At 35.2% G+C, this 52,193-nt stretch carries 48 protein-coding genes, 2 riboswitches and 1 other annotated feature; of the genes, 6 read left to right on the forward strand and 42 right to left on the reverse strand.

The window, feature by feature from the left end:
* Positions 1–155: 155 nt before the first annotated feature.
* From J6L95_RS01990 to J6L95_RS02105, 24 genes are all read right to left on the reverse strand, one after another.
* A complete protein-coding gene (locus J6L95_RS01990) occupies positions 156–1,301 on the reverse strand; it encodes a bacterial transcriptional activator domain-containing protein (protein WP_287457961.1) in 1,146 nt (381 codons plus the stop codon).
* A 137-nt stretch (positions 1,302–1,438) separates the two neighbouring features.
* Positions 1,439–2,587, reverse strand: a complete 1,149-nt coding sequence (gene fucO, locus J6L95_RS01995) for a lactaldehyde reductase (RefSeq protein WP_029070113.1) — start codon at positions 2,585–2,587, stop codon at positions 1,439–1,441.
* 107 nt (positions 2,588–2,694) lie between these two features.
* Positions 2,695–3,234 carry a TetR/AcrR family transcriptional regulator C-terminal domain-containing protein gene (locus J6L95_RS02000; RefSeq protein WP_031588470.1) on the reverse strand — a complete coding sequence of 180 codons (540 nt, stop codon included), beginning with the start codon at positions 3,232–3,234 and terminating at the stop codon, positions 2,695–2,697.
* A 47-nt stretch (positions 3,235–3,281) separates the two neighbouring features.
* Positions 3,282–5,081 (reverse strand): ABC transporter ATP-binding protein, encoded by a 1,800-nt coding sequence (locus tag J6L95_RS02005; RefSeq protein ID WP_287457962.1) that lies wholly within the window; start codon positions 5,079–5,081, stop codon positions 3,282–3,284.
* Entirely contained in the window at positions 5,074–6,855 is a 1,782-nt protein-coding gene (locus tag J6L95_RS02010; protein ID WP_029070116.1) for an ABC transporter ATP-binding protein, read from the reverse strand. Before J6L95_RS02010 ends, J6L95_RS02005 begins: the two co-directional genes overlap by 8 nt.
* Positions 6,856–6,934: 79 nt before the next feature.
* A complete protein-coding gene (locus J6L95_RS02015; RefSeq protein WP_074685881.1) occupies positions 6,935–7,192 on the reverse strand; it encodes a DUF1653 domain-containing protein in 258 nt (85 codons plus the stop codon).
* Positions 7,179–8,051 carry an NAD(P)-dependent oxidoreductase gene (locus J6L95_RS02020; RefSeq protein ID WP_338011458.1) on the reverse strand — a complete coding sequence of 291 codons (873 nt, stop codon included), beginning with the start codon at positions 8,049–8,051 and terminating at the stop codon, positions 7,179–7,181. The genes J6L95_RS02015 and J6L95_RS02020 overlap by 14 nt, the downstream gene beginning before the upstream one ends.
* A gap of 46 nt (positions 8,052–8,097) precedes the next feature.
* Positions 8,098–9,477: an adenylosuccinate lyase gene (gene purB, locus J6L95_RS02025; protein ID WP_029070119.1), complete on the reverse strand. Its 1,380-nt coding sequence runs from the start codon at positions 9,475–9,477 to the stop codon at positions 8,098–8,100.
* Positions 9,478–9,492: 15 nt separating this feature from the next.
* Positions 9,493–13,224, reverse strand: coding sequence for a phosphoribosylformylglycinamidine synthase (locus J6L95_RS02030; protein WP_287457964.1), 3,732 nt, complete (start codon positions 13,222–13,224; stop codon positions 9,493–9,495).
* A 9-nt stretch (positions 13,225–13,233) separates the two neighbouring features.
* On the reverse strand, positions 13,234–14,487 hold the full coding sequence (gene purD, locus J6L95_RS02035) for a phosphoribosylamine--glycine ligase (protein WP_287457965.1): 1,254 nt from the start codon (positions 14,485–14,487) through the stop codon (positions 13,234–13,236).
* Between the two features lie 9 nt (positions 14,488–14,496).
* Entirely contained in the window at positions 14,497–15,078 is a 582-nt protein-coding gene (locus J6L95_RS02040) for an IMP cyclohydrolase (protein WP_029070122.1), read from the reverse strand.
* Positions 15,078–15,668, reverse strand: a complete 591-nt coding sequence (gene purN / locus J6L95_RS02045) for a phosphoribosylglycinamide formyltransferase (RefSeq protein ID WP_029070123.1) — start codon at positions 15,666–15,668, stop codon at positions 15,078–15,080. The genes J6L95_RS02040 and purN overlap by 1 nt, the downstream gene beginning before the upstream one ends.
* Positions 15,662–16,687, reverse strand: coding sequence for a phosphoribosylformylglycinamidine cyclo-ligase (purM, locus tag J6L95_RS02050; protein ID WP_029070124.1), 1,026 nt, complete (start codon positions 16,685–16,687; stop codon positions 15,662–15,664). Before purM ends, purN begins: the two co-directional genes overlap by 7 nt.
* A gap of 12 nt (positions 16,688–16,699) precedes the next feature.
* The gene (purC, locus tag J6L95_RS02055) at positions 16,700–17,410 is read right to left on the reverse strand and encodes a phosphoribosylaminoimidazolesuccinocarboxamide synthase (RefSeq protein WP_029070125.1); all 711 of its coding nucleotides are present in this window, start codon (positions 17,408–17,410) and stop codon (positions 16,700–16,702) included.
* A gap of 15 nt (positions 17,411–17,425) precedes the next feature.
* On the reverse strand, positions 17,426–17,911 hold the full coding sequence (purE, locus tag J6L95_RS02060; protein WP_029070126.1) for a 5-(carboxyamino)imidazole ribonucleotide mutase: 486 nt from the start codon (positions 17,909–17,911) through the stop codon (positions 17,426–17,428).
* 9 nt (positions 17,912–17,920) lie between these two features.
* The gene (locus tag J6L95_RS02065; protein WP_287457967.1) at positions 17,921–19,591 is read right to left on the reverse strand and encodes a formate--tetrahydrofolate ligase; all 1,671 of its coding nucleotides are present in this window, start codon (positions 19,589–19,591) and stop codon (positions 17,921–17,923) included.
* A gap of 76 nt (positions 19,592–19,667) precedes the next feature.
* Positions 19,668–19,748, reverse strand: a riboswitch (ZMP/ZTP riboswitch).
* Between the two features lie 38 nt (positions 19,749–19,786).
* Complete coding sequence (locus tag J6L95_RS02070) at positions 19,787–20,467, reverse strand: LytTR family transcriptional regulator DNA-binding domain-containing protein (RefSeq protein ID WP_287457968.1); 681 nt, start codon at positions 20,465–20,467, stop codon at positions 19,787–19,789.
* 132 nt (positions 20,468–20,599) lie between these two features.
* Positions 20,600–20,959, reverse strand: a complete 360-nt coding sequence (rplT, locus tag J6L95_RS02075; RefSeq protein WP_029070129.1) for a 50S ribosomal protein L20 — start codon at positions 20,957–20,959, stop codon at positions 20,600–20,602.
* Positions 20,960–20,978: 19 nt separating this feature from the next.
* On the reverse strand, positions 20,979–21,167 hold the full coding sequence (gene rpmI, locus J6L95_RS02080; RefSeq protein WP_029070130.1) for a 50S ribosomal protein L35: 189 nt from the start codon (positions 21,165–21,167) through the stop codon (positions 20,979–20,981).
* Between the two features lie 15 nt (positions 21,168–21,182).
* Complete coding sequence (gene infC, locus J6L95_RS02085; protein WP_029070131.1) at positions 21,183–21,740, reverse strand: translation initiation factor IF-3; 558 nt, start codon at positions 21,738–21,740, stop codon at positions 21,183–21,185.
* Positions 21,741–21,911: 171 nt separating this feature from the next.
* Complete coding sequence (locus tag J6L95_RS02090) at positions 21,912–22,754, reverse strand: RluA family pseudouridine synthase (RefSeq protein WP_173438089.1); 843 nt, start codon at positions 22,752–22,754, stop codon at positions 21,912–21,914.
* Positions 22,744–23,823, reverse strand: coding sequence for a glycerate kinase family protein (locus J6L95_RS02095; RefSeq protein WP_173438088.1), 1,080 nt, complete (start codon positions 23,821–23,823; stop codon positions 22,744–22,746). The genes J6L95_RS02090 and J6L95_RS02095 overlap by 11 nt, the downstream gene beginning before the upstream one ends.
* Positions 23,824–23,877: 54 nt before the next feature.
* On the reverse strand, positions 23,878–25,467 hold the full coding sequence (locus tag J6L95_RS02100; protein ID WP_029070134.1) for a peptide chain release factor 3: 1,590 nt from the start codon (positions 25,465–25,467) through the stop codon (positions 23,878–23,880).
* 120 nt (positions 25,468–25,587) lie between these two features.
* A complete protein-coding gene (locus tag J6L95_RS02105) occupies positions 25,588–26,805 on the reverse strand; it encodes an aminopeptidase (RefSeq protein WP_287457969.1) in 1,218 nt (405 codons plus the stop codon).
* A 317-nt stretch (positions 26,806–27,122) separates the two neighbouring features.
* Here J6L95_RS02105 and J6L95_RS02110 point away from each other — a divergent pair, with 317 nt between their 5' ends.
* Complete coding sequence (locus tag J6L95_RS02110) at positions 27,123–27,332, forward strand: cold-shock protein (RefSeq protein ID WP_029070136.1); 210 nt, start codon at positions 27,123–27,125, stop codon at positions 27,330–27,332.
* A 32-nt stretch (positions 27,333–27,364) separates the two neighbouring features.
* On the opposite strand, the gene J6L95_RS02115 is transcribed toward J6L95_RS02110, so the two are convergent.
* The gene (locus J6L95_RS02115) at positions 27,365–28,384 is read right to left on the reverse strand and encodes a M42 family metallopeptidase (RefSeq protein WP_287457970.1); all 1,020 of its coding nucleotides are present in this window, start codon (positions 28,382–28,384) and stop codon (positions 27,365–27,367) included.
* 131 nt (positions 28,385–28,515) lie between these two features.
* Here J6L95_RS02115 and brxF point away from each other — a divergent pair, with 131 nt between their 5' ends.
* Positions 28,516–28,935, forward strand: coding sequence for a BREX-3 system P-loop-containing protein BrxF (brxF, locus tag J6L95_RS02120; protein WP_029072440.1), 420 nt, complete (start codon positions 28,516–28,518; stop codon positions 28,933–28,935).
* 26 nt (positions 28,936–28,961) lie between these two features.
* On the opposite strand, the gene mnmM is transcribed toward brxF, so the two are convergent.
* Together mnmM and J6L95_RS02130 are read right to left on the reverse strand one after the other, a co-directional pair.
* Positions 28,962–29,480, reverse strand: coding sequence for a tRNA 5-(aminomethyl)-2-thiouridylate-methyltransferase MnmM (gene mnmM, locus J6L95_RS02125; RefSeq protein WP_287457972.1), 519 nt, complete (start codon positions 29,478–29,480; stop codon positions 28,962–28,964).
* A 39-nt stretch (positions 29,481–29,519) separates the two neighbouring features.
* On the reverse strand, positions 29,520–30,773 hold the full coding sequence (locus J6L95_RS02130; protein ID WP_287457974.1) for a M15 family metallopeptidase: 1,254 nt from the start codon (positions 30,771–30,773) through the stop codon (positions 29,520–29,522).
* A 122-nt stretch (positions 30,774–30,895) separates the two neighbouring features.
* On the opposite strand from J6L95_RS02130, the gene J6L95_RS02135 reads away from it, so the two are divergent.
* On the forward strand, positions 30,896–31,198 hold the full coding sequence (locus J6L95_RS02135; RefSeq protein WP_029072442.1) for a hypothetical protein: 303 nt from the start codon (positions 30,896–30,898) through the stop codon (positions 31,196–31,198).
* A 151-nt stretch (positions 31,199–31,349) separates the two neighbouring features.
* Here the strand turns inward: J6L95_RS02135 and J6L95_RS02140 are convergent, their stop codons facing one another.
* Positions 31,350–32,549 (reverse strand): gamma-glutamylcyclotransferase family protein, encoded by a 1,200-nt coding sequence (locus J6L95_RS02140; protein WP_287457976.1) that lies wholly within the window; start codon positions 32,547–32,549, stop codon positions 31,350–31,352.
* 91 nt (positions 32,550–32,640) lie between these two features.
* Between J6L95_RS02140 and bcp the strand changes: the two genes are divergently transcribed.
* Together bcp and yaaA are read left to right on the forward strand one after the other, a co-directional pair.
* On the forward strand, positions 32,641–33,096 hold the full coding sequence (gene bcp, locus J6L95_RS02145) for a thioredoxin-dependent thiol peroxidase (RefSeq protein WP_029070142.1): 456 nt from the start codon (positions 32,641–32,643) through the stop codon (positions 33,094–33,096).
* Positions 33,093–33,833: a peroxide stress protein YaaA gene (gene yaaA / locus J6L95_RS02150; protein WP_287457977.1), complete on the forward strand. Its 741-nt coding sequence runs from the start codon at positions 33,093–33,095 to the stop codon at positions 33,831–33,833. Before bcp ends, yaaA begins: the two co-directional genes overlap by 4 nt.
* A gap of 21 nt (positions 33,834–33,854) precedes the next feature.
* Here yaaA and argF read toward each other — a convergent pair whose 3' ends face one another.
* From argF to J6L95_RS02215, 13 genes are all read right to left on the reverse strand, one after another.
* Positions 33,855–34,838 (reverse strand): ornithine carbamoyltransferase, encoded by a 984-nt coding sequence (gene argF / locus J6L95_RS02155; RefSeq protein ID WP_353806778.1) that lies wholly within the window; start codon positions 34,836–34,838, stop codon positions 33,855–33,857.
* Between the two features lie 45 nt (positions 34,839–34,883).
* Positions 34,884–35,189: a hypothetical protein gene (locus J6L95_RS02160; RefSeq protein WP_287457978.1), complete on the reverse strand. Its 306-nt coding sequence runs from the start codon at positions 35,187–35,189 to the stop codon at positions 34,884–34,886.
* 104 nt (positions 35,190–35,293) lie between these two features.
* Positions 35,294–36,622 carry an aspartate kinase gene (locus tag J6L95_RS02165; protein WP_031588492.1) on the reverse strand — a complete coding sequence of 443 codons (1,329 nt, stop codon included), beginning with the start codon at positions 36,620–36,622 and terminating at the stop codon, positions 35,294–35,296.
* A gap of 143 nt (positions 36,623–36,765) precedes the next feature.
* Entirely contained in the window at positions 36,766–37,371 is a 606-nt protein-coding gene (locus tag J6L95_RS02170; protein ID WP_074623791.1) for an ECF transporter S component, read from the reverse strand.
* A 69-nt stretch (positions 37,372–37,440) separates the two neighbouring features.
* Positions 37,441–37,553, reverse strand: a riboswitch (FMN riboswitch).
* Positions 37,554–37,625: 72 nt separating this feature from the next.
* A complete protein-coding gene (locus tag J6L95_RS02175) occupies positions 37,626–38,444 on the reverse strand; it encodes a putative manganese transporter (protein ID WP_287457980.1) in 819 nt (272 codons plus the stop codon).
* A gap of 153 nt (positions 38,445–38,597) precedes the next feature.
* Positions 38,598–40,076, reverse strand: coding sequence for a L,D-transpeptidase (locus tag J6L95_RS02180; RefSeq protein WP_287457982.1), 1,479 nt, complete (start codon positions 40,074–40,076; stop codon positions 38,598–38,600).
* Between the two features lie 441 nt (positions 40,077–40,517).
* Positions 40,518–41,306, reverse strand: a complete 789-nt coding sequence (locus J6L95_RS02185; protein WP_287457983.1) for a tyrosine-protein phosphatase — start codon at positions 41,304–41,306, stop codon at positions 40,518–40,520.
* Positions 41,288–41,851: an RNA 2'-phosphotransferase gene (locus J6L95_RS02190; RefSeq protein ID WP_287457984.1), complete on the reverse strand. Its 564-nt coding sequence runs from the start codon at positions 41,849–41,851 to the stop codon at positions 41,288–41,290. The genes J6L95_RS02185 and J6L95_RS02190 overlap by 19 nt, the downstream gene beginning before the upstream one ends.
* Complete coding sequence (locus J6L95_RS02195) at positions 41,844–42,338, reverse strand: SseB family protein (RefSeq protein ID WP_287457986.1); 495 nt, start codon at positions 42,336–42,338, stop codon at positions 41,844–41,846. The genes J6L95_RS02190 and J6L95_RS02195 overlap by 8 nt, the downstream gene beginning before the upstream one ends.
* 200 nt (positions 42,339–42,538) lie before the next feature.
* A complete protein-coding gene (locus J6L95_RS02200) occupies positions 42,539–43,954 on the reverse strand; it encodes a fibronectin type III domain-containing protein (protein ID WP_287457987.1) in 1,416 nt (471 codons plus the stop codon).
* A gap of 396 nt (positions 43,955–44,350) precedes the next feature.
* Positions 44,351–46,750 carry a leucine--tRNA ligase gene (gene leuS, locus J6L95_RS02205; protein ID WP_287457988.1) on the reverse strand — a complete coding sequence of 800 codons (2,400 nt, stop codon included), beginning with the start codon at positions 46,748–46,750 and terminating at the stop codon, positions 44,351–44,353.
* Between the two features lie 33 nt (positions 46,751–46,783).
* Positions 46,784–46,980, reverse strand: a binding site (T-box leader).
* Positions 46,981–47,024: 44 nt separating this feature from the next.
* Complete coding sequence (locus J6L95_RS02210; protein WP_287457990.1) at positions 47,025–48,794, reverse strand: ABC transporter ATP-binding protein; 1,770 nt, start codon at positions 48,792–48,794, stop codon at positions 47,025–47,027.
* On the reverse strand, positions 48,794–50,395 hold the full coding sequence (locus tag J6L95_RS02215) for an ATP-binding cassette domain-containing protein (protein WP_287457993.1): 1,602 nt from the start codon (positions 50,393–50,395) through the stop codon (positions 48,794–48,796). The genes J6L95_RS02210 and J6L95_RS02215 overlap by 1 nt, the downstream gene beginning before the upstream one ends.
* Before the next feature lie 58 nt (positions 50,396–50,453).
* Here J6L95_RS02215 and mnmL point away from each other — a divergent pair, with 58 nt between their 5' ends.
* On the forward strand, positions 50,454–51,389 hold the full coding sequence (gene mnmL / locus J6L95_RS02220) for a tRNA modification radical SAM protein MnmL/YtqA (protein WP_029070156.1): 936 nt from the start codon (positions 50,454–50,456) through the stop codon (positions 51,387–51,389).
* A 49-nt stretch (positions 51,390–51,438) separates the two neighbouring features.
* On the opposite strand, the gene hpf is transcribed toward mnmL, so the two are convergent.
* Positions 51,439–51,972 (reverse strand): ribosome hibernation-promoting factor, HPF/YfiA family, encoded by a 534-nt coding sequence (hpf, locus tag J6L95_RS02225; RefSeq protein ID WP_107318173.1) that lies wholly within the window; start codon positions 51,970–51,972, stop codon positions 51,439–51,441.
* Positions 51,973–52,193: the final 221 nt, after the last annotated feature.

Below are 52,193 nucleotides of genomic sequence, written 5' to 3' on the forward strand. Positions count from 1 at the left end.
CTGGTTCAGTGACATCTGCACATATGCAGATGTCACTGAAGAATAGAACCATGCCTACTGCATTTCTGCAGTAAACAAATCAGACAGAAATCAAAAAAACAGGAATCAAGAATTTACACAAAATTCTTGACGCTATCATTTCATTTCTAATTCATCTAATGTTTATATTCCTTAATATTCATACCTTGGAAATAAATTTTACCTTCATGTCCATTATGTTCATAATAATGACTCTTTATACGATCAATAACTTGCTTTAAGTGATCCCATTCACAATCAATAAGAACCATAAACTTATTTTGATCATATTGTAATACGCAATCATATTCTCTTAGATTATCCATAATTGCTTTCTTTAGATTAACGCCTAGTGCTTCATTATTCTTTGTATTTTCATCTTTTACGATAATATCTACAATATGATAATGAGAGGTCTCTCTCTGTGCACGACGTTTTTCAATTTCACAAAGCTGTCTAAATTCTTCAGCACTGCATTCAAAAGCCTGTTTGCTTTTGAACTGCTGGAATGTAGACTGGATAGCTTCTAGACGTCTTTCATTTTCCTGTTGCTGCGACTGGTGGAGCAGCTCCTTTAATGAAATGTTAGGATCAATGCCTAAATCTTTACGAAACAGTGTTTCTAGATTCTTATAATTCTTTCTAGCCAATTCAATATTATTTTCTCTAATATACTGTTTCATAATATAGTAATGTGCTTTTTCATTATAAACATCCAGTTCTAAAATCTTTCGTGACATCTCTTTAAATTCTTCGATAGATTCTTCTTCATAATACTTAATCATCAATGCCAGCATAGCCTGAAGAACCTTTGATTCAAGATACGTATTTTCCAGTTTTACCCATAACGTATTCGCAATCATTGGCAGCAGACGTCCTTTATAAAGAGCAACTGCTTTTTCATAATACTCATAATTGATTTCTTCATCTTTTTTTGCAAGCTGAATATAATGTTCAAATTCATCGAGATCAATTTCTACTCGAATAGATTCATTCCAGTAATAATAGCCCTTTGAAGAGATAATAAAAGGTTCATCACCAAACTCTTTTAATAATACTCTCACACGATAAACAAGAGCTTTCAATGCATTCAATGGATCTTGTGATGCATCCTTGAACATGATTTCAGATAATTCATGATTACTAATCTGATCAAATGGTTTCTTAAACAAATAAACCAGCAGCTCTGTAATCTTTGACGAATGAAAATCATTATAGGCAATCGTTTTTCCATTATAGGACATTTCAAATGTTCCTATCATTTTTACACGCATAGTATTCATACCCATAACCTCCACTTATATGTTCATTGTACAAAACCAAAGTCAAATGGAAGTCATAACTAGTTATAATTATAAAATATAACTAACTTAAAGCATGAAAAAAACATAGAAAGTTGTGACTTTCTATGTTTTTTTGACTACTTCATAACTTTTCTAATTAATTCCTTGAATTCTTCCAAAGTTGTATCTCTAGGATTTCCTGGTGCACATGCATCCGCAAAAGCATCTTTTGCGAGCTGTTCTACATCTTCTTCTTTTAATCCTTCTACATATGATGGAATACCGACATCCTTGCTTAATGTCTTAACAGCGTCGATTGCAGCTTGACGATATTCACTTTCACTCATCTGATCAACACCTTCAACACCCATTGCACGAGCGATTTCTCTGAATTTCTCACCAGTGTAATCCTGATTGAATTCCATGACGATTGGTAACATGATGGCACATGCTACGCCATGTGGCGTATCATAGTGAGCTGAGAAAGTATGCGCAATAGAATGAGCAATACCTAATCCTACATTAGAGAATCCCATTCCGGCGATATATTGTGCTAAGGCCATGCCTTCTCTGCCTTCATCAGTATTCTCTACTGCACCACGTAAGTTTTTAGCGATAAGCTTGATTGCTTCAAGATGGAACATGTCTGTCATTTCCCATGCCGCTTTTGTTGTATAGCCTTCAATCGCATGAGTCAATGCATCCATACCTGTAGCAGCAGTCAATCCTTTTGGCATAGATGACATCATATCAGGATCAACGACAGCCCAATTTGGAATATCATTCTGATCGACGCAGACGAACTTTCTTTCTTTTTCTACATCTGTAATAACATAGTTGATTGTAACTTCAGCTGCTGTTCCTGCAGTTGTAGGTACAGCGATTGTACGTACTGCATGATTTTTTGTAGGTGCTACCCCTTCAAGTGAACGCACATCTTCAAATTCAGGATTTTCTACGATAATTCCAATCGCTTTGGCTGTATCCATTGAAGAACCACCACCGATAGTAATAATAGAATCCGCATTAGCTTCCTTAAATGCTTTGACACCATCCTGAACATTCTTGATTGTAGGATTTGGTTTAATTTCTGAATAGATGACATATTCAAGTCCACTTTCATCAAGAAGATCAGTGACCTTCTTAGTAACACCAAATTTTACAAGATCAGGATCTGAACATACAAAAATCTTTTTAAATCCTTCTTTTTTAGCAATCTCTGGAATTTGTTTGATTGCTTCTTTACCATGATAAGAAATTGTGTTTAATACAATTGCATTTGCCATATTATATCTCTCCTTGTTTTCTCTATGATAAAATTTTAACATTTAGATGTTAGGGCTTTCAAGTTACACTTTCCCCCATTTGTCACATAAAAAAAGTAGACCGAAGTCTACTTTAAATCTGATAGATAATATTCAAGCTTAACTGGTAAAGCATCAATGAGATACTGCGCTAGCTCTTCTGGTGATCTTTTCATTCCATGAGTAGCCCAATCCACTGTCATAGTAATGGAACCATGACAATACATTTTTAACAAGAAACGAATATCATCGGGAATTTGTCCACATTTCTTTTTAATGATGCCTTCATAAAAATGATAAATACATTCATAGTCATAATGTTCTACATTATTATAATCTTTTGATAAGAACGCCGCTTCAAAGAATAGCTGATCTTCTAGAATGAATTCAAATTTCTTTGTCAATCCTTCCTTCAAGGTTTCCTGTTCACCAATCTGTAAGAATGACTGATCAGCTAGCACCTTAAAGTACCAATTGACTAAAGCGTACTTATCTTCAAAGTAACGATAGAATGTCTGTCTTGTCTTACCGGATACTTTTACAAGATCAGTGACACTCACTTTATCTAAAGGCTGTTTCTTTAACAATTCTTTTAAGCCTTCTGCAAATATATAACGTGTATCTTCCATCTTTATCACCTAGTCTATTTTATCAAATATATTTAATTTTGATAAGACTAGAATGCTTTCTTAGTCGCTTGTTCAACTTCTTCACGTGAATAAAGCTGATAATAGTACCCCTTTTTATTCATCAGTTCTTCATGCTGACCTGATTCTATGATCTTCCCATCTTTAACAACAAGAATGATATCCGCATTGACAACAGTAGAAAGACGATGCGCAATCATAAATGATGTACGTCCTTCAACTAATTTTTCAATAGCCATCTGAATCTTCTGTTCAGTCATTGTATCAATAGAAGATGTGGCTTCATCAAGAATAAGAATAGCTGGATTGGCAATAATGGCTCTCGCAAAGCTTAACAGCTGCTTTTCACCAGTGGACATTGTATTGCCACCTTCTCCAATATTGCTGTCGAGTCCCTCACCCATACGTTTCACTATTTCTTCTGCATTAACGATCTTTAATGCCTTCCATATTTCTTCATCAGTAGCATCACTTTTGCCATAACGAAGATTATCGCGAATAGTCCCTGAGAAAAGATGTGGTGTCTGCAACACATATCCAATATGATCATGCAGCCAGGACTGACTTCTTTCTCTTGCATCCCTGCCATCAATCAGAATTCTTCCTTTTGTAGGTTCATAGAAACGACAGACAAGATTTACAAGCGTTGACTTCCCTGCCCCTGTTTCTCCAACAATAGCAACATTTGTTCCTTGTGGGACATGCAGATTGAAATCTTCAAGAACCATCTCTTCGCCATCTGGATATTTGAAGGACACATTTTCAAAGACAATATCACCATGAAGTTTTTCCCAGTTCTCTTTACGTGGATGAAAAACATCCCCATATTTCTTAATGACATCCTCACCATCGACAACATCAGAATCAGTATTCATTAAAGTTGTAAAACGTTCAATGTTGACTTGTACATTGATCAACTGAGAAATCGTTTCAATCATACGCTGAATAGGATCAATCATGCCTAAGGCATACGACATAAACACTGAAAGTGTTCCTATTTTCATAAGACCCTCAATACTTAATCGTCCTCCCTGCCATAAAACAATAGCCAAGGCCACACTTGAGAGTGTTGTAACAGTGGCACTAAACAATGCTGAATAGTGCGTAGAATGAATGGAAGTACGTTTCATCAGATTGGTATCTTTTTCAAAATCATCCTGAATCGTATCTTCTACCACCAATGTACGAATAGTCTTTGCGCCAGTGATTCCTTCATTGAAATGTCCTGTAATCATTGAATTAATTTCTCTGATCTTACGGTTCAAGAAGACAATTCTTTTCTGGAAGAATAAGATAAACACTATGGCAACAGGTACAAGCAAAAGCAACAGCAATGCAAGACGAACATTGATCATGCTCATTACCACAAATACAAAGATAATATAAGAAAGATTCCAGACAATATCCATCAATCGCCATGACACCATTGTACCAATACGATCAGTATCGGACATAATACGTGCATGAACATAGCCAACATTGTTGGTATTGAAATATGAGAAAGATAACGTCTGAAGATGATTGAATGAAGCATTCTTTAAATCTCTTCCTACTTCAAGTTCAACCTTGCAGCAAAGATAACTGCTAAAGTAATTCAAGAAAACCTGAGCAATCAAGAATAAGATGTAGCTTACAATAAATAATGTAAGATTATCTATTTTTCCCTGTCCAATATAATGATTGATCGCATACTGATTAAACAGTGGATAAATCGTATCAATAAGAGAACTCAATGCGCCAAGTACAACCATGACTACAATCATTAGACGATACTTTTTAACATAACTAATAATCTGAGGAATACCAAAATATTTAAGTTTCTTATTCATGAGAAATTCCTCCTAATGATTGAATATCACTGATGGTCTTATATAGACCATTCTGGTTCATCAATGACTGATGTGTTCCTTCTTCGATAATCTTGCCTTCATTCATAACGATAATATGATCCGCATCCTTTAATGTAGAAATACGATGAGAAATCATAATAACCGTAGAATCATGAACATTCTCTTTTAAGGCTTTTCTTATTTTCTGATCTGTCTGTGTATCAACAGCAGAAAGTGAATCATCAAAAATCATGATAGGTGTCTTAGAAATAATCATCTGGGCAATCGCAGTTCTTTGTTTTTGTCCCCCAGATAAAGTGACTCCTCTTTCTCCCACAAAAGTATCATACCCTTTAGTAAAGTGTGATACTGCATCATCCAATGAAGCAATACGACTAGCCTCAATCACATCCTGATGAGTTGCTTCCTTTTTCGCAATCGCAATATTTTCAGACAAGCTTCTAGAGAAAAGAAATGGCTCCTGTAATACAAATCCAATATTTTCTCTTAAGTGATCTTTCTTGATTGTCGCTATATCTACTCCCCCAATGGTGATTTTCCCTTTGGTAGGTTCATAAAGACGATCTAGCAAGTACATCAATGTAGATTTACCAGATCCCGTACTTCCTAATATTCCCAATGTTTCTCCTTTCTTGATTGTAAAAGAAACATCATCAAGAATATAAGGAGCCTCCTCTTTATATCTAAATGATACATGATCAAATACGATATCCTGATGCATATCAACAGTTAAAGGATGTTCATGATCTCTTTCTTCTTGAGAATTCATAATATAGCGAATACGATCAATTGAGACACCAGCCTTGCTCATATCAGAAATAACTCTTCCAAGCTGACGAATTGGCCATACCAGCATGGCATTATAAGAAATAAAGGCGATATAATCACCCGCTGTCATTTCTCCTTTTACACAAAGAAGAGCTCCCAGTACAACAATCATCATTACCTGTAAGCCAGAAATGCCATCACCGGCTGACCAGAACATTGAAATATAGACTGAGAATTTCATATAAGCGGATGTATAGATATTATTCTGCTTCTCAAATCGATCACGTTCTTCTTTCTCTCTTCCAAATGCACGAACAACTCTTACTCCTGTTAAGTTTTCTTGCGCAATAGAAGAAAGATTTCCTTCTTCTTCATCAGCCACCAGAAAAGACTGACTGATCTTTTTTCTAAAAAACAAGGAATATCCCACGATAATAGGGATAAAGTTCGCTGCTACAATAGTAAGAAACACAGAAATCTGTGACATAAAGAACAATGATAAAGCCAAGAGAATAATAATTCTAAAGAAACTAGTCAGCTGTTCAGAAAGAAAGTTCTTGATCTGTTCAACATCACTTGTACATCTTTGAATAATATCTCCCGTAGAATTATCAATATACCAAGAGAAAGGCAATTTCTGAATATGTGAGAACAGACTGTTTCTCATTGTCTGAACCAGCGTCTCTGATCCTGCAGCATTCATTAGATTATAGATATATCTGCATACTGCTCCAAGCAAGGCAATGCCAATGACCAGAGCACCTACCAGATAAAGATGTTCACGAAGAAATCCAGTATCTATAAATGAAAGCGAAGAGGCTTTATGGCCAATGATGGAATCAACAGTAAATCCCACAATCTTCGGATTAATCAGATCAATAAACGACGCCAGTATTGCAAAAAGGATTCCTATTCCAAAATAACGTTTGCTTGAACGTAAAAAATAGAATACCAGTCTGCTGTTTGAAGAAAATTTCTGGTTCATACAAAACCTCCTTAACCAACCATTTATTGTATAAGATAAATGAAAAAATAAAAAGCAATATGATGAAAAAAGATCATATCTACATATGATCTTTTTCAAACCTGTATTTTTGTTTAATAGAAGGATACTTTTCATGATCCACTTCTTCTAAAAACATCTTTAATGGACGTACATACATTTTTTTATCCCCATAAAGTGCGCGATAGACCATCATATCCTCATCAGTTTCACTGTGCGTAGCAACACCAACAATTTCATAGAGATAAGTCATTGAAGAAGCATCCACAGTTTCTCTTTTAAAATGTCTGACAACATCGCCCTTATTAAATGTTCTCATAATAATGTGCCAACCCCTGTGTTCCTTCTTCGCCGTAGCCTTCTTCTTGCATCTTAGTCTCCATGGACAAGACTTTCTCAAGAACTTCTAAAGTCAAGTCGCGACTCAACGCTTCTTCATCCGCAATACGCATATCCTTTACAAAATGCTTAATAAAAAATCCTGGATTAAAATCTCCATCAATAATCTTCTGACCAAGATTTGAAAGCTGCCAGCTTCCGGCAGCGCCATTAGCAATAGTATCAAGCATCTTCTGCACATCTAGTCCAGCTTTCTTGCCATAAGCGATTGCTTCAACGGTTCCTGCAAGCGTACCGGCAATCGCAATCTGATTAGCCATCTTAGTGTGCTGGCCTGCACCGGCTTCTCCTTCATAGATCACATTTGTTCCCATTACTGATAGTAATGGTTTCATTTTTTCAAAGATCTCCTGATCTCCACCTACCATAATCGCAAGTGTGGCTTCTTTTGCCCCTTTATCTCCTCCAGATACAGGAGCGTCTAGTGAGTGGAGTCCTCTTTTTTGTGCTTCTTCATAGATGCGCTGTGACAATTTTGGTGAAGTTGTGGTCATATCAATCATGATAGAGCCTTCTTTCATATTTTCAATAACACCATCTTTGCCAAAGTATACTTCTTCAACATCTTTTGGAAAACCAATCATGGTCACCATGACATCAGAGCATCTTGCACATTCAGCAACATCATTGCACCAGATAGCCCCTTTTTCTAATAGATCAAGACATTTTTCTTTTGTACGGGTATAAACATACAATTCATGCCCAGCATTCTTTATATGTTCAGCCATAGGTTTTCCCATGACACCTAATCCAATAAATCCAATTTTCAATTCCATCACCTCATTAGTATTATAAAAGAAAAAGAAGATGAATCAAATCATCTTCTTATAATTCTTTTTTTGCGATACGAGCAGCATAGCCAATATATCCAGCTGGAGTCATATTAACTAATGTTTCTCTATCCTGATCAGAAAGAACTTCTAATCCCTTGGCAAATTCAAGAATAGCATCTTTAGAAATATTCTTTCCTCTTGTTAATGCCTTTAACTGATCATATGCATCTGCAATACCATATTTTCTAAGCATAGTCTGAATTGGTTCAGCTAATACTTCCCATTTTTCATTTAAGTCAGCAGCTAGCTTTTCTTCATTGATTACACATTTAGCAAGACCACCAGTTGTTTCATTGATTGCCTGTAAAGAATAACCGAATGCTAAACCTAAGTTACGCTGTGATGAAGAATCAGATAAATCTCTCTGCATTCTTGATTTAGGAAGCTTATTGCTTAATGATACACAAATATTATTTGAGAAATCAGCATTGGCTTCAGAGTTTTCAAATCTGATTGGATTGACTTTATGTGGCATAGTAGAAGAACCTACTTCACCTTTAACTGGAATCTGCTTGAAGTATTCCATTGAGATATATAGCCACATATCTACATCAAGATCCATTAAGACATTATTGAAATGACGAATACCATCTAGAATATGACAAGTATAGTCATGTGATTCAATCTGAGTTGTGAATGGGTTAAATGTTAAACCAAGATAATCTTCCACAAATTCCTTGTTTGCTTTTTCCCAATCCATATCAGGGAAAGGTACACCGATAGCAGAATAGTTACCTGTTGCACCATTGAATTTAGCTTTAATCTTAACTGCTTCTACATTTTCGATGCTAGAAAGGAAACGATAAGCGTACACCTTGAATTCCTTACCAATTGTAGTAGGTGTAGCTGGCTGTCCATGAGTATGAGCTAACATTGGAATATCAGCATACTGTAAAGCAAGACCATCAATTGTTTTTGCAAATTCTTTTGCTTTCTTAAGCCATACGTTCTTAAGACCATCTCTGATCATGCAGCCATATGAAGTATTGTTGATATCTTCTGAAGTACATCCGATATGCACAAAGCTTTCTAGCTTATGGAATCCTAATTCAGCAAGCTGTTCATCAATATAATATTCAACAGCCTTAACATCATGTCTTGTAGTCTTTTCAATTTCCTTAATACGCTTATAAGCATCAAAGTTGAATGAAGATGCAATATTCATTACACCAGAAAGATCTTTCTTTCTTGCTTCATTTAATACTGGCGTATCAATATGATCAATTAAATATTTTAACCACTGAATTTCTACAAAGACTCTATATTTTACAAGGGCATACTCAGAGAAATATTCTCCAAGCATATCCTTGATTACACCATATCTTCCATCTAAAGGTGATAAAGTTGTACATTCAAACTGTAATTTATCCATTCACATTCTCCTCATTTATTTAAAGTAAGCAACACCGGATTCAAATAATTTCTGATCCATGTCACCATAAATATTGATGTTTCTGTTGTCTCCCTGACGTTCACTATGTCCCATCTTACCGATGACTCTACCATCTTCAGAAAGAATACCTTCAATACCATACATAGAACCATTTGGATTGAATGGAGATTTCATAGTGACTTCATCATTTTCATCAACATACTGACTAAATACCTGACCATTGGCGATTAAACGATCTAAGACTTCCTTGTTTGCGACAAAGCGTCCTTCACCATGTGAAACAGGAATAATATGTGTATCTCCAACATTGACATTAGCTAACCATGGAGACTTAACAGATGAAATACGTGTTTTAACCATCTGTGATACATGACGTCCAATTGTATTGAATGTTAATGTTGCATCATCTTTAGTCATATCTCTAATGACACCATCTGGCAATAATCCCACTTTGACAAGTGCCTGGAATCCATTACAGATACCAATGATCAATCCTTCTCTATCAAGAAGCTTTTCAATTGCTTCTTTGATCTTAGGATTGCGTAATACTGTCGCAATAAATTTACCTGATCCTTCTGGTTCATCAGAAGCAGAGAATCCACCTGGAATCATCATAATCTGAGCACCATCAATAGCTTTAGCAAGCGCATTGATAGAGTTCTTGATATCATCATCACTTGTATTTTTAATCAATACAATTTCAGGAGTCCCTCCGGCTTTCTTGAATGCTCTAGCAGAATCATATTCACAGTTTGTACCTGGGAAAGCAGGAATAACAACTTTAACTTCATCGTAAGTCTTAGAAGCATGTGCTTTTCCTCTTTCGAATGTATCATTCACTTTAATCTCATCAGTTGGTGCTTTTGCGACTGTAGGATAAACATCTTCAAGTACGGCTGTATGTTCAGCATAGATATCATCAAGCATGACTTCTTCATCCTTGTAGATGACTTTATCGCTAGCAATAGTCTCACCAACAACTCTTGAATATTCAAGTGTTACTTCACCTTCAACTTCAAGAATCATATGACCGTAGTTCTTTTCAATTAAGTCTTCTAAAGTTAATTCTTCATTGATCTTAAGACCAATCTTATTACCAAATGCACTCTTATAGATAGCTTCAAGTAGACCACCATCTTTAATAGTATAAGCACTCTTGACGATACCTTTTCTCATTAATTCAAGAACAGCATCGTACTGTTTCTTAAGTGCATCAAAATCAAAGATACCAAATTCATCTTTTGGAATCATCACTTCAACAATAGTGTGTCCTGCTTCTTTCCATTCTGGAGAGATGATATGTTTTACATCTTCACCAGTAACCGCAAATGACACGAATGTTGGTGGTACATCAATATTTTCAAATGTACCTGACATAGAATCCTTACCACCGATTGAAGGTAATAATAATTCCTTCTGTGCTCTATAGGCACCAAGTAATGCAGCAAATGGCTGACCCCAACGAGTTGGATTATCCATTAGACGCTGGAAGAATTCCTGGAATGAGAAACGGATCTTATGATAATCACCGCCCATTGCGACAATCTTCGCAACAGATTCTACCACTGCACTGATGGCACCATGGTATGGAGACCATTCTGTGATTTTTGGATTATAGCCATATGACATTAATGAACATGTTGTTGTTTCTTTACCTAATACTGGAATTAAAGCAGCCATAGCTTCAGTTTCAGTACGGAATGTCTTTCCTCCATATGGAGAAAGAACAGTACCATTTCCGATAGAAGAGTCAAAACGTTCAACCAAGCCCTTCTGACTTGCGACAGAAAGACGAGTCATAACTTCTTTACTAGTTGCTTTAAAAGTATCCTGAGCTTTTACTTTTAATGGGTTCTTAGAGAAATCTGGTAATGGTACATTGACATCCTGATAACGTTTTGCACCATTCTTATTTAAGAATTCTCTTGAAAGATCAACAATGACTTTACCCTGATAACGCATTGTTAATCTACCTTTATCTGTTACATCAGCAACATATGTTGCTTCAAGGTTTTCATCAGCACAGCATGCTAACATAAAGTCTAAATCTTCTTTATTGATGACAATAGCCATACGTTCCTGAGATTCAGAAATAGCAAGCTCTGTACCATTTAATCCTTCATATTTCTTAGGTACAGCATCCAAGTTGATATCTAATCCATCAGCTAATTCACCAATTGCGACAGATACCCCACCGGCGCCAAAGTCATTACATCGAACGATCTTTTCAGAGAATTCACCATTTCTAAATAATCTCTGAATCTTACGTTCTTCAACTGGGTTACCTTTCTGTACTTCTGCACCTGCAGTTTCAGTTGTTTTTAATTCATGTTTCTTACTTGAACCAGTGGCACCACCGATACCATCACGACCAGTTCTTCCACCGATAAGCAATACAATCTGACCATTTTCTGGTTCTAATCTCTTAACCTGTTTCTTAGGCGCTGCAGCGACAACGGCACCAAGTTCCATTCTCTTAGCAACATAACCCTGATCATAGATTTCATGCACATAACCAGTTGTTAAACCAATCTGGTTACCATAGCTTGAGAATCCCTGAGCTGCTTCACGACAGATTTTTCTTTGTGGAAGCTTACCTTTCATTGTATCCTTCAATGACTGACGAGGATCACCAGCACCAGTAATACGCATTGACTGGTAAACATAAGCACGACCAGAAAGTGGGTCACGGATACATCCACCTAAACAAGTAGCAGCTCCACCAAATGGTTCAATTTCAGTAGGATGGTTATGAGTTTCATTCTTGAACATCAATAACCAATCTTCATCACCCTGATCAGTATGAACTTTTAATTCAACTGAGCAGGCATTGATTTCTTCTGAGACTTCCATATCGTCAAGATATCCACGTTTACGAAGTTCTTTCATACCGATTGTACCAAGATCCATTAATGTTAATGGTCTTGTAGTATTTACACCATAAACAAGATGACGACTTGCTTTATAGTTATCAATATCTTTTTCAAGAATTGTCTTGAATGCGCCATCTTCAATATGAATATCAGTTAATACTGTACCAAATGTAGTATGACGACAATGATCTGACCAGTATGTATCAAGAACCTTTAATTCAGTTTCAGTTGGATCACGCTGTTCTTCTACAAAGTAATCCTGTGTAACCTTAAGGTCATCATAGTTCATGGCCATGCCATTATCTTCAATATATTGAGAAAGTTCTTCTTTATTGAAAGATCTAAAGCCTTCAATAACAGGAACATCCTTGATTTCAATAGCTTTATCTTCCAAAGTTTCTGGCTTTTCTAATGAAGCGAGACGTGAATCTACTGGGTTAATTAAGAAATTTTCAATAGCAGGTACGTCTTCTTTTGTAATACCTTCAATAATATAAAGGCGAGCACATTTAACTTTTACGCCTTTTTCTTCAGTTAATAGCTGAAAACATTGAGCAGCAAAGTCAGCTCTAACATCATACTGTCCAGGAAGATATTCGATTGCGATAACTTCACTTTCCTGATGAGGATAATCTTCAAGATAAACATTATCCACCATTGGTTCAGAAAGAATTGTGTTAATACCCTTCTGAAGTACTTCTTCTGAAAGTCCCTGTAGATCATAACGATTAATAATTGTAACTTTCTCTACTTGTTTCATATCAAGCTGATGACGAAGCTGGTGTCTTACACTCTTGGCTTCAACAGCATTCTCTTCTCTTTTTGCGACATAAACGCGACAAACTTGACTCATGGAATCCTCCTAATGTAAACCTATATCTTTTCTGCAATACATACCATCAAAATGAATCTTTTCAATAGCCTGATAAACTTTTTCTCTTGTTTCATCTAAATGTTTTCCAACTGCACAAACATTAAGTACACGACCACCGTTTGTGACAAGCACACCATCTTTCATGGCAGTACCAGCATGGAATACAATTATATCATCTGGAAGCTGATCCAATCCAGTAATTGGAAGTGATTTTTCATAACTTCCTGGATATCCTCCACTAGAAAGAACAACACATGTAACCTGTTCATCTTTCCATTTAACTTCCACTTCATCAAGCTTAGATAATGCTACAGCATTCATGATCTCATAAAGATCACTATCTAATCTCAATAAGATAGACTGAGTTTCTGGATCACCAAATCTTACATTGAATTCTAGAACTTTAGCTTCATTGTTTTCTATCATCAATCCGATGAAGATTACACCTCTAAAGTCAAGACCATCTTCCTGTAGACCTTTAACAAAAGGTTCAAGAACAGTTTCTCTTAACTTTTCATCCATGCCACTTGGCATAAATGGGTTTGGTGAAACAGTTCCCATTCCTCCGGTATTTGGTCCCTTATTATTATCATAGATCTGTTTGTGATCTTTTGCGGAAACCATTGGAACAATTGTTTTACCATCAGTAAAACAAAGCAATGAACATTCAAATCCAGTCAAGAATTCTTCAATGACAACCTTACGGCCTGCCCCAGCAAGAATATCTCCACTTAACATGCTCTTAAGAGTCTCTTTAGCCATCTCTTCTTCTTCACAGATCACAACACCTTTACCAGCAGCTAAGCCATCAGCCTTGATGACTACAGGATAACTAAAATCATTTAATGCCTTATAAGCAGCATCTAATTCAGTTACTTCTACATACTTAGCTGTAGGAATATGATGCTTTTCCATAAATTTCTTAGAGAATGCTTTTGATCCTTCAAGATTAGCAGCAGCTTTTCTTGGGCCAAATACCTTATGTCCATGATCTTCTAATAAATCAGCTAATCCTAAGCATAATGGTACTTCAGGACCAATTACTGTTAATTCGATATTGTAGTCTTCTACGACCTTAAGAATCCCCTCAAGATCCTCTACGCTTCCAGGAATACATGTCCCAATTTCTGCAATCCCAGGATTTCCTGGTAATGCAAAAAGCTTATCGACATGTTCACTTTTTGCAAGTGCATAAGCGATGGCGTGTTCACGCCCACCGCTTCCAATTACCAATACGTTCATGTGTGCCTCCTATTTTTTAAGCTGTTCTTCAAAATAATGAGAGATCATTGTATCGTAGGCAGCTGTTTTTGAATATGCCTTATAAGCAAGATTCATACGGAATTTTAAGTCAGCTGTATTATTATGGATAGCATCCAATACATCTGAATAATCAGCTGGATCACTGACAATGAATACATCCTTGAAGTTCTTAGCAGCACTTCTGATCATTGAAGGACCACCGATATCAATATTTTCAACCATTTCTGGTAAATCTGCACCTTTTTCTAATGCTTTATCGAAAGCATATAAGTTACAGCAAACCAAATCGATTGGTGTAATATTCATTTCTTTGATTGTTTCTACATGTTTAGGATCATCTCTTCTATAAAGAAGTCCACCATGTACTTTTGGATGAAGAGTCTTTACTCTACCATCTAAGATTTCAGGAAAACCTGTTACATCTTCTATTGAGATAGCCTTTACGCCACCTTCAACTAACGCTTTGAATGTTCCTCCTGTAGAAACAATTTCAAAACCTTCTTTTTCAAGACCTTTTGCGAATTCTACAATTCCCGTTTTATCAGTTACTGACATTAATGCTCTTTTCATTATTTGATCTCCACTCTTTCATTTATGACCTGTAATTGACCATTGCAGAATAATCTTACTGCTTCTGGCAATAATATATGTTCTTCCCTTAATACTCGTTCCTGGATTTCTTCAGGAGATTTTACATCGCTGATATCTACAGCTTTCTGTAGGATGATTGGTCCACCATCAACTTCATTGCTGACGAAATGAACCGTACATCCAGAATATCTGACACCACGCTTATAGACAGCTTCATGGACATGCATTCCATAATAGCCTGGTCCACAGAAGGCAGGAATCAAGGAAGGATGAATATTGATGATCTTATTTTCATACTTAGCAATTGTTTTCTCCCCTACAATTGCAAGATATCCAGCAAGGACAATAAGATCAATCTTCTCTTCCTCAAAACGAGCGAGAATTTCATCTTCATCTCTGATCACTTCTGCCTTAATATTATGTTTTCTTGCTCTCTCTAGACCATAAGCCTTTTTTCTATTGGAAATAACAAGCTTAATCTCCCCATTGATTGAGCCTGCTTCACATGCATCGATGACTGACTGCAGATCCGTACCTCCTCCTGAAATACAAACTGCAATATTTAGCATAGTGTAACTCCCTTTTCACCGTTTGATAATGAACCTACAATATAGCATTCTTCTCCTGCTTCTTTGATAGCCTTCATAGCTGTATCTACATCACTAGGATCTAATGCAATAACCATTCCTAACCCCATGTTGAATGTGTTATACATCATCTTTTCTTCTACATGACCATTTTTAGCAATCAAATCAAAGATTGGCAAAACAGGATAACTATCTTTCTTGATAGTAGCATGAATACCTTCTGGCAACATTCTTGGTACGTTTTCATAGAATCCTCCACCAGTGATATGTGAGCATCCTTTTACTTTTACGCCAGCATTTTTTACATTCTTAAGTGCCTTAACATAGATTCTAGTTGGTTCAATTAACGCTTCCCCAAGTGTTTTACCCAACTCATCATAATATGTGTTTAATGATTCTTCAGTCATGTCAAAGACTTTTCTTACAAGAGAAAAACCATTTGAATGTACGCCGCTAGAAGCGATACCAACAAGGATATCTCCATCTTTCATTGTCTTTCCATCAATGATTTCTTTCTTCTCAACGACACCTACTGCAAATCCAGCTAAGTCATAATCTTCTTCAGGCATCAAACCTGGATGTTCAGCAGTTTCTCCCCCGATTAAAGCTGCTTCACTCTGTTTGCACCCTTCTGCAACACCTTTAACGATAGTTGCAATCTTTTCTGGATAGTTCTTTCCACATGCAATGTAGTCTAAGAAAAATAATGGTTCTCCCCCCGAACATGCTATATCATTTACGCACATTGCGACAGCATCAATACCGATTGTATCGTGTTTATCCATAATCATGGCCAATTTGACTTTTGTACCACAGCCATCTGTTCCTGACAGCAATACAGGTTCGTCATATTCCTTAATTTTAGAAAGGTCAAAGGCACCTGCGAAACCACCAAGTCCCCCTAAAACTTCTGGTCTCATAGTTTCTTTAACATAACCTTTCATTAATTCAACTGAACGATATCCTGCTTCGATATCCACGCCTGCTTTCTTGTAGTCCATAGAGTTCTCCTTCTATTTATTTTCCATTCTTGCTAAGACAGCCTTATATGTTTCAATTAAATCACCAATATCCTGTCTAAATACATCTTTGTCGTATTTCTTATTAGTGTTAACATCCCATAAACGGCATGAGTCTGGTGAGATTTCATCAGCCAATAGAATTTCGCCATCAGCAGTCTTACCAAATTCAATCTTGAAATCTACAAGCTTTAAATTTAAAGACAAGAAGAATTCTTTTAATAATTCATTAATCTTTAATGTAGAAGCTTTAATTTTAGCATATTCTTCTCTAGTACATAATGACATCGCTACTGCATGATCTTCATTAATTAAAGGATCACCGTATTCATCATTCTTATAGCTGATTTCGAAGATTGGTTCTTCTAATACAAGCCCTTCCTGACATCCAGTACGACGACAGAATGAACCTGTTGTAATATTTCTGACAATCACTTCCAATGGGAAGATTTCTACTTTCTTTACTAAATCATCTGTATCAGATAATTTCTTGATAAGATGAGTCTTGATTCCAGCTTCTTCAAGCATATCGAAGATAATACCTGAAATTGTATGGTTCAAGATACCCTTTCCAGCAAACTGATCATGTTTTACACCATTACCAGCAGTAGCATCATCTTTGTAATGCATGATAATTTCATTTTCATTTTCAGTTTCGTAAATTTGTTTAGCCTTTCCATCGTACAATAATTTGCCTAATTCCATTGTCCTATTCTCTCCTTAATATCTTTCTCTAATATCCTGATCTGTCTTAAGACATGCGTCTTCCTGTTCTTTTCTGAATGCTTTTAGCTTCTCGCTTAATTCTGGATATTTAATACCCATGATCTGCAATGCAAGATATGCAGCATTCTTTCCCCCATTAATTGCAACTGTCGCAACTGGTACGCCACTTGGCATCTGAACGATGCTCATTAACGCATCCAAGCCATCAAAAGCTACCGCTTTTAGTGGCACACCGATGACTGGCAATACAGTCATAGATGCGACTACGCCAGGTAATGCAGCAGCCATACCTGCTGCAGTGATAATTACATCTGTCCCGTTTTCATTACATTCGTTTACACATTCTTCTAATGCCTTATGCGCACGATGTGCGGATAAAGCTCTTACTGTAACTTCTGCACCAAAGTCTTTTAAGATGTGAATGCAAGCTTCCATCTTATCTGCATCTGAGGCAGAACCCATAATAATTGCAACTTTCATTGTATCCTCCTAGAACAATCCTACAATTGTGCCATCTTCATTTATATCCATGTGATTAGCAGCTGGATCTTTTGGCAGACCTGGCATTCTCATGATTGAACCTGAGATTGCGACGATAAATCCAGCACCTGTATTTGGAATAAGGTCATTGATTGTAACTGTGAATCCTTCAGGTCTTCCAAGTAGAGATGCATCATCTGATAATGAGTACTGTGTCTTAGCAATACAGATTGGCAAATGATCCAATCCCTGTTTAGTTAATGTTCTTAAAGCTGTCTTTGCTTTCTTAGTAAAAGCAACATCTTTAGCCCCGTAGATTTCACTTGCAATTGTCTTGATCTTTTCTTCAATAGAAAGATCTAGATCATAAATTGGATGGTAATGTGATTCTTCATTTTCAAGTACATCTAATAATGTCTCAGCTAATTCAAGACCACCTTCTCCACCTTTAGCCCATACTTCTGAGATTGCGACTTTAGCGCCATCTTTTTCACAGATTTCTTTTAATAGCTCTAATTCAGCTTGTGTATCTGTTGGGAATGCATTAATAGCTACTACTGAAGGTAATCCATACTTATTAATATTTTCAATATGTTTTCTTAAATTTTCAATACCGTTCTTTAATGCTTCAAGATTTTCTTCTGAAAGATCTTTTTTATCTACACCGCCATGCATCTTTAAGGCACGAATTGTGGCTACGATTACAACGGCATCAGGTTTAAGTCCGGCCTGACGGCATTTAATGTCAAGGAACTTTTCAGCGCCAAGATCAGCACCGAAACCAGCTTCAGTAATGGCATAATCACCAAGTTTCATAGCAAGTCTAGTTGCCATGACAGAGTTACATCCATGAGCGATATTCGCAAATGGACCACCATGTACAAATACTGGAGTATGATCAAGTGTCTGAACAAGATTTGGCTTAATGGCATCTTTTAATAATAGAGCGACAGCCCCTGTTGCATGAATATCATTCACTGTAACTGGATTACCACTTCTGCTGTAAGCAACAATCATACGTCCTGCTCTTTCTTTTAGATCTTCAAGAGAAGTCGCTAAACAAAGAATAGCCATGACTTCACTCGCTACCGAGATATCAAAACCATCTTCTCTTGGTACACCATTCATTTTGCCACCCATACCGATGACAATTTTTCTTAAGGCACGATCATTTAAATCGACGCATCTTTTCCATACAATACGTCTTACATCGATATCTAATGGATTGCCCTGCTGAATAGAGTTATCTAGCATTGCGGCAATAAGATTATTAGCAGTTGTAATAGCATGAATATCACCAGTGAAATGAAGGTTGATATCTTCCATTGGTACAACCTGTGCATATCCTCCACCAGCTGCACCACCCTTGATTCCAAAACATGGACCAAGACTTGGTTCACGCATAGCTACAACGGATTTCTTTCCCATTAAGTTAAGTGCCTGAGATAACCCAATCATTGTTGTTGTCTTCCCTTCACCAGCTGGTGTTGGGTTGATTGCTGTTACCAGAACAAGCTTTCCATTTTCATTGTTTTCTACCTTCTTGAGCGTATCAAGCGAAACCTTTGCTTTATATTTTCCATAAAGTTCTAGATCATCATCGCTTAGACCTAGTTTTGCTGCTACTTCAGCAATTGGTTCCATTTTTGTCTGCTGCGCAATTTCTACATCAGTTAACATGACTAATCCTCCCTGTCACTATTCTATCACATCCCGATGAGAGCTCCTAAAACCAAAAAAAGAGCCTACTCATCCAGGTGCTAGCCCAGACGGTCGACTCCTTAACATTATACTTCCATGTGGTTCTTTCCACTTTCCGTCAGTCGTATAACTGAGTAAATAATAGCATTAATTTCTACAGTTGACAACACACTTTTATCTATTTTTTACCATCAGTCCTGCCCTCACTTCTTCGTAATCCCTTTCAAAATCACGCTTGTAAGTTCTCGTTAAATGATAGGATGAATTATTCCCCATCAATACAACATTATTTTTAAAACTTCTGATTTGCATAAGGTTCACATAAATCCCTTTTCTCACCTGTCTAAAATGGTGATTATACAAAAATTTCTTATCTTTTCTAAACGCATGAAGCCCCAAAGAATAGGTTCCATAATAAGTATACAAAGTCACCTTGCGATTTCTCATCTCTACCACATAAATTTCCTGTGTACTAAAGATTAAAGGATTCCCATCAACATTAATATCCACTACCGTGCGATTAAAGGGACGACAATAGTAAAAGCGCAGTCTTATGGCCTCTAGACTTTCTTCACTGTAATCATGGATAACATCATCTGCTCTTAATTTGATAGCTTCCAGATAATGATCATTATTTTGTGTAAAATATATAGCATAAATATTTGAATAATATTTTACTCGACTTAATAAATCAAGTTCATCTTCTACTAGAACAATACTGCTTTCATTGCGTCTGCAGAAATTTAATAGTCTTTCTTTGCTTGAACAAAGGATAAAATTGACATTCTGATAAATTCTCATCAGCTTATCATGCAGTAAATTATCTTTTATATAACAAAACACCTTTTCACTCATTCCAACCACCTAATATCATTTTAATATCTTTTTGAATTAAATGAAATACTAGGCAAAACATTTCTGTACACCAAATAGTAGCAAAAAAAAGCTGTAATGAAATATCATTTCATTACAGCCTCTATTCAATAATTATTTTGCTAAAGCTTCTTTAGCAGTATTAACTAATGTAGTGAATGTTTCAGGATCACAGATTGCGATTTCTGATAACATTTTTCTGTTGATTTCGATGTTAGCTAATTTTAAACCGTGCATTAACTGAGAGTAAGAGATTTCGTTCATTCTAGCTGCAGCGTTGATACGTGCAATCCATAATTTTCTCATTTCTCTCTTAAGAGTTCTTCTATCTCTGTATGCATACTTCATTGAATGCATAACCTGCTCATGAGCAGTCTTATATAATTTATGTTTAGCTCCAAAGTAACCTTTAGCTAATTTAATGGTTTTCTTTCTTCTACGTCTAGTTGTATAGTTTCCTTTAACTCTTGCCATTCCTGTTTCCTCCTACTTCTTAGATTCTAGATTTGATTCTCTTGTAATCTGATGGATGTACTGTACCAGATTTTGCTAAGTGTTTTTTCTGTTTATGAGTCTTGTTAGCAGCTAAGTGTGAAACGTAAGCATGGCTTCTCTTTAATTTTCCGCTTCCAGTCTTCTTTAAACGTTTTTTAAGACCGCTATGAGTTTTCATTTTTGGCATAATTATATCCTCCTACTATTTGCTTTTCTTAGGTGCGAGCACCGCAGTCAATGTTCGCCCCTCCATTTTTGCTGGCTTTTCAATTGTACAGAACTCTTCACATTCTGCCACAAAATCATCAAGTATTTTCTGTCCGATGTCGATGTGTGCCATCTGTCTACCTCTAAATCTGACCGCAATCTTGACTTTATCACCTGCTTCAAGCCATTTCAAAGTACGTTTTAATTTAACGTTCTTATCATGAACATCGATCGTAGGTGATAACTGTGTTTCTTTTACAGATACCTGTTTAGAGTTCTTTCTCATTTCTCTAGCTTTCTTCTGCTGTTCGAAACGATATTTTCCATAATCCATGATTCTGCATACTGGTGGTTTTGCTTTAGGTGCAACGCATACTAAATCAAGTTCTGCATCGTATGCTTTCTGCTGAGCATCTCTTGAGCTCATTGTTCCAAGCTGTTCCCCTGTGCTGTCAATCACAAGCACTTCCTTAAATCGGATTCTTTCATTAACCAAATCTTCATTTTTCTTTGGTTTTGTTCTGTCATACCTTCTGATAAAAGCCACCTCCATTTATTGCTTTTTTTCAAATAAAAAGTGAGCGCATGCGCACCCACTTGTCCTTAAAGAATAATCTTTGTGACATTTGCCCACCGACTGAGTCAATCGGGCGAGAAGCAGGTACTTCTTCTTTCCACTTTTTATTTACTTGTACATAATAATCAATTCTTTTAAGACTGTCAACTATTTTTTTAATTTTCCTGTCACTTTATAAAAAGTCTCTGGCATCTCTGTCTTAAATGTCATTGTCTTATGCGTAAACGGATGTTCAAATGCAAAGATATTCGCATGAAGCGCAAGTCTTCTAATCGGATTCGTCTGTGCGCCATATTTTCGATCTCCAGCAATTGGATGTCCTAATGAGGACATATGAACACGAATCTGATTCTTTCTTCCTGTTTCAATAAAGACATCAAGCAAAGTATAGCCTTTGACATTCTTTAAGACATGATAATTTGTGATAGCCTTCTTCCCTTTCTTATTAGAAACATAGACTTTTTGCATCTTGTTTTCAGAAAGATAATTCTCAATACGACCATCTTTCTTGATAGTCCCTTCTACAATCGCCTGATAACTTCTTTCTAATACATAATCATTCCAGTTATGAGTAAGCTCTTCATAGAGCTTCTTGTTTTTCACAAACATCATAACACCTGATGTATCCTGATCTAAACGATGAACAAGATACGCTTTTTCTTTCTTTTTCTTCAAGTAGCCATTAACAATCATAAAAGCAGTCTCACTTTTATTATGCATGGTCTGTTCAGAAACCAAGCCACTTGGCTTATTGATCACAATAATCTCTTTATCTTCATAAAGAATAGGGAAAGGAAGATCCTGTCTTGATTTTTTTCCTAGTTCTACTTCATCACCAGCATGTAGAAGAAAAGCATGATAGCTTTCGCTCTTCCCATTGACAAGTACCTGATTAAACTTTAATGCTTTCTTTAAATCATTTCTTTTCTTTGATGTTGCTTCTAAAAGAAAATTTAACAATTCTGTTTCCTGTGTAACTTTATATTTCATAATGCTTAAGATACTCTCTTACTTCCTGTTCTAGATTGCTTGCACCTTTCTTTAATAATTCATGAAGCGGTGCTTCTTCGTGATTGATACATCTTATATCATAAAAGCCAGCTTCTAGTAAAGCCTCTTTATCTTCTACTTTACCAGCAAACCCTACGACTTTCTTATTATACTTTTTAGCTAGCTCCAATACACCCTGAGGGGTCTTTCCCATCAGTGTCTGATGATCCATGCTGCCTTCTCCGGTGAATACAAGATCAGCTTCCTTGATTGCTTCTTCTAGATGAGATAATCTTGCCACCTCATCAAATCCACCTACCAGTTCTCCATTTAAATAGGCCACAATCGCAAATCCTAATCCGCCAGCGGCACCTGCACCAGGATAATTGCGTTCATCCTTATGGAGAACTTCAGCACTTTTATTGGCATAATGTGTCATCGCTTTTTCTTGAAGCTCTAGATCCTTTACACCCTTTTGTGCACCAAAGACCATTGTTGCACCTTGTTTTCCAAGTAAGGGATTATTAACATCACAGATGCCCTTGAAGGACATGTATTTAAATTGTGGTACACGGATATCTTCAATCGACGACAATGTTTCTCCAGTAGGAATAAATTGTCCGTCTTTATTATAGAACTCCACACCCAATGAAGAAAGAAAACCTGCTCCTCCATCATTGGTAGAAGATCCACCCAAGGTAATAATAAACTCTCTTGCTCCATGATCATATGCATAGCGCACCATATCACCTATCCCTCTGGTCGTTGTCTTGCTGCCATTTCTCTTATCCTCAGCAACAAGATCAAGTCCACAGGCCTGGGCACATTCAATAATCGCAATCTTATCTGCAATAAGAAGCGATGCTTTTGTTTTATTAAAAGGGCCATGAACCTCTAGGTTATGAATATCCCCTTTCAAGAATGACTTGATAGCCTCAAGTGTTCCTTCTCCGCCATCAGCCATCGGCTTAATAATCACTTCATGATCAGTCGCTCTTTGAACGGCCACCCCTGCTTCATAGGCACTCATGCTTTCTTTAAACGAATCAAATGCTGCCACAATTTTCATTATCCTTGCCTCCTTTAAAAGAGTATATCATAAAAACACAGGCATAGCCTGTGTTTAGTTCTGTGAGAATTCAGAAAGCTCAAGACCTGGATTACGATCTGTAGCCCAATTAATTCCCCAAGTATTAGAGAATAACAATAATGTCTTTCCTTTTAAATCCTGTACATATTTTGTATCAGATGAAAGGTTCAATGTCTTCACATCAATATCTGTATTATCAATCCATCTGATAAACTGATATGGCAATGGTGTATTGACGATTTCTACATTATATTCATTCTTAAGTCTGTAGGCTAATACTTCAAACTGAAGAACACCAACAACACCGACGATAATTTCTTCCATACCGCCACCAAGTTCAGTAAAGATCTGAATAGCTCCTTCCTGAGCAATCTGAGTGATACCTTTTACGAACTGTTTACGTTTCATCGTATCAGTGTTTCTGATACGGGCGAAGTGTTCTGGTGCGAATGTTGGAATACCTTCAAACTGGAATTTCTTTTTACCAGTTAGAATTGTATCACCAATAGAGAAGATTCCTGGATCAAAGACCCCGATGATATCTCCAGAGTAAGCTTCCTGGATTTCTTCACGTTCATCAGCCATCAAGCTCTTAGACTGATTAAGCTTAATCTTCTTTTTACCTTGCATATGATAAACTTCCATACCTTTTGTAAAAGTACCTGAAGTGATTCTCATGAAGGCCATTCTATCTCTATGACGAGAATTCATGTTTGCCTGAATCTTAAACACAAAGGCACTGAATTCTTCTGACATTGGATCAATTTCTCCAATATCACTCTTACGAGGTGCAGGTGCTTCAGAAAAATTCAAGAAATGTTCAAGGAATGGTTCTACCCCAAAGTTAGTTAAAGCGGAACCAAAGCATACTGGTGATAATTGTCCATGATGAACTTTATCTAAATCAAAGTCAGCACCAGCACCATCTAGAAGTTCTACGTCATCCTGAAGAATCTGGAAGTAATCTTCACCGATTGCTTCTTTTAATTCAGGATCATCAACAGAAGTAACAACTTCCTTTACTTCTTTTCTTCCTCCGGCAATGGATTCAAAACGAATGACTTCTCTTTTTTCACGTTCATAGACACCCTTGAATTCTTTACCACAGCCAATTGGCCAGTTGATAGGATATGTTTCTACACCTAATTCCTGTTCAATTTCTTCTAATAATTCATATGGATCCTTGGCTTCCCTATCCATCTTGTTAATAAATGTAAAGATTGGAATATGTCGCATTGCACAAACCTTAAATAATTTTCTTGTCTGGTCTTCGACACCCTTTGATCCATCAATGACCATGACTGCACTATCAGCAGCCATAAGTGTACGATAAGTATCTTCCGAGAAATCCTGATGTCCCGGTGTATCCAAAATGTTGATGCAGTAGCCATCGTAATTGAACTGTAAAACTGAACTTGTAACAGAGATACCACGCTGTTTTTCAATTTCCATCCAGTCAGATACTGCATGTCTCATATTTTGTTTTCCCTTTACCATTCCGGCTTCCTGAATGGCTCCTCCATATAAAAGGAACTTTTCAGTAAGTGTGGTTTTACCGGCATCCGGATGGGAAATTATTGCGAATGTTCTTCTTTTGCTTACTTTATCTGTAAATGCTGACATATTCATCCTCCCTTAACTCATGCTTAAACATGATATTTCAAGACTAGTTATTTGTCAAAGGAAAATCACAAAAAACTATCAAAGAATCATAAAAAAGAAAAGATGCAGCACTTGCTGCATCTAGAACGCGAAGCATCCATTAATAAAGATTGGCTTTTCTTCTCCATCTTCAGTAATAGCTGTGATAGAAAGATCTTTTGTACCGATCATGAAATCAACATGTGTTAATGAGTTGTTGACACCTTTTTCTTTTAATTGATCAAAGTTCATATCATAGCCACCTTCAATACATTCAGGAAAACCTTTACCAAGTGCTAAATGGCAAGCAGCATTTTCATCAAATAATGTATTATAGAATAAAATGCCAGTTTCTCTAATTGGTGAATCATATGGCACAAGGGCAACTTCACCTAAGTAATGAGCGCCTTCGTCACTTTCAATGATTGAAGCTAATGTATCTCTTCCTGATTTTGCATCATACTCTACTGCACGTCCATCTTTAAAGCGAATATAGAAATCTTCTACTAATGAGCCATTGTAGTTAAGTGGCATTGAAGCGTAGACAATGCCTTCAGTCTTAAGATAATCTGGAGAACTAAAGATTTCTTCTGTTGGCATATTTGGGAAAGAATAGACACCATCAGTGGTATAGCTTCCTCCTCCAGCAAACAGGTAACCTTTATTCATTGAAACATAAAGATCTGTCCCTAAGTCATTAGTATAATGTAAAGTCTTGATTTTCATTTCATTTAAGATCTTTACACGTTCTTCAAATGACTGACGGTGTTTATCCCATGTTGCAATTGGATCTTCTGTATCAACATAAGTGACATGATAAATCGCATTCCATAATGCTTCCATCGCTTCTTCATCACTCATATCAGGGAATACCTTATTGGCCCATTTTAATGATGGTGCTCCAACAATGCACCAGCGATCAATCATACGATCTAAGTGATCATAAAATACATTGCACTCCGTATGCATGGCTACACTTCTTGCCATGACTTTCTGAGGATCAATGCCTTTTAAAAGTTCTGGATTAGCAGAAGTAATAGTCACAATGGCTGCATGCTTTAATGCGTAGTCATTGCGAAGATGTTTAATATAATCTGGTACTTCTTTAAAATAATCTACTTCATTATTTTCATATCTTAATCTTGTTAATGTTTCATCACTGTAATCAGGAATAACATCTCTTGCGCCTGCCTTGTAGGCTTCCTTGGCGATTTCTTTTACTAAAGGTGCGCACTCTACATCAGCTGAGATCACTAGATCTTGACCTTTCTGAAGATTGACACCTTGTCTAACTATTAGCTGAGCATATTTCTTTAGCATATTAACCCCTCTTTCTTATTCAATTGTACTAAAAAAAAGAGGAAATGCAACTGAGTTGCACTTCATTTTGTCACACTTTAAACAAAGAAGAGTCAATAACTTGTCAATTTGAATATATGTTTATGCTTTCTCTAAAAATAGCCAATTTCATCTCACTTATGGTCTAAAATTAACAAAAAATTTGCCTTTAAAGTTTCACTATGATAGAATAATGATAGCATTTACAGAATATACGTTTATTCAATTTCGCATATTAAATGCTTACATATGAATGAAGTATGGCTCGTTATGCAAGTTTATGAGGAGGAAGTATAGCAATGACTACAGGTAAAGTAAAGTGGTTTAAAGCTGACAAAGGTTATGGGTTTATCACAGCTGAAGGTAATGACAAAGACATCTTCGTACATTACAGCGCAATCAATATTGATGGATTCAAGACTTTAGAAGAAGGTCAGACTGTTGAATTCGACATCGTCGAAGGCGATCGTGGACCTCAGGCTTCAAACGTCACTGTTGTAGAAAACTAAAAAGGAGGCTGCCCTTCCAGGCAAGCCTTTTTTTATGCCATATAATGTTTTAATAATGAGAAAGTATTCATTACTGCATCCATGTGACTTCTTTCCATACCATGGCTGTTGGCAACACCAGGACCAATCAATCCACCTCTGATGTTCGCACCTGCTCTAAGTGCCGCACTGACATCTGAACCATAATATGGATAAATATCAATCGCAAAATTGATATTTTCTTTTTTGCATATATCCACAAAATCACTTATTAGTGCATAGTCATAAGGACCACTTGAATCCTTTGCACAGATGGATACATCATATTCACTGCAGTTTAGATCTTTACCAATACATCCCATATCAACCGCAATCAACTCTTCGATAGCTGGATTAATATAGCTTGAACCGTGTCCTACTTCTTCATAAGTAGAAATAGTGATAATCCAATTATCCTTTGGTACAATACCTTCTTCTTTAAAATCCTTTAGAAGATTATATAAGATTGCCACTGAAAGCTTATCATCCAAGAAACGAGATTTAATAAATCCATTTTCAGTAATCGTTGTCTTAGGATCAAAGCAGATATAATCCCCTGTCATAATGCCAAGAGCTTCCACTTCTTTTTTACTTGATACCTTTTCATCAAGAACTATATGCATATGTTCCTCAGTTCTTTCAAGTGAAGTTGAATCTTTATAGACATGCTTAGAACTGCTATCAGAAAGAATTGTTCCTGTGTATGTCTTATTTCCTCTTGTCTTAATAAGACAGTATTCTCCATCTAAAGTGGGTGAAAGCGGACTTCCTACTAAAGTAAAGTTCAATGTTCCATCATCTCGAATACTGCGGACCATCAATCCTAAAGTATCCACATGAGCACATAATCCTTTAGTATGTTCACTTTTCCCTTCTACATAGATTTCAAGATTTCCTTTATTTGTTAAAGATGTCTTATAGCCAAGCTCCTTTACCTTCTTCTCCATAAAAGCAATTACATCACGTGTATAGCCAGTAGGTGAAGGAATTTCTAGAATAGTCTTGGCAAACTCTAATATCATTTGACCATTCATTTCCATGCCTCCTAGTTGCCCATTATAGCACAAAGATATTATTTTTAATAAAAAGCAAATATTCTTTTTTATGAAAACGCTTTCTAGTATAATAAAGGTAACTTAAGAAATACATAAGGAGGATTGATCCCATGGACACATTAATCGAAAGCATAAGTGAAATTCAAAACAATGATTCTAAACTCGTATTGATCGTTGGAAAACCAGGTAGCGGAAAATCAAAAATCATTCACGAATACAGTAAAAACACTGGTATCCCAATCGTCGATTTTTCAAGAGTATTCGCTAATAATACTAAAGATACAATGAATACAATGGACGAGTTCTTAAAGAATTATCGTTTTGATGTCCTATTGATTGATAATAAAACAGCGCTTTATGCCAGAAGCGAAGAAGATCTCAAAGATATTCTAGATGAAATTTCAAAGAAAGTTGTCGTTGTTTCTACTTGGAATGGATTTATAGAAAATGGACAGCTTACTCATATCGTCAATAATAAAGAAATCAGCTATCCAATAGATGGATCTTTTAAATATGTCCTAGTTTCCTAAAAATACGACTGCCTAAGCAGTCGTATTTATCTTTTCTGGATTTCTATTACATAAGGAGAAAGAGGCTTATTCATCATTCTATAAGTAGAAACATTATATTGCTTATGATCTAGTGCTGAAACATACTCATCAATCCACGCGGCTTCCTTCTTCCCTTCTTCATGTCCAATATAACAAACTAGAAATAATACTTGCGTCATGGCATCTATTGCTTTTTTTAAGGCAACTTCGGTACTTGCGAGCACTGTTGTAATTTCATGAGAGAAAGATGGCAGGTATCCTAGATTAAAGACACCTATATCAAATGAAGAAAGATAATCATCAAGGTGTTCATGACTATCTTTGATCAGCTTCACATTATCATGTACAAGCTTCTTTCTAGTAGTCTCTAGGGCTTCATCCTGAATATCAAAGCTGTAGACCTGATCACACAGTTCAGATAAAAACACCGTATCATTGCCTTTTCCCATTGTGAAATCTGCACCGATTTCTCTTTTTTTATATGTGCTCATGCGTTCATGAACATATTCAACCATACTTAACATAAATATCTCCTTAAAAAAGCATCTGAGAATCTCAGATGCTTATTTGATTTCTGGCAAGTTACCAGTATAAAGTACATATTCTTCTAGACACCAATTGTTGTCGGTCATCTGTTTAGCTACCTCTTTACCAACGTAGCGAATATGCCATGGTTCATTTGTAATACCTGTCATCTTTGTCTTATCACCCTGATATCTAATGACAAAACCATATTTATAACAGTTAGCCTTTAGCCACTTATATTCTTGCGTATTGCCAAATACCAATGATTTCCCATCATCGACACTCTTAGAAGTAATATCCATACCTAAACCAGTCTGATGTTCTGAACTTCCAGGAATTGCCACATTAGTAGATGCATAAAGTGCACCATACTTCTTCTGCATATCTTCATAGATTCCCTTCTGTTCATTGTATCCACGATAACAAGAGTTAAGCAATAAAGTAAGATTTTCCTTCTTAGCATCATTATACATCTTCTTGAATGCCTCATAAGCAGCTTTTCTTAAATAAGGATTATCATTGTTTCGCTTGTTTGATGGAAGATACTTTGCATCAGGCTTAACAAGATCTTTTGGTCTATAGCTGCTTGAGAAATAGAATCCCTTTTTAACAAGCAATGTCAATGAAGATGGATTCTTAATATTATAATGCTTATCAGTCTTGTTAGAAGAATCAATAAATGGATATGAAGTATATAATACCGCATAATTATAGTTCTTTACTTTATTATAAAGTTCCACATATTTATCCATATCCTGATAAACAAATCCCTTCACTTTCATATAAGGAGACATATCCTTATAACTATAATGATGTGAAGAAAGATATTTCATGTCAGCAATACTTGCATTCTTTAAGATTTTCCATAGCTGATCATCAGTGTAACCATGCATCTTTTTAACATAGTTATCAAAGATTTCATCCACTGTCGCGATAACATCTTTTGATTTCATATTCTGATGATATGAATAATATTTTTCATATTCATCATAGTAATTAACTTTCTTTGATTTCTCAATCCAAGTTGAAATATGATCCATTTTATCCTGTTCAAGAATAGTATTGATCTTATCACTTGTTAATTCTAGAATCTCATTCTGTTCTGAGAATGAATATCCTTTTACAATTAATCTCATACGAGAAAAATTAAAAGCGACAACTAATATTAGTACAAAAAGAATAGCCCCTCCTACAGGAATAATGCGATTCCATCTTATTCCTCTTCTTCTATAACTAGAACGACCATTCGGATTTAATCGACTATATGCGTATGTATTTTTTCTACGTGCCATACTGCATCCTCCCTTATGTGAGATATTATAAAACATTATCATTCTTTTTTCCACATAAATCAATTATTGCAAATAGCGACCATTTATGGTATTTTATTTATGTTTATAAAGGAGGTTACACTATGCATTTTGTCATCAGTGTGTTTGTATCAATCGCTTTCTTATCTATCATTATTTTATTTGCGGAAATCCTACCTAAGTGGATTAAAGCATTATTTGCGATTGGTGGTTCTGCCACAACTGGAATGGCAGTATTCTATGGACTAAGAAGACTTGCAAAGGTTACTAAATGGTTTAAGACACCTGCACTTCTTCCAACATTCATTACTGCATCAGTTTGTGTACTAATCATTATTATTATTTGTACAATCTTATTAAAAAGAAGAAGAGATAAATTATCTCAAGAAACAGAAAAAGATGCCTAGGCATCTTTTTTCTTCTAAAAGAGTATCAGTGAATGATTTAGGTTATAGGTTTGTTTAAATGAAGTATGGAATTTATTGAATACGCCACCAATCTCTTCTATCTAATGATATTATATCATTAAAAATGTCATAAAATCATCAAAAACTAATGTCATTTGATTTTTTTATAATAGTAGAGATAATCATGAAGCTGATCTTCATCTAATTGAAAACCTAACCTTAAACCATCAGCCATTTCTGCAATATAATGCATGGATGGCTTTTCTTCATCATAGCGGTAGCGTCCCGTTAGCACCACTTCCGCAATACCAAAGGAATCATACCCTAGGACCTGTTCTTCATAAGAGTCGCCGTATTCTCTTTTAATAGCTTCATATTGACTTCTTGTGATCAGATACCCCATAGCATAGCTTGAATCAAACTTGTTCATATCAAGATAAGCAGCAGCGCCATCCCACTTCTCATTCTTTTTTGCAAAATAGAGCTCATAAGGAAGCTCTTTTTTCTTTTCTTGAACAGGAATAATCAATTGATTATCCAATTGCGTCATAAAATGTTCTAGAGACAAATTCACATCATAGCACATCAGCCAGACATAACGGTAGTTTGTAAAATAAGTCCACTTGCCATTGACCGTATAGCTTTTTGGATAATGACGATAAGCTGGTGGTTCATAAATATAAAAATAGACATAGTAAGCTTCATTATCAGTTAATACGAAATCATGAGCTATCTTATATCTTGATCCTTCCAATTGATCAATCATCTTTCTTTCCTGATCATCAACACGGTAGATTTCTCCTAATAGACATCCATCCTCTTTAACTAGTCCCGGGAACTTTCCTAATTCATACAGCTGATATCCAGAAAGAAATGCTTCTCCTATAAAAGCATCATCGTTCATGTAGACATGATGTCTTTCCCCTTTCATCAATGTCCCATAAGCAAAGAGATACTGCGTATCTCTTCTTTTTAACAGTTCTTCTATTAAAATAGAACGATCTTCTCTATAGAACGTCTGTGCAAAAACTCTCCTCATTCTTTTTATTTCTTCATTAACAATCGCCTTTAATGAGAAATCCCAGATTTTCTCAATACCTTCTTCAAAGAATAAAAGAAGATCTTTAGGTGGAACATGATCATGTATAATCTCTTTAAGTGTCAGCAATGTCTCTTTTAAATAACGATGATCCTTTTGACTGAACATCAAAAGAAGATGAGCCATCTTTCTTGTCACCATTTCTTTTTCACCATCAATGATGTAATAACCACCTTGACGATATTCATACATTCTTAATATCATCGATTCATCTATTGTATGACAAGACATTATTTCATCCACATGTACCATGTATTCACCCCCTTTTTTTATTTATTATACATAAGCATATTCGAAAGAAAAAGCATGAAATTGTGGTAAAATGTAATAAGAGGTGATGATTATGTTAAAAATCGGTACAAAAGCACCATCTTTTACACTTCCTGATCAAGATGGACAAATGCACAGTCTAGAAGATTATCTTGGCAAGAAAATTATTCTCTATTTTTATCCTAAAGACAATACAGCTGGATGCACAACTCAGGCATGTTCATTTAGAGACCTTTACCCACAATTTGTAGAAAAAGATGCTATTGTGATCGGCATTTCCAAAGATAGTGTACGTTCGCATAAAAACTTCCAGGAAAAGCATCAGCTTCCTTTTACTCTTCTTTCTGATCCAGAATGTGAAGTTATTCAAGCCTATGATGTCTGGAAAGAAAAAAAGATGTATGGACGTACTTATATGGGTATTGTAAGAAGTACCTACCTTATTGATGAGAAAGGCATGATTGCAAAGGCATTTGAGAAAGTTAAAGCAAAATCAAATGCTGAAGATATGCTTGGTGAACTTTTATGAGAATTATTATTTCACCTTCTAAAAGGATGAAGGTCAATGAAGAAGACTTCCCGATCAGTCGGCTTCCCGTATTCCTTAAAAAAAGCGAAGAGCTGCTTTCTTTCTTAAAAAAGAAGAATCTGCGACAGCTCAAGGACATATGGAAATGTAGTGACAAGATTGCTTTTATGAACCATGAAAACTTAAAGACAGTCTCATTGACTGAGCACCTTACTCCTGCCATTCTCACTTATACTGGCTTGCAGTATACCACAATGGCGCCTCATGTCTTTAGTAAGGATGCCTTGGATTATATCCAAAAACACTTGCGTATTATTTCTGGATTCTATGGAACGCTTGCTCCTTTTGATGGCATTGTTCCTTATCGCTTAGAAATGAAAGCAGCATTGGATATCAATGAAAACAATAGTCTCTATGATTTTTGGGGAAAGGTGATCTATGATGAAATCATTGAAGATGATCATCTGATTATCAATCTTGCATCAAAAGAATATGCACAGACCATTACACCTTATCTTCATGATGAAGATCAAATGATCACCTTAATCTTTGGAGAAGAGATTGATGGGAAGATTAAACAGAAAGGTACTTTCGCAAAGATGGCGCGAGGTGAAATGGTAAGATATCTTGCAGAAAATAATATTCAGAATAAAGAAGATATCAAAGCCTTCAATGAATTAGGCTATCGTTATAGTGAAGAGCATTCTAATGATCATCAATATGTATTCATAAAATAAAAAAGGATCGAAAGATCCTTTTTATTTGCCTAATGTAGCAACCATCACTGCTTTAATTGTATGCATTCTGTTTTCTGCTTCATCAAAGACAACGGACTGACTGCTTCTGAAGACTTCGTCTTCTACTTCTCTAATATCAAGTCCTTCTTCATGTTTTCTCTTAGCTAAAGCGGTATTGAAATCATGGAATGATGGAAGGCAGTGCATAAACAATGTTTCCTTCTTGCCAGTACGTGCCATAAGTTCTTTTGTAACCTTATATGGAGAAAGCATTTCTACTCTTGGCTTATAAAGTGATTCATCTTCACCCATTGATACCCAGATATCAGTGTAGATGACATCAGCATCTTTTACAGCTTCTACATCGCTAGTAATTGTAAACTTACCACCAGATTCTTTAGCAGCCTGTTCACAATATGCTTTTACTTCCTCATCTACATGAAGAGAACCAGGACCAAGCAACACGAAATCCATACCGACTTTACATGCTCCATAAGCAAGTCCATAAGCAACATTGTTTCTGATATCTCCAGTAAATACAAATTTCACTTCATTCAATGGCTTATTTAAATGTTCCTTGATTGTCAAGAAATCTGCCAATGTCTGAGTAGGATGATCAACATCAGTCAATCCATTCCATACAACCGCACCAGAATATTTAGCTAGATCTTCTACTGTCTTCTGACTAGAGCCTCTAAATTCAATACCATCATACATTCTACCAAGTACTTTAGCAGTATCTTCAATAGATTCCTTAGTTCCCATCTGTGAATTGGAAAGGTATGTTACATGTGCCCCTTCATCATTGGCAGCCACTTCAAATGAACATCTTGTTCTAGTAGATGTCTTCTCAAATAATAATACAATATTCTTTCCTTCTAATTCATGACCAATCTGGCCAGCTTTCTTCTTTTCTTTAAGTTTTGCGGCTAAATCAACCAAATAAAGAATTTCTTCTTTAGAGTAATCTTTTAGCGTTAAAAAATGTTTACCTCTTAAATTCATAGTAATATCCCCCTAATATAAACATCATTATATAAGAAATACACGCTATTTTCTATTAATTTCTCTCATAAAGTTCAAGAGATAAAAAGCAACATATCTAACTACAAAGACCACTGCAACAACTGCAACCGCATAAAACATACATAAGAATATATAGACAAGACTTGTATCAAACCCTGACAAATCGACGATAAAATTTAATATATAAAGAATAGTGAATAATAAAATCAAGATCAGTCCTGATAGATAATAACTCGCACGATTGATATTTCTTCTACGATAATAAAATAACTTATATCCAAAAAGCAATGCGAAAAATAATAATGCAATAAAAAGCAATACGTATCCCATGGGACCATCTCCTTTATTTTGAATTTCAATATATAAATATTATCATATCTTTGAGTGTTTTGAAATACAAAAGATATGATATTTTTTATATGAAAAAAGAAGATCTATGCAAGATCTTCTCTTTCTACAAAGGCATCATAGATGGCTTTGATTGCTTCATTGAAGTAGACATTTCTTACTCCAACAATGATATTTTGTTCAGATGATCCCTGATCAATCATCTTAATATTAATTTTCTTTTTAGCTAATGCATTAAATACTTTTGCGGCAGTACCACGGCTTGCCTTCATACCACGACCTACGATTGCGATTAGGGCTAAATCAGATTCAAGGTCAATGCGATCAGGATTAACAGCACGGTGGATGCCAGCAAGGATTTCCTGTTCATGAGGTACAAATTCTTTTGTATTCACAACAATTGTCATTGTATCAATGCCTGAAGGCATATGTTCAAATGAAAGACCATATTCTTCAAAGACCTGAAGTACTTTTCTGCCAAAGCCAACTTCTGAGTTCATCATATCTTTTTCAATAGTGACAGTCGCAAAACCTTTCTTACCAGCTAAACCAGTAATAATGTGAGTTGGTCTATGTACTGTACTTTCTACAATCAATGTACCTGGATCTTCAGGGGCATTGGTATTTTTGATATTAATAGGAATACCTGCTTTTCTAACAGGGAAAATAGAATTTTCATGAAGAACACTAGCACCCATATAAGAAAGTTCTCTTAATTCTCCATATGTGATTGAATCAATTGGCAATGGATCTTTAACAATACGTGGATCTGCAATCAAGAAACCTGAAACATCAGTCCAGTTCTCATATAAGTTTGCATTCGCACACTTTGCGACAATTGATCCTGTAACATCAGAACCACCTCTAGAGAAAGCCTGAATTTCTCCACTATGATCATTCTTTCTTCCATAGAATCCAGGAATAACTGCGTATTCATGTTTAGCAAGCGCATCTCTCAATAGATCATCAGTCTGCTCTGCATCGTAGTTCCCTTTACTATCAATACGAATAACGTCAGCAGCATCTACAAAATCAATATCAAGATACTTTGATAATAATAGCCCATTTAGATATTCTCCTCTGCTGACTACATAATCAAAGCTTGCTTTATTTTTAATTGCTTCTTTAATCTTGATAAATTCTTCATCTAAAGAATAATCAAGTTTTAAACCAGCAATAATTTCATCATAGCGTCCTTTAATTTCATCAAAAATCTGTTCAAAATCTTCTTCGTTTCTGTGAGAATAAGAAAGAATCAATAAATCTGTAACTTTAGTATCATCCTTATTTCTCTTCCCAGGAGCACTAGGAATAACATAGCGTCTATCTTTATCTGACTTAATAATTCTTTTTACTTTTTTAAACTGATTGGCATCGGCTAAAGATGAGCCACCAAATTTTACTACTTTTACCACGATAGTTTTCCCCCATTTTATATTCTTTAGAATACAATTTATTCTCACAATAATCAATAACAATTTTTTATAAATTATGAAATATCTAAAATAATAATTAATATTTATAAAAAAGACATCCTCATAAATATGAGGATACCCTTTTACTGCATATTTTTCTTAATAACTCTACTTAATGGCTTATAAATAAGCAATGTTAAAATTGATACGATCCCAAATTTTAAGATATTGAATGGGAAGATGGTTGTTAAAAACATAGTTGTCGCATCATTAACCCAAGGTGCAGCCTTATGTGCCATACCTACAATGGCAGCCATTGGCAATTTCATCACATTTACATAAAATGGGAAAATAAATAACACGTTGGATACAATGGATAATACACTTGTCGTTAAAGTTGAAACAGCTAGCCCAATCATTGCCCCTTTCTTTGTCTTAAAGTGACGATAGATCGCGGCAGCAACCCCCTGGTAGACAATACTTAAAATAAGATTAGATAACTCTCCTACATACATTGTACTTGTAGGTTTGATAATGAGCTTAATCGCAATCTTGATAACCGCACTCAGTGCCCCAAGCAATGGTCCGAATAGAAAACCGCTAAGCATAACTGGAAGTTCAGAGATATCAAGCTTAATAAATGGTAGGATGAAAGGTACACTTAATTCAAAAAACATCAATAGTGCAGCGATTGCCCCTAACATTGAAATCATAATCATCGCTTTCGTGTTTAATTTCTTATTTTTCATTTTTCCTTCTTTCTATGGTGAAAAAAATCTCCCAATGACTTTGGGAGATTGAAAAAGTAAATATAATACCACCATCTTTTTCCATCCGGACTATACCGTCGGTATCGGAATTACACCGATTCATGCTTGCGCTCGCGGACTATCACCGCCGATCAGGAATTTCACCTGCCCCAAAGATTTATGTGTAGCTTCGCTACACGCTCATTATACTACAGCTGTCTTTATTGTAAAGAAAAAAGTCGGAAGACCCGACTTTATAATGCAATAATCAAGATGTATCCTACAAGTGTAGAAACAATGTAAGAAATACATAAAATGGCAATATTCTTTTTTACATTCTTATGGTAAGCGAACAATGCGATTGTTCCAACACCAGCAGATGTTGTTAATCCTGTAAATAGTGCACCAAATGATAAAGCATTTGTGACATAAAGCTGCGTTAAGATTACACTTCCAGCACAGTTAGGAATAAATCCAACAAGTCCAGCTACAAGGGGCTGTAGGAAAATGTTCTGTTTAAGGACTGTAGATAAAGTTTCTTCTCCTACCCAGGCAATAAGCAATGTCATAACAATGTTAGTTAGTAAGATAAAGAAGAAAATCTTTAATGTCTGGGAAAATACATTAATCCATAAATTAACACCTGTACCACAGCTGCAGCTTTCTATTTCAATATATTCATATGAATCATCTTCTTCATGATGAATAGCATCAACAATGACACCAGTCACTGCTCCAACAACAAATTTTGCGGCAATAAGCAGTAACATCATGCCAAAAAGGTGAGGATGCACAAGAAGAATAGGAATCGCCTCATCACTTGTAGCCATGAAAATAGCTATCAATGTTCCCATTGTCACTACTCTCATGCCATAAAGCTGAGCAGCCACAACACTAAAACCACACTGTGGAATAGTACCTAGAAGCGCACCGACAGGTGGACCTAATCGCGTATGTGCCAATACTCTGTTGGCTATATTTTTATTCTTTAGAATTTCAACAACAAGAAATGCAATAAAAAGCACTGGCAATGCTTTTACTGAATCCATAATAGGGTCTAACAAAATATCCATATTTCTCCTCCAATAGTTAAGGATTATATCACAAGTTTGATATAATGCAAGCAATTAGATTGTGAAAAATACAATTAAAGAATTGTTGAATTGTTCATGTTTTTAACCCATCAAAAAAGAAAATGTACAGATCATTGATCTGTACATTTCATATTAATAATGCATAAATACCATGTCACCATATTGAGCTAAATTGTAGATCTTAACTGCAGCATCTCCTGGTAAGTTGACACATCCATGTGATCCTCTTGATAAGTAGTAAGAAGGACTCCAGCTACCCCATGACTGCCATGGTGCAGCATGGAAACCTGTACCTGTCCAAGTAATACGTACCCAATAAGTAACTGGTGTTGAATAACCATCACCTTTTAGAACTCGGTGAAGCTGTCTTTGCTTGATCCAATAAGCACCAGTAGTTGTTTTTCTCTTAGCTTCTGGTTTACCTGTAATACAGTTTGTAGAATATACGACTTTACCATTCTGGATAAAGTATGCTTTCTGTTCTTTCATATCTACTTCGAAGTAACGAGTAGAGTTCCAATCTTCTGCTTTATTTTCAAGGTTAAGCTTATAACCTTTTGAATACCAGATTGGCTTTAATGAAACTGTGATAGCTTTCTTAGTATCATCATCTGCTTTTTTAGCATAAGCATCTACATCTGACTGATCCATCTTTTTCTTTAAAGCTTTCTTGACCTGAGCTAATGTCTTATCCCATTCAAGTCTGAAACCATAATCACCTTCAGCAGTAGAAAGCATTGCACCAGTATGAGACTTGTAAGTTCTCTTTGTTCCTACTGTCTTATATTTCTGTGCAAAAGCTTCAGTCCATTCAGTGATCTTTTCATCATTCCATGAAACTTTACCATCTTTATAGGAAAGCATATCGGCAATTTCCTGAGGATTTAATTCTTCAGTGATATTGTCTCCCATATCCCACTTGACAAACTTCATAGCTAATTCTCTGTATTCAGGAAGAACTTTCTGAAGATCTTCTTTACTAACAGTTGCTTTAGCATTCTTATAGATATTTGAATACTTTGTATTATCGTCAATAGAAAGTGTCTTAACAGCTCTACCGATTGCACTGTTTACAGCTGCCTTAAATTCTTTCTTAACAATCTTATTTCCATCGATACCACTTGATACAACAAGATCATGTTTCTTTTCATCATACATGATGAAAGCAGAACGAGGATTTACGATTTCATAGTTATCACTACCATTAACGATTTCTGATTCATCGATAGCCTGTGCAACAGCACTCTTATCATAAGAAACAGAGTAATCTACCTTATACTTAGAATGTGCATAAGGGAATGCGATTTTATTATGGACATTCTTAAATAGCTCATTAATCTTATCGGATAATGTTAATTTAAACTGAATATCTTCACCTTTAAGACTGAACTTTCCGTTATTACGTCCTTTTACATTTAATGTATAATCATTTAATGCCTTAGTTAATGTTTCTTTAGACTGTTCAAGCGTCTGACCTGATACATCAACACCATTAATTACTGTGTTATCAAACCATACATTACGATTACTTGTATTGTAATAGGCAAGGAACAGACCAATGCCAGCTACAATCAAGGCCAACACGACTGCAAGACCAATTTTTTTCTTCATTTTCATACCTCCGAGGAATGTATCTTAATCTCCATTATTATAGCAAGCTTTAGAAAAAAGAAAAGCTATTTGCCTAATGTTTTTCTCTAAAAGATAAATTTATTACAATGAAAAAAGCAACTTACTAAAAAGAGGTAAAACAAGTGATCCACTTGCTTTACCCAAATCAAGATGTCATTCAATACAAAGCAAAAAAAAGACTCTTATCTATTAATAACCATCACCGAAGATTCTCACTTCATTTTTTCTTTTGAGATTATCTCTATCGAGAAACAATATTATGATAAGATTAAATGAAATTTCTATATTGCTTTAATTTTGGCTTTTCCTGTTTTCACATTTGTTATGCCTGTGATGATTATAATATTAAGAGTCTTTATCCAAAGGATTTCTCCTTCTTCTTGACTACATTATAGCATGGCATGTAAGCGCTTGCAATAGCTATTTTAAATATTTTTCTCTAATTCTTTTTTGTTCCTCTTTACTGATATGCATCTCTTGTTCAAAGTACTCTTCATAGCTTGAATATCTTTGATGAATAAGATTAAAAATATAATCACAGCCTTCAGGAAGTACACCTTCTGAAAGAGTCACAATATCGCTGACATTGTTTGAAAAATGTGTCAATAGCTTAAAGCGGCGGTGCTGCTTGTTAAGTGCCTTCTTGCGATACTTATTGGTAAGAAGATAATCTTTGCGAATAGATTCTTCACTTACTCCAAGCAACAATAATATCAATATAGATGCAATACCTGTACGATCTTTTCCTGCCGTACAGTGAAACAATATAGGTGTGTGTTCTTCTTTTAACATGTTCATTAACTTAGTGAATGTCCCATTGTTAAATATCATTAAGGCATAAAAATGTTCCAGTGTCGCTTGAGCGATGTTCTTATCTCTTTGTCTTAATGCTTTCTTTAATATTGAAGATGGGGAATAGTTGATATCTTCTCCTTTTTCATCCTTTAAGGCACTCATCTTATAATAAGAGATGCCACTCATGATAGGATCAGGATGCTTATTAATTTCTTCTTCACTTCTTAAATCCACAATGGTTTTAATACCTAATTTCTTGATAGCTCTTAGCTCATTGGTATTCAAATGATCCAATCTTGCCGAACGAAAGAAGACATTTTCTTTAACATGTCTGCCATCCTGTGTACGATAGCCACCTAGTTCTCTAAAATTCAGTTTTTTACGAAACATATAATTTAATGCGATGTTTGACATATGTGATCCTTCTTTTCTATGAGGTGAAAATAACCTACTGGAATATAGCGTGTCATATAGATGCCATTTTTTGAAAGATAGAAATGGTATCCATCTTCCATCATTCTTTTGGCATCAATCCAATAGACAATCGGCTCTCCGTGACGCGAGCCTACAATGAGTGCCTCATCGATATTAATCGATAGCTGCACATAATTGCGTGTCATTCGCTTGATGCCTTCTACTTTGATCTTCTCTTCTACATCAAGATAAGAGCCATGATAAAGCACATCTGGTGGTGTAATGGCATCTAGTGAAAGATTGACATCAATGCTGTGTCCTTGATTAGCACGTATTTTGGTATGCGTCTTATCAAAAGAAAAGCGTTGTTTATCATTCTCTTTTACAATTCTTTCAAGTTCCTCTCTTGAAAGATGATAACCCTTTTCTTTAAATCCTCTTATTACATCATCAATGAAAGCATAGCCATTATAATCAAGATGAAGATCAAGATATTCTGGCTTATGACGTAATACAAACGACAAAAGACGTGAGTATTTAGACATGCTTTAATCCATCCATGATGGTTTTTCTTACATCTTCTGGCTTGTTTTCTTTTCTTACCTGTAAAAGATGAATAAGAAAATCTTTATCAATAATAAAACTCTGATTGAATGGATTAAGTACAATACCAGCATTTTCATTATCTAATGTAAGCATATCAACATAATCATCAATACATAATGTAAGTACTGTGTGAATATTGAAATCAATATCCCATTTTTCAAGTTCACTGCGATCAGTAAAAGCAGGATAATACGCTTTTCCTTCTTCATTTCTTACAGTAGGAAAACGTAGTTTAGTATCATTTTCAAGACGTAATGAGCCATCACGCTGAATAATAGGTTTCTTAGAAAAACTTACTGGCGAAAGAAAATAGCTTTCTTCCGCAATCATACGAAATAATTCTTCAGCGAGTTCTTCATCATTCTTTTCTTTTAAATAGCCTAATATTGTTACAAGCACTCGATTATCTAAATTTGGTGTCATCATTATTTACTCCTTTATATCTCACATTTTATCATAGCTTTATTATATAAGAAAGATGCGACCCCAGATAGATGCTCTAAATTGGTTTTCAAAAATAAAATATGTAGAAGGCAATAATCACCAACCTTAAAGGATACAGATTCCAACAAGTAAAAAAATAAAGGACTGATATCAACACTGATATCAGTCCAAATTATCAAATACTATTTAACTCTAACTTTTTTCTTTTTAGAGAATGCACCTTTAATCTTTCCATTAAGTCCTCTTACCTTGAACTGGTAAGTTTTTTTAGATTTTAATTTCTTATTAGTATATGACTTACCTTTAACTACTTTATAAACCCATTTAGTCCATTTCTTAGCAGATTTCTTTCTACGATAAGCTACTTGATATTTCTTAGCATTCTTAGCTTTCTTCCATGTAACTTTTACAGTCTTACGCTTTTTAGATTTTACTTTTTTAAGAGTTACCTTAGCTGGTTTAGCTTTTGCAGCCTTTCTAGCTTCTTCAGCTAATCTAAGAGCTTCTTCAGCTTTTTCAGCAGCTACAGCTTTCTGTTCAGCTTTATCATAAACAGCCTTCAATGTAACAGCATCATCTTTAGCTTTTGTAGCAGCAGTTTTCTTATCTGCTAAAACGTCATTAGCTTTGTTTAAAGCATTTTTTGCTTTTCCAACTTCTCTATTCCATTTATTTTGACTATTAAATGATTTTCCGTATACCTTCTTTGCTTCCAAATAAGCTTCATGTGCGTCATCTTCTTCTTTGTTAGCCTTTTTTTCAGCTTTAAGTACCTCAGCATAAGTCTTAACAACTGCATTAGTGTTTACTAAATTATCGATATAACTTTCTATTTGAGCAATATCAAACTGTAAAATTTCCACATTTGTTATAGCATAATCATAATTTTCATTCTGAGTTCTATTTTCATTAAATTGAGTTTCAGCTTTCGCAAATGCTTCCTTAGCTTTCTCACTAGCTTTTTTGTATGAAACGAATGTTTCTCTATATTCTTCATCAACATCATTTTCATTTGCATCTTCATTTAGATTAAAGTCATGGCAGAATGTTCTAAATCTCTGATATTTTTTTTCATTATCATTCTTAAGCTGTAAATATCTAGCATATGTAGTTGTAAAATTTTCATTTTTTTCTATAGTTGCTATATTATCATAATTATGTTCTAAAAAATCATTTGAATATTCAAGTTGTTGCTTTGCATCTTTATAACTCATTAAACGATCATGATCTACTTGATTTGCATTGCGCTCTGCATCTTCTGTTGCTTTAGCAGCTTGATAAAGATCAACTTTCTTATTTTGCCATACTATAAATAAGTCTGCAGCATTTTTAGCAGCATTGTATGCTTTTTCGGCATTTTCTGCATCTTTTTTTGCAGTTTCTAATTCCTGATCAGCTGTCTTACTTGCTGCTGCAGCTTCTTCATATTCTTTCTTAGCAGCATTCGCATCATTACGTAAATCAGTTGCACTCTTAGTAGTATCGTTTGTAGTCTTTTCAGGATTATTTGTAGTTTCTGCCATAACTGGGACTGTTGTAGTAGCTCCTACAACCATTGATAGTGCTAACGCCGCACTTAGCTTTTTGTTCATTTTCATTACTATACTCCTTCTTATTCCCATAAATTTTGCGCGTTCTTATCAAATAAAATCAAATAAATTTTCTTCACCACACTTTTTTGGATTTTAATTATCAAAAAATAGTAAAATTTTTGTCATTTCTAGAACATCTAAGTCCATTATAGCAAGAAAAAGATGGAACGCAAGGGCTTACATTTGTTTTTTTAAATAATCAAATGGTAGCATGTGAATTATGACTTTTTCAATTTATTGGCTATATATCGCATATAATCTATGTATTATCATTGGAATATTTTTAACCACAAGATATCATCTTTCTCTTCTCTTCAATAGAATTCTGAAAATGGTTTTATTTACGTTTTTTCGAAATAAGCCTAAAGAAAAGACGCTAGTCAGTGACTAGCGTCTCATTTATTATTTTGCAACAACGATATTTACAATCTTGTTTGGAACAACGATAACTTTCTTGATTTCTTTACCTTCAGTATAAACTTTAACATTGTCCTGAGATAAAGCTGCTTCTTTGACAGTTTCCTGATCAGCATCTTTAGCGATAGTGATCTTTGCTCTGACTTTACCGTTGACCTGAACTGGCATAACGACTTCAGAGACAACCATCTTAGATTCATCATATGTTGGCCATGCTTCATATGAGATTGTATCTTCATGTCCTAATAGTGACCACATTTCTTCACAGACATGTGGAGCGATACATGAAAGCATCTTTACAATACCTTCAGCGTATGGCTTATAGATAGATTTTGCTTTATAGGCATCATTGATGAAGATCATCATCTGAGAAATAGCTGTATTGAATGCTAAGTTTTCAAAGTCTTCTGTTACTTTTTTCACTGTCGCATTGTAAACGAAGTCTAATGAGCCATCGTTTTCATCTGTAATCTTATCTGTTTCAATGAATAATCTGTAAACACGATCAAGCCATCTTCTTGAACCTTCTACCCCTGTATCTGACCAAGGTTTAGCGGCATCAAGTGGACCCATGAACATTTCATATAATCTAAGTGTATCTGCACCATAAGCGTCTACGATTTCATCTGGGTTGATAACGTTTCCTCTAGATTTAGACATCTTGACACCATTTGGACCAAGGATCATACCTTGATGGAATAATTTCTGGAATGGTTCTGGTGATGAGATAACGTTAATATCATAAAGGAACTTATGCCAGAATCTTGCATAAAGAAGGTGTAATACCGCATGTTCAGCACCACCGATATAAAGGTCAACTGGTAACCAGTGATCTAATAATGCTTTATCTCCGATTGCATCATTGTTATGTGGATCAATATAGCGGATATAATACCAGCATGAACCTGCCCACTGAGGCATTGTGTTTGTTTCACGTACCCCTTTGACACCATCGATTTCTACATTTAACCAATCTGTCGCATGTGATAATGGTGATTCCCCTTCTGAGTTAGGAAGATAATTATCAGTAGCTGGTAATTCCAATGGCAAGTCATCTAATGCAACTGTACGAGTTGTACCATCTTCCATATGTATGATAGGAATTGGTTCACCCCAATATCTCTGTCTAGAGAATAGCCAGTCTCTTAATTTATAAGTTGTTTTCTTTTCCCCACAGTTATTGTCCTTTAACCATTTTAACATTGCTTCAATGGCATCTTTTTTATTTAAACCATCAAGGAATCCAGAGTTGATATGTACACCATCTCCAGTGAAAGCTGCTTCTTCTACATTGCCACCTTCAAGTACTGGAATAATTGGTAAATTGAATTTCTTTGCAAATTCAAAGTCACGATCATCATGAGCTGGTACAGCCATGATTGCACCTGTTCCATATCCAGCTAATACGTAATCAGAAATCCAGATTGGCATTTCTTTTCCATTTACTGGGTTAATCGCATAAGCTCCAGTGAATGCACCAGTCTTATCTTTATTTAAATCTGTTCTTTCAAGATCAGATTTTCTAGCTGCTGCTTCCTGATATGCCTTGATTTCTTCTTCCTGTTCTTTAGTAGTAATTTCATTTACAAATGGATGTTCAGGTGACATTACACAATAAGTTGCCCCGAATAATGTATCACATCTTGTAGTAAAGACAGTAAATTCTTTATCTGTATCTTTAATCTTGAAAACAACATCTGCACCAGTAGATTTACCAATCCAGTTTCTCTGCATTTCTTTAGTAGACTGAGGCCAATCAACTAAATCAAGATCTTTTAATAATTTTTCAGCGTATTCAGTAATCTTTAAGACCCACTGTCTCATTGGTTTACGAATAACTGGGAATCCCCCACGTTCACTCTTACCATCAATAACTTCTTCATTGGCAAGAACTGTACCAAGTTCAGGACACCAGTTTACTGGCATTTCTGCTACATAAGCCAATCCTGCTTCATAAAGTTTAGTAAAGATCCACTGTGTCCACTTATAATATTCTGGATCACTTGTCGCAATTTCACGATCCCAATCATAAGAGAAACCTAGTGACTTGATCTGACGACGGAAGTTATCAATATTCTTATAAGTAAATTCTGCAGGATGATGTCCTGTCTTAATAGCGAACTGTTCAGCAGGTAATCCGAAAGCATCAAATCCCATTGGATGAAGCACATTGTAGCCCTGCATTCTCTTCATACGGCTGACAATATCAGTTGCAGTATAGCCTTCAGGATGTCCTACATGAAGACCCTGTCCTGATGGATATGGGAACATATCCAAAGTATAGTATTTAGGTTTAGAGAAATCAGCTGCATCAGTCTTGAATGTTTTATGTTCATCCCAGTAATTCTGCCACTTTTTCTCTACAGATTTGTGATCAAAACTCATTTTTTATCCTCCTATAATAAAAAAAGTCTTCAGTCTCAGGACGATTCATCGCGGTACCACCTGAGTTCATGAAGACATTCATGCACTTATCACCTTAACGCGGTGTAACGTTATCTGCTTTCACAGATACCTCTCCCAGGTGAGTTCAATAGCCTTGCTTGCTTATTTCCACCAGCCATAAGCTCTCTAGAAAGCAGTTTCTATCTACTAATCCTGTTCATCGATTTCAATATGAACCTAATATATCATACTTTTTCTTCCTCATCAATAACTTTTAGTTCTCTTTTAGGACATTAACAATATCTATATTCAATTGTTTTCTTAATGTATATCCCGTTATGAATATAACCACCAACAATGAAGAAATCATCATCTTTATTATTGAAAGATAAGGCCACCTTAAAAGAAAACGCGCATTAATAAAAGTAGGAATAACTTCTTTATTAATAAAGATCATCAGATAATTAATACAAAGAAAACTTAACAGTGAAGAAAAAAGAAAACAGCTTAATACAAACATATAATACAAAACAAACAACTGTCCCTTTTTCGCATACAGACAATAAAATAAGGCAATGTCCTTTCTCATCTTGTAAATGAGTTCATCAATATTAGCACACATAAAAAAGACAGTAGATACGATCGCCAGTGTTGCAAAAAGAAAAAGGACTGCTTCTATTTTATTAAAAAACTGTGAAACCTGATCTTCGCTCTTTTTACCTACTTTCTTAAAATGAAGTTCAGGATACTTTCTTATTAAATAAGATAAAGATAATCCTCTTGTATAATAAAGAATCCCATATCGATAGTTTACTTTATGATGAAAACACTGCTCAATCAAAGTAAGATTCCCTCTTCTTCTATAGTAGATTTCAATCTTCTTATTTTCAAAAGACACCCCTACCACCTTTACCTTAACACCTTTCGCCTTTCTTCCATGATGATAATAAAGATAATAACTTCTATTAAGCTGTCTTCCTAATCTATTAAAAAGAGTTCTAGAAACAATAATTTCATTATCGTTTCTTGCATATCTTCCTAAAGAAACCCTTTTTACCCCCTGTGATTCATCCATCACTTCGATACATTCTCTTTGATTGAAACGTTGGGGATTTAAAGAAATCCCTAATAATTCATAATCTTCTGGATAAAGGAAGACCTGTGAAACATACTTTTCTTTATCTAAAGACAATGGACAAGATGTACATCTAAAACTTAATGCATCATGTGGCAGGAGTTCATGAAGATAAGATTGCACTTCTTTTCTAAATGAACATGTCATATTGACACAGGCCATTAACATACACATCGTCACAAAAAATACAAAGGATAATCGCACATAAGATGAAAGATGTCCTTTAACTAGAGATAAAAACAAGACAAAAAAGCGCTTATAGTCATGATGAAAAGCAGTGCTTTTCCCCTTGTTTCTTTTTTTAATATGACCTTCAAGGTGACCATCTTCTAATGTAAGAACATCCGTACAGTACTCATGTATGAGTTCTTCATCATGCGATGCTACAAGGACCAGATGTTCTTTGGCATATTCTTTTAAAGTACACATGACTTCCTGGGCACATTGGTGATCCAAGGAGGCTGTCGGTTCATCACAAAGTATGATATCAGGCTGATAGTAAAAGCTCCTATTGAGAGCTATACGCTGTCTTTGCCCAAGCGACAAAAGCGGTATAGCACTATGCATATAGGAAGAAATATGAAATAAAGAAAGTGAAGGAAATAAGGAGGAATGAAAATCATCATAAAGTCTGATATTGTGGTGAACCGATAGCCATGATACAAGCTCATGTCTTTGTAACATAATCGCAATACGCTTTTTATCTTTAATTAGACTTAATTCTCCATCCACAAAGATCTTTCCACCATGCTTAAGATCCAATCCTGCAAGAATATACAAAAGCGTACTTTTTCCACTGCCGCTTTTTCCAAGCAATCCAATCATGCCAGTTTCAGGCAAGGTGATTGAAATATTTTCTAGAACAAGTTCATGTCCGTAGATCTTATAAATATCTCTTAATTCAATCATTAATTATCCTCCCTTAATAATGACACAATCTTTTCATTAGAAAGCGATTCTTTTCCTGTTAAAGAAATCATCATATAAATGACTGTGATGATAACATAATAGCTGATCGGCAATACATAAAGAGAAAAGTGAAAACAGCTTTCACTTATATGAAAAAGATAGTTAACACAAAACAAGTCAATATAGATCGCAAATGTCAATAATGAAGTACATAGCGTTATCAGCAGCGCTTCTTTCTTATAGATTCTTGTAACTTTATTAATAGAAACACCTACACTTAAAAGAATGGCACTTTCTCTTTTTCTTTCTTCATGGATGCTTCTTTTAATAATAAAAACATACAAACAAGAAATAATGATTGCTATTAAAAAAAATACAATAAACACAAATGATGCTAATTTCCACAATGTTTCAAAGCTCTTTTGTAAGAGAACCCATTCATTTTCTACATGGAAATACTTTTTCCTGATTACTTCATAATCCCCTTCAACGACATATTGCGAAGTAGAATAATAATGATACCTCTGATAAAAACTTTGTGATACAAAAGCACGTTTCATACCCAGTATTTCATGATAGTGTCCTACTACATGAAAACAGTGTTTTCCTTCTAATTCATAATTGATTTTCATCTTATTAACTGTATCACTAACCAGCACTTCATCTTTTTCTATAGGAAGACGTCCATCTACAAGATGAATATGATCTGTCCTTTCTGGTATGACATGCCAATCTATTTCACCAGGAAAATCTCCACATTCAAATAGAAATAATCCTTTCGGACATGGTTCTTCTACAATATTCATATATTTTAAAGGATGACCATCAAGAATCAGCTTCCATGTTTTATTGAGACTATATAGTCCTGTACTCATTATTAAGAATAAAAGCATCATAAAACATTGAAAAATAATAAGTCTTGTATATCTTCTTTTATGATATTTAAGTGAAGAATAAACAAAATGAACATGTGCTTTCCTCGTTGCTTTTCCCCATTTTTTCTGATCTAAAACATCCTTATGACTTATGCATCTTAATTTCTTATTAAGCTGATACAATTCATCTACATATTGCCTTAATAGCGAGACATCATGTGAGACCACAATGACAAGTGCATACCTAGAAGCTTCTTTTAATAATGTCATAACTTCATGAGACTGTGCTTGATGCAAGGCTCCCGTAGGTTCATCACAAAAAAGAATAGGAACCTGTCTTAACAATGAACGAGCAATCGCTACTCTTTTTACTTGTCCTACTGATAGTTCATGAGGATATTTTTTTAATAGATGGGACAGTTCAAGTTTTTCTACCAGTCTATTAAAATAATGTGGATCATAGTGTTTATTCATTAAGCAGCATTCTGATAATAGATTATCTTTTACATTAAGATAACTTAATAGATCGTTATTTTGTCTAATGAAGCTGTAGTCGCCTTCCCTTATTACTTCTCCCTCACATGGAAGCATTCCTGAAAGAACATAAAGCAATGTGGTTTTCCCACATCCGCTTTTTCCATATATGCCAATCAAGCCATGATCTGGAAATGTCATGGTGATTGAATCGATAACTAAATGATCAAAAGAAAGTTTTACGTTATCCATCTTTAACACATTATCACATCCATGTTATAATCTTTTCATCTTACGAAGGAGTCGCATTATGAAGAATAATTTTCCTTATACATTAGATAATAAGAGATATCATACATACAATTACTTTCTTAAAAAGAAATATCATACTAAAGTCGCTAAAGTCGCATTGAACGCTGATTTTACCTGCCCTAATAGAGATGGCAGCAAAGGTGTCGGAGGATGCAGCTTCTGTTCAAGCATGGGAGCAGGAGAATACGCTGGCAATGTCAATGATGATCTGATGAAACAATTTAATGATCAAAAAGAAATCATGAGAAGAAAATGGCCTCATTGTCAGTTCATTCCTTATTTTCAGGCTTTTACTAATACTTATGCTCCAATAGAAACATTAAAGCAGCGTTTTGAGCCGTTTCTTCATCTTGAAGACTGTGTTGGTCTTGCCATAGCCACAAGAGCAGACTGCATCACTGAAGAGATTGCTCAATATCTTGGAACATTAAACAAGGAAACTGATATCTATATTGAACTAGGTCTTCAAAGTATTCATGATGAAACTTCTAAGATCATCAATCGCTGTGAAGATTTTGAAACCTTCAAGAAAGGTCTGTCTTTACTTAGAAAATATGGACTGGAAGTATGTGTCCATATTATTAACGGTCTTCCTTATGAAACACACGAGATGATGCTAGAGACAGCTATTGAAGTTGGTAAGCTAGATATTCAGGCTATCAAGATTCATAGTCTTTATATCATGAAGAACACTGCCCTTTATCTTCAGTATATGAATAAGCCTTTTCCACTCTTATCAAGAGATGACTATATTTCATTAGTTGTAGAACAATTGCGCCATATTCCTAGTCATGTCGTTGTGGAACGTCTTACTGGTGATGCAATGATCGGACAGCTTTTTGAACCACAGTGGTCAATTAGAAAGACAACTATCTTAAATGATATTGATAAGCTTATGGCTAAGAATGATATCTATCAGGGTGATCTTGTTTAGCTCTATATATCTATACATAAAAAATTCCGGGATTTCTCCCGGAACTTTTTTATTCTGTTTCTAGTAGACCATAGCCTCCGTCATTACGTTTATAAATGACGCTAACAGCATTTGATTCTGTATCTAGATAAACAAAGAAAGAATGTCCAATCAATTCCATCTGCATGATTGCTTCTTCCATATCCATTGGTTTAGGATTAATTGATTTTGTCTTAACAATGACATCTTCTTCATCATCACCAGCAATATCACCAAGTGTCTGAATATTGAAAGCTAACTTATTGTTTTTAGATTTTCTACTTAATCTTGTCTTATACTTTCTAATCTGACCTTCTAATTTATCGATGACTAAATCAATGGCATTGTATAAATCATCACTTACTTCTTCTGCTCTTAATAAGACGTATTCTGTCGGAATTGTTACCTCGATCTTCTGACCAAAAGTATAAGTTCTTACTAATACCTTAGCCTCGATATTATCACTCATGATAAAGTATTTATCTAATTTAGATAACTGTTTTTCAACTTTATCCTGGATTCCTTTAGTAACAGTAATATTTTTTCCTCTAATACTCACTTTCATAATGAATACCTCCTAATATTAATATTTTAACCTTTTTTAGGTTTCCATTTTCTATTTAGTTGTAAGCGTTTACCTCCTTGTCATAGTGTAAAATTTTTTGTGTAAATTCGTTTTGTCGAATTTTATCTGACGTTATTCAATAGACAAAAAAGGTATATTCCTTGTAGAATGATTTCTGCAAACAAAACAACCACAAAGGAGTATACCCATGAATCATTTTA

This window comes from Kandleria sp., from assembly GCF_017934775.1.
GTDB classification, from domain to species: Bacteria; Bacillota_I; Bacilli_A; order Erysipelotrichales; family Coprobacillaceae; genus Kandleria; species Kandleria vitulina.

Excerpts from the sequence above, each read along its gene's own strand:
- J6L95_RS01990 (WP_287457961.1), bottom strand. The coding sequence starts at position 1,301 with ATGAATACTATGCGTGTAAAAATGATAGGAACATTTGAAATGTCCTAT.
- fucO (WP_029070113.1), bottom strand. The coding sequence starts at position 2,587 with ATGGCAAATGCAATTGTATTAAACACAATTTCTTATCATGGTAAAGAA.
- J6L95_RS02000 (WP_031588470.1), bottom strand. The coding sequence starts at position 3,234 with ATGGAAGATACACGTTATATATTTGCAGAAGGCTTAAAAGAATTGTTA.
- J6L95_RS02005 (WP_287457962.1), bottom strand. The coding sequence starts at position 5,081 with ATGAATAAGAAACTTAAATATTTTGGTATTCCTCAGATTATTAGTTAT.
- J6L95_RS02010 (WP_029070116.1), bottom strand. The coding sequence starts at position 6,855 with ATGAACCAGAAATTTTCTTCAAACAGCAGACTGGTATTCTATTTTTTA.
- J6L95_RS02015 (WP_074685881.1), bottom strand. The coding sequence starts at position 7,192 with ATGAGAACATTTAATAAGGGCGATGTTGTCAGACATTTTAAAAGAGAA.
- purB (WP_029070119.1), bottom strand. The coding sequence starts at position 9,477 with ATGGATAAATTACAGTTTGAATGTACAACTTTATCACCTTTAGATGGA.
- J6L95_RS02030 (WP_287457964.1), bottom strand. The coding sequence starts at position 13,224 with ATGAGTCAAGTTTGTCGCGTTTATGTCGCAAAAAGAGAAGAGAATGCT.
- purD (WP_287457965.1), bottom strand. The coding sequence starts at position 14,487 with ATGAACGTATTGGTAATTGGAAGCGGTGGGCGTGAACACGCCATCGCT.
- J6L95_RS02040 (WP_029070122.1), bottom strand. The coding sequence starts at position 15,078 with ATGAAAAGAGCATTAATGTCAGTAACTGATAAAACGGGAATTGTAGAA.
- purN (WP_029070123.1), bottom strand. The coding sequence starts at position 15,668 with ATGCTAAATATTGCAGTTTGTATTTCAGGAGGAGGTACGGATCTGCAG.
- purM (WP_029070124.1), bottom strand. The coding sequence starts at position 16,687 with ATGGACTACAAGAAAGCAGGCGTGGATATCGAAGCAGGATATCGTTCA.
- purC (WP_029070125.1), bottom strand. The coding sequence starts at position 17,410 with ATGGAATTAGGCAAATTATTGTACGATGGAAAGGCTAAACAAATTTAC.
- purE (WP_029070126.1), bottom strand. The coding sequence starts at position 17,911 with ATGAAAGTTGCAATTATTATGGGTTCTGCCTCAGATGCAGATAAGATG.
- J6L95_RS02065 (WP_287457967.1), bottom strand. The coding sequence starts at position 19,591 with ATGTTAACTGATGTAGAAATTGCGCAGCAGACAAAAATGGAACCAATT.
- J6L95_RS02070 (WP_287457968.1), bottom strand. The coding sequence starts at position 20,467 with ATGAGTGAAAAGGTGTTTTGTTATATAAAAGATAATTTACTGCATGAT.
- rplT (WP_029070129.1), bottom strand. The coding sequence starts at position 20,959 with ATGGCAAGAGTTAAAGGAAACTATACAACTAGACGTAGAAGAAAGAAA.
- rpmI (WP_029070130.1), bottom strand. The coding sequence starts at position 21,167 with ATGCCAAAAATGAAAACTCATAGCGGTCTTAAAAAACGTTTAAAGAAG.
- infC (WP_029070131.1), bottom strand. The coding sequence starts at position 21,740 with ATGGAGGTGGCTTTTATCAGAAGGTATGACAGAACAAAACCAAAGAAA.
- J6L95_RS02090 (WP_173438089.1), bottom strand. The coding sequence starts at position 22,754 with ATGAAATATAAAGTTACACAGGAAACAGAATTGTTAAATTTTCTTTTA.
- J6L95_RS02095 (WP_173438088.1), bottom strand. The coding sequence starts at position 23,823 with ATGAAAATTGTGGCAGCATTTGATTCGTTTAAAGAAAGCATGAGTGCC.
- J6L95_RS02100 (WP_029070134.1), bottom strand. The coding sequence starts at position 25,467 with ATGTCAGCATTTACAGATAAAGTAAGCAAAAGAAGAACATTCGCAATA.
- J6L95_RS02105 (WP_287457969.1), bottom strand. The coding sequence starts at position 26,805 with ATGCTAAAGAAATATGCTCAGCTAATAGTTAGACAAGGTGTCAATCTT.
- J6L95_RS02110 (WP_029070136.1), top strand. The coding sequence starts at position 27,123 with ATGACTACAGGTAAAGTAAAGTGGTTTAAAGCTGACAAAGGTTATGGG.
- J6L95_RS02115 (WP_287457970.1), bottom strand. The coding sequence starts at position 28,384 with ATGAATGGTCAAATGATATTAGAGTTTGCCAAGACTATTCTAGAAATT.
- brxF (WP_029072440.1), top strand. The coding sequence starts at position 28,516 with ATGGACACATTAATCGAAAGCATAAGTGAAATTCAAAACAATGATTCT.
- mnmM (WP_287457972.1), bottom strand. The coding sequence starts at position 29,480 with ATGTTAAGTATGGTTGAATATGTTCATGAACGCATGAGCACATATAAA.
- J6L95_RS02130 (WP_287457974.1), bottom strand. The coding sequence starts at position 30,773 with ATGGCACGTAGAAAAAATACATACGCATATAGTCGATTAAATCCGAAT.
- J6L95_RS02135 (WP_029072442.1), top strand. The coding sequence starts at position 30,896 with ATGCATTTTGTCATCAGTGTGTTTGTATCAATCGCTTTCTTATCTATC.
- J6L95_RS02140 (WP_287457976.1), bottom strand. The coding sequence starts at position 32,549 with ATGGTACATGTGGATGAAATAATGTCTTGTCATACAATAGATGAATCG.
- bcp (WP_029070142.1), top strand. The coding sequence starts at position 32,641 with ATGTTAAAAATCGGTACAAAAGCACCATCTTTTACACTTCCTGATCAA.
- yaaA (WP_287457977.1), top strand. The coding sequence starts at position 33,093 with ATGAGAATTATTATTTCACCTTCTAAAAGGATGAAGGTCAATGAAGAA.
- argF (WP_353806778.1), bottom strand. The coding sequence starts at position 34,838 with ATGAATTTAAGAGGTAAACATTTTTTAACGCTAAAAGATTACTCTAAA.
- J6L95_RS02160 (WP_287457978.1), bottom strand. The coding sequence starts at position 35,189 with ATGGGATACGTATTGCTTTTTATTGCATTATTATTTTTCGCATTGCTT.
- J6L95_RS02170 (WP_074623791.1), bottom strand. The coding sequence starts at position 37,371 with ATGAAAAATAAGAAATTAAACACGAAAGCGATGATTATGATTTCAATG.
- J6L95_RS02175 (WP_287457980.1), bottom strand. The coding sequence starts at position 38,444 with ATGGATATTTTGTTAGACCCTATTATGGATTCAGTAAAAGCATTGCCA.
- J6L95_RS02180 (WP_287457982.1), bottom strand. The coding sequence starts at position 40,076 with ATGAAGAAAAAAATTGGTCTTGCAGTCGTGTTGGCCTTGATTGTAGCT.
- J6L95_RS02185 (WP_287457983.1), bottom strand. The coding sequence starts at position 41,306 with ATGTCAAACATCGCATTAAATTATATGTTTCGTAAAAAACTGAATTTT.
- J6L95_RS02190 (WP_287457984.1), bottom strand. The coding sequence starts at position 41,851 with ATGTCTAAATACTCACGTCTTTTGTCGTTTGTATTACGTCATAAGCCA.
- J6L95_RS02195 (WP_287457986.1), bottom strand. The coding sequence starts at position 42,338 with ATGATGACACCAAATTTAGATAATCGAGTGCTTGTAACAATATTAGGC.
- J6L95_RS02200 (WP_287457987.1), bottom strand. The coding sequence starts at position 43,954 with ATGAAAATGAACAAAAAGCTAAGTGCGGCGTTAGCACTATCAATGGTT.
- leuS (WP_287457988.1), bottom strand. The coding sequence starts at position 46,750 with ATGAGTTTTGATCACAAATCTGTAGAGAAAAAGTGGCAGAATTACTGG.
- J6L95_RS02210 (WP_287457990.1), bottom strand. The coding sequence starts at position 48,794 with ATGATTGAATTAAGAGATATTTATAAGATCTACGGACATGAACTTGTT.
- J6L95_RS02215 (WP_287457993.1), bottom strand. The coding sequence starts at position 50,395 with ATGGATAACGTAAAACTTTCTTTTGATCATTTAGTTATCGATTCAATC.
- mnmL (WP_029070156.1), top strand. The coding sequence starts at position 50,454 with ATGAAGAATAATTTTCCTTATACATTAGATAATAAGAGATATCATACA.
- hpf (WP_107318173.1), bottom strand. The coding sequence starts at position 51,972 with ATGAAAGTGAGTATTAGAGGAAAAAATATTACTGTTACTAAAGGAATC.